Source organism: Rhodococcus sp. 105337, assembly GCF_012844225.1.
Taxonomy (GTDB): Bacteria; Actinomycetota; Actinomycetes; order Mycobacteriales; family Mycobacteriaceae; genus Rhodococcus.
In genome coordinates, this window is the sequence record NZ_JABAGQ010000001.1 from 1 (window position 1) to 57,671 (window position 57,671).

Consider the following 57,671-nt stretch of genomic DNA (forward strand, 5'->3'; position numbering starts at 1 on the left):
GATCGGCACATAGGCGCCGCCCGCCCGCACGATCGCATACATCCCCACCAGCAGATCCAACGACCGGCGCACCGCCAACCCCACCGTCGTCTCCGGACCCACACCCCGCGAGATCAGATACCGCGCAAGCTGATTGACCCGCGCATCGAACTGCGCATACGTCAACGACTCGCCCTCGAATACCACCGCGACCGCGTCCGGCGACGCAGCGACCTGCGCATCGAACCGATCCAGCAACGTCGACTCCGGCACCGGATGCGACGTATCGTTCCACCGCTCGAGCACCCTCACCCGCTCATCGGCGCCCAGCAGATCGATATCGCCCACCCGCCGCGCCGGATCAGCCACCACCGCCTCGAGGATCCGCACGAACCGCTCCGCAAAGCCCTCGACCGTCGAAGCATCGAAGAGCTCGGTCGCATAGGTGAACTCCGCACGGAGACCGTCCGGCGAACCGTCCTCCGCGAAGCCCTCCGACAACGTCAATTGCAGATCGAACTTGGCGACCGCGGTGTTGATCTCGAGCAGGTCGAGGGTCAGACCGCGAAGTTCGACGTGCGCTGCACCTAGATTCTCGAACGAGAGCATGACCTGGAACAGCGGGTGCCGAGCCGTGGACCGAGTGGGGTTGAGAACCTCGACCAGACGCTCGAAGGGGACATCCGCGTGCCCGAAGGCACCCAGTGCTGCTTCGCGTGCCCGTGCGAGATGGTCGGTGAACTGCGCGTCCGGATCGACGTCGGTGCGGAGCACCAGAGTGTTGACGAACATACCGATAAGGTCGTCGAGCGACTGCTCGCCACGTCCGGCCACCGGCGTACCGATCGTGATGTCGCGCTGACCGGACAATCGTGCCAGCAATATGCTCAAGGCCGCGTGCACGACCATGAACAGGGAAGCGTTGCGCGTGCGAGCGAACGCCACGAGGTCTCGATGCAAGCTCGGATCGATCGAGAAATCCACGGTCGCGCCGGCGAACGACTGCGTCGCCGGGCGGGGACGATCAGCCGGAAGATCCAACTGGTCGGGAACGTCGGCGAGCGCGCGACGCCAGTAGTCGAGCTGACCGGAGATCAGCGACTGCGCATCGTCCTCGGAACCGAGGACTTCCCGCTGCCACAGGGTGTAGTCGGCGTACTGAACGGGAAGCGGTGCCCACGAGGGCTCTTCCCACTCGGTGCGTGCGGCGTACGCGACCATGATGTCGCGTGCCATCGGTCCGGTGGACCATCCGTCTGCGGCAATGTGGTGGACCACGAGCGCGAGAATGTGCTCGTTGCGGTCGAGTTCGTAGAGTTCGGCGTGGATCGGCACCTCGGAGGTGACGTCGAACCCGGTGGACGCGAGTCGGCGCATCGCACCGGCCAACCCGTCCCGGTCGATCCGGAGCGGGGTCAGATTGGGCACGACTTCCGCGGCCGCCCGTACGACCTGGTGGGGTCCCTCCGGCGAATCGGGGAAGACGGTGCGCAGCGACTCGTGACGGTCGATCACATCCATGATCGACACCTGAAGTGCCGCTACGTCGAGGGCTCCGGTCAGCCGCAACGCCATCGGGAGGTTGTACGTCGCCGAGCGGGAATCGAAGCGGTTGAGGAACCACATGCGCTGTTGCGCCAAGGACAGCGGAACACGCTCGGGCCGCGGCATTTTCGCCAGTGCCGCTCGGGCACCGCGCCCGGCCTCCTGCTCGACGCGAACTGCCAGGGCGGCGACGGTGCTCGATTCGAACAGCGCACGCACGGGAACCTGTGCGTCGAGTGCCACACCCAGCCGGGACACCACCTGGGTGGCGAGGAGCGAGTTTCCGCCCAGTTCGAAGAAGTCGTCGTCGAGTCCGACACGTTGCACGCCGAGCACCTCGGCGAAGACGGCAGCGACGGTTCCCTCGATGGGCGTCGTCGGCGCGCGGAATTCGCGGTAGCTGATCCCTAGTTCGGGCTCCGGCAGGGCTCGGCGGTCGAGCTTTCCGACGGGCGTCAGCGGGATCTCGTCGAGCACGACGATCTGCGAGGGCACCATGTACGACGGCAACGACCGGGCCACGTGGTCGGACAACGCCGACGGGTCGATACCCGGAGCGCCGTGCACGTACGACACGAGTGCGGTCTGTCCCGAAGGCATGTCGTGGCCCACGGTGGTTGCGAAGTCGACGAGCGAATGCGTCTGCAACGCAGCGTCGATCTCGCCCAGTTCGATCCGGAATCCGCGGACCTTGACCTGAAAGTCGGATCGGCCGGCGAACACGAGGCGGCGCTGATCGTCCCAGCGCACCACGTCACCGGTCCGGTACATGCGGGTACCCGGCGCTCCGAAGGGGTTCGCGACGAACCGATCCGAGGTGAGCGCAGCACGTCGGTGATAGCCCCGCGCGAGAGCGTCGCCGGCGAGATACAGCTCTCCCGACACTCCTGCGGGGACCGGACGAAGACGGCCGTCGAGCACGAGTGCCTGGACGCCCGCGGTCGGGCCGCCGATGGTGATCGGCCCCGAGGCATCGAGCAGAGCGCGGGTCGACACGATCGTGGTCTCGGTCGGTCCGTACGCGTTGAAGAATCGGCGGCCGGGCGCCCACCGGGCCACGAGTTCCGTCGTGGAGACGTCTCCACCGACGTTGAGGCTCTGGAGCGAGTCGAGGCCCGCGGGATCCACGGAGCCCAGCACCGCAGGCGTGATGGTCGCGTGGGTGACACCGGTCTGCTGGATCAGCGCCCGCAGTTCGGCACCGCCGTAGATCGTCGGCGGAGTGATCACCAGTTCGGCACCGGTGTAGCCGGCCATAGCCCAGTCGAGAACCGAGGGGTCGAAACTCGGCGAACAGATCTGCAGAATCCGCGACTCGGAAGTCACCCCGTAGAGGTCGACACAGTCGCGGACGAGGCCGGCGAGACCACGGTGGGTGACCGCGACGCCCTTCGGGCGCCCGGTGGACCCGGAGGTGTAGATGACGTATGCGAGGTGATCGACCCGGAGCGGAGCGCACCGCTCCTCGTCGGTGACCGGAGCTCCCGAGTGGGCCAAGCACGCGGCCACGAACGCCGGGTCGTCGAAGCGAACCCATTCGACGGCGGGCGACAGACCGGCGGCGTGTTCCTCCGTCGTCAGGCCCAGCAGAGCCGACGAGTCCTCGAGCATGTGGGTGACTCGGTCGACCGGGTATTCCGGGTCGACCGGGACGTAGGCTGCTCCCGTCTTCGCAACGGACCACACACCGAGCACCATCTCCCACGAGCGAGGGAAGGCAAGCGCGACAATGCCGCCGGGCCCTACGCCACGCTCGATCAGGTAACGCGCGATCCAGCTCGACCACGCGTCGAGATCGCGATACGTCAGCACGATGTCACCGTCGCGAACGGCGGGCCGCTCGGGGTGGGCGGCGACACCCGCGGTGAGCAGGTCCACGAGCGTGGCCGGTTCACCCGCATCGGGACCCGTCGTGGTGAGTAGCAGCTCGGCTTCGCCGGGAGAAAGGATGGACAGGTCGCCCACACATGCCGACGTGTCCGCGACGATGCCGTCGAGGATCCGCACGAAACGTTCTGCGAAGACGGCGACCGTACCGGCGTCGAAGAGATCCGTCGCGTACTCGAAGGTGGCACCCAGGCCGGCGGGTTCATCGTCGCTGCCGGTCTTTTCGGTCAGCCACAGCTGGATGTCGAACTTCGAGATCGGCATCTCCAGTTCGGTGCCCACGGCGCGGACTCCGGCGAAGGACACCTCACGTGCTGAACCGGGCTCGAGCGACAGCGCCGCCTGGAACAGCGGATGACGCGCTGTCGATCGAGCCGGGTTGAGCACCTCGACGAGACGCTCGAACGGCACGTCCGCGTTCGAGAATGCGGTCAGGTCGACTTCACGGACCACGTCGAGGAATTCACCGAACGAGAGGCCGGGATCGACCCGCGTGCGCAGCACCAGCGTGTTCACGAACATGCCGATGAGATCGTCGAGTTCCTTTTCGCCGCGTCCCGCGACGGCGGTGCCGACGGCGATATCGTTCGATCCGCTCAGTCGTGACAGGAGGACCGCGTAGGCGGCGTGGACGACCATGAACAGCGAGGCGCTGTGTCCGCGAGCAAGTTCGACGAGTCCACGGTGTGTCTCGGCGCCGATCTCGAATCGGTGCTTGGCACCGTGGTAGCTTGCGACGGCAGGGCGCATCCGGTCCGCCGGCAGGTCCAGCTGATCCGGGAGGCCGTCGAGCTCCCGAACCCAGAAAGAGATTTGTTGCGCAGCAGCCGAACCCGGATCGGACTCACTTCCGAGAGCCTGTCGTTGCCACAGGGCGTAGTCGGCGTACTGGATCGGCAGGGGCGACCAGCGCGGTTCGTGTCCCTCGGCGCGCGCCGTGTAGGCGGTGACGACATCCTGCGCGAACGGTCCGAACGAGGATCCGTCGGCTGCGATGTGGTGCAGCACCATCGCGAGCACATAGGTGTCGGGAGCGAGCCGGAACAGCGCGACTCGGAACGGAACCTCGATCGCGACGTCGAAACCGCGTCCTGCTAGTTCGACGACCGCTGCCCGCAGACCGACCTCGTCCACATCGATCGGTTCGAGCGGGGAGACGGCCTGCTCGAGCGGCAGGATCACCTGATGGGGGTCGCCGTCCACTTCGGGATAGACGGTGCGCAAGCTCTCGTGCCGAGCCACCACGTCCGAGAACGCATCGGACACGACACGCGGATCCACCGCACCTGTCATCCGCACGGTGAAGGGCAGGTTGTACGCCGCAGTGGTGACGTCGAACCGATTGAGGAACCAGATCCGTTGTTGCGCAGTGGAAAGCGGCAGCACATCGGGTCGGACGGTTGCGGTGAGCGGAGCTCGGGCACCGGAACCGACCTGCTTCGCGATGCGTGTGGCGAGTCCCCCTACGGTGGATGCCTCGAACAGCGCGCGTACAGGAACCTGGGTATCGAGGGCCGCGCCGATGCGTGAGACGACCTGGGTCGCGACCAGCGAATTGCCGCCGAGCTCGAAAAAGTCGTCGTCGAGACCGACCCGCTCCGCGCCGAGTACGTCGCCGAAGGCTGCGGCCACCACGCGTTCGGCAGGGCTGCAGGGCTCGCGAAAGGTACGGGTGCTGCTGAAGACAGGTTCCGGCAGGGCTTTCCGATCGAGCTTTCCGCTGGTGTTGAGCGGGAGCGCGTCGAGCACCATGAGCGATGCGGGCACCATGTACGACGGAAGCGAGCGACCCGCGTGATCTGCAAGGTCGGTGACGTCGATCGTCTGCGCGGGCGCGGCCACCAGGTAACCGACGAGCTGGTCGCCCGTGGGGGTGGAGACCACTAGAACGACTGCCTGCGAGACGGCGGGATGAGCGAGCAGCACCGCTTCGATTTCACCGAGTTCGATGCGCTGTCCGCGGAACTTGATCTGGAAGTCGGTTCGGCCGATGTACTCGAGGATTCCGGTGCCGTCGGGCCCGGCTTCCCAGCGCACGAGGTCGCCCGTGCGGTACATCCGTTCGCCGGGTGCACCGAACGGGTCCGCGAGGAAGCGATCGGAGGTCAGGTCAGGACGATCGAGGTAGCCACGTGCGAGTTGAACGCCCGCCAAGTAGAGCTCGCCCGGTCGCCCGACCGGCACCGGGCGAAGCCGCCGGTCGAGAACGTACGCGCGGCTGTTCCATTGGGGGACACCGATCGGGACGCTGTGCACGTCGGCAGGGCCCGCGCGGTGGTAGGTGATGGACACCGCCGCCTCGGTGGGTCCGTACAGGTTGTGCAAGCCCGCCGGACACAGCCGGGCAAACTCGGCTGCCGTCTCGGACGGCAGTGCCTCGCCGATGACGAAGACGTGCCGCAGGGAGTCGCAGCTCCCGTCGGCGGCGTTGGCCACGAAGACGGTGAGCATCGACGGCACGAAATCGGTGATCGTCACACGGTGTTCGGCGATCTTGTTCGCCACGTAGACCGGGTCGCGGTGCCCGTCGGGCGTCGCGATCACGAGGGTCGCGCCGACACGCAGCGGCATGAAGAATCCCCACAGCGACACGTCGAACGTCGTTGCGGTCTTCTGCAGGTACACATCCTGGGACGTCACGCCGTATTGGTCGTTCATCCACTGGATCTGGTTGTCGATGGCGGCATGGCTCACAGCCACGCCCTTGGGCCGACCGGTCGAACCCGAGGTGAAGATGACGTACGCGGTGGTATCGGGCAGGATCGGACCATGCCGCTCCGCGTCGGAGATCGGACGTGCGTCACCGCGCGAGTAGTCGAAGGTGTCGATCTCGAGCGTGACGGTGCCGTCCGGCAGGTCCACGTCGTCGCGCGCCGTGGTCAGTACTGCGGCCGGTTTCGCCGTGTCGAGGATGTAGCCGGTCCGGTCGGCCGGATGGTCGGGATCGATCGGCACCCACGCACCGCCGGCCTCGACGATGGCGTACATGCCGACGACGAGGTCGAGCGAGCGCCGGATGCACAGCCCGACAAGCGATTCGGGTCCGACTCCGAGACCGATCAGTGTGCGCGCGAGAGTGTTGACACGGGAAGTGAATTCGCCGTAGGTCAGCGACTCGCCTTCGAAGATCAGCGCCGTGGCGTCAGGGGTTTCGGCAGCCTGTTCACGGAACTGGGCGAGCATATCGCGCTGCCGGACGGGATGGTCGGTGCGGTTCCACTCGATGACCGCATCGTCGAGTTCGGCGCGTCCCGCAAGAGGGATATCCCACACGCACCGTTCCGGATCCGATCCGACGAACCGGTCGAAGAACTCGATGAAACGAGCGTGGTCGGCGCGGGACTGCTCCGAGCGGTACAGATTGGGATTGGACTCGAAGTCGATGTGCGTGTGAGCGCCGCCGCTGCGGTAGACATTGACACCGAGATCCTCGATCAGGCCGGTCGACAGAATGTTGATTCCGCCGACCATGTCCCCGAGACGGACCTCGTTGTCGAACAGCATGATGTTGACCCACGGGCCGAAGAACGTCGCCTGTCCCGCCGATCCGGCGTCGCGGTCGCGGACGATGTCCTCGTGCCGGTAACGCTGATGGCGAAGTGCACCCGAGACGGCCGCGCCCGACGCGGCGATCAGATCGCGGACGGTCGTCTCGTCGGTGACGCTCAGGCGCAGCGGCACCACATTCGAGACCATGCTGCCCGAGCGTCGGAGCACCGCAGTGGTGCGCGCCGCGACGGGCAAGCTCAGCACGACGTCGGTTCGGCCGGTCATCTGTGCGAGATACGCGGCGAAGGCAGCGACGACGGCGGTGGCCAGACTCGCACCCTCGCGCTCGGCGAGTTCGTCGACTCGCCGTTCGGTCTCCTCGGACAGCGCGGCGGTGTCGATGCGGCTGACCGGCGCGGGCGCGGCGGTCCGGCCGGAGAGGCTGGTGGGTTCCTCGATCCCGTCGATCTGCCGGGCCCAGTATTCACGGTCGTCGAGGAATCGCTTCGAACCGCGGTACTCCATCTCGACGTCGTAGACCTTGTGCAGATCCGACGCGCGGTTCGGGGACGGCTCGACGCCCTCGACCGCTGCCGTGTACAACTCGGCGATGCGGGTCATGAACGTGGCGGCGGCGAAACCGTCGAGTGCCAGATGGTGCACGCGGTTGTACCAGAAGTAGCGGTGTTCGCCGATCCGGAGCACGGTTGCGGCGATGAGACGGTCGCGCAGTACATCGACGGGACGGCTGCGGTCGTCGCGCATCCAGTCGAGCGCAGCCTGGCGGGGGTCGTCGACACCGCTCAGATCGACGAAACCGAGCGGCGCTTCGAGCGAGGGATCGACGAGTTGGTAGGGCTGTGCCCCGACCTCGATGAACCGGAGGAACCCGGATCCCATTTCGAGCGCAGCGCGGGCACTGGATTCGCGGAGGAGATCGACGTCGAGGTCACCCTCGAGCTCGACGTATTGAGCGATGTTGGCGGGCACTGTCGGGTCGACGTGCTGGGCGAACCACATGCCCAACTGCGCAGGCGAGAGCGGGAACGCTCCGGGCGGTACCGCGCCCCCCGCGTTCTGCGCCTGCGATCCGCCTTTCCCGAGCGAGTCCAAATCCCCCAACCTTCCTCTCAGCACCGGGCAGTTGCCCGCGCTCCCGACACGAACATGCACGCAACCTCTAGGGGTATCTGCGCATCAGGGGGAGATCGTTACGGCGTGGCCGGGCGGTGAGACATTCCGCAGGACCGGACGCAGTAGCGGACCCCCGCCTGACGGGCCGAGGCGCCCGAAGCAGCTTACTTACCGGTCGGTACCGGAGCCCATGTCGTACACACCCGGAACAATCTACAGGGTTCCGACACAGGCCCCGGCTCACCGAGGGAACGAGCCGTCGAAGGTCACCAGGACACGGCGATGATCACGTTCACGATGGCGAGGATGCCGGCCGTGTGCGCCAGAACTGCGGTCGAACCCGGGTTCTTCTTCTCCTTCTTCAGGCCGATGATCGCGACGACGAGAATGACCAGGGCGATCAGCAGCTTGATGCCGATCTTCATGTGGTTCACCTCGACGACGTCCTGAGCTTCGCGGAGACCCACGAGCGCGATACCGGTCACCACCTGAAGGATCGCGCCGTGCAGCATGCCGACGACGACGCGCGGCTGCTTGAGCACCGTGAGCCAAGAGCCGATGATGCTGGCGAGACCGATGAAGTGCAGGATGAGAAAAATCTTGATGGCGATGTCCATACCGGCAATCCGACCATTCCGGACCTGCAGAGTCCAGTTAGGTCACGCTTATAAGTGGTGTGCATCACCGCTGGTCGTGGTACCAGTCGATCAGTTCCGGTGCGTCGATTGCGGCGCGATCCACGGCAGTTGACGGGTCGGCTCCCTGCAGAATTCGTTTGAGCGGCACCTCGAGTTTCTTCCCGGTGCGGGTGTGCGGGACCCCCGGCGCGGCGACGATCTCGTCGGGCACGTGCCGCGGGGACAGTTGCGCGCGAATCGCCGAACGGATCCGTTCCGCCACGCGGTCGTCGAGTTCCGTGCCGTCTGCAAGCACGACGAACAGCGGCATCCGGTACGAGCCGTCGGGCTGTTCGATTCCCAGGACCAGCGATTCGGTGACTTCGGGCAGACTCTCCACGACCTGATAGATGTCGGCGCTGCCCATCCGGACTCCCTGACGGTTCAGGGTGGAGTCGGAGCGTCCGTGCATGAGGAACGTGCCCCGGTCGGTGACGGTGATCCAGTCACCGTGACGCCAGACGCCCGGGTAGACCGAGAAGTACGACTCGCGGTACCGGCTGCCGTCCGGGTCATCCCAGAACCGGACGGGCATCGACGGCATGGGAGCGGTCACCACCAGTTCTCCGACACGGCCGCGCACGGGACGGCCGTGCTCGTCGTACGCGTCCACGGCGACGCCGAGGCACGGCGCAGAGATTTCGCCCGGCCACACGGGCACTGTCGGCGCGGCTCCGACGAACGCCGACACCACGTCGGTGCCACCGGAGATCGACATGACCTGCACATCGGAGCCGACGTTCTCCGACAGCCACAGCGACCCCGACGCGGACAGCGTCGAGCCCGTGACGCCCACGGCGCGCAGGGCGGACAGATCGTGGTCGACGCGGGGCACCACCCCCGCCTCGGCGCAGGCCGCGATGTAGGCGGGACTGGTCCCGAGAACCGTGACGTGTTCGTCGGCAGCGGTCCGCCAGAGGCGGTCGATCTCGGGATGCGACGGCGCACCGTCGTAACAGACGATGGTCGCGCCCACGAGAAGTCCGGAGACGAGGAAGTTCCACATCATCCAGCTCGGACTCGTGTACCAGAAGTAGCGGTCGTGCGGACCGAGGTCGAGGTGGAGTGACAGTGCTTTGAGATGCTCGAGCAGGACCCCGCCGTGACCGTGGACGATGCCCTTGGGTGGTCCTGTCGTACCCGAGGAGAACACCACCCACAACGGGTGGTCGAAGGGAACCGCGACGGTGTCGAGGGTTGCGTCCTGCCTCAGGGCCGCCTCTTCCCAGTTCAGCACCGACGGGGACGTCGCGGTGGGTGGGGAGATCTCTCGGGCCGGCGCGCTGGGGACGACGACTGTCAGGCCGAGACCGGGTAGTCGGTCGCGCAGCCATGTCATTTCGTTCGTCCGGTCGTGCCACGTGCCCGCGTAGGCGTATCCGGTCGCTGTGACGAGGACTTTCGGCTCGAGTCGACCCAGCCGGTCGAGCGCAGCCGGAGCGGCATAGTCCTGCCCGCACGCGGCCCAGACAGCCCCGATACTCGCGGTCGCGAGCAGTGCGACGACGGCCTCCGGGATGTTGGGAAGGTAGCCGACGACCCGGTCCCCCGGTCCGACTCCGTGCTCCCGGAGCGTGGCGGCGAACGCGGCTGTCCGGCTACGGAGTTCCGACCACGTCATCTCGCTGCGGTGCCCGGCCTCGTCGAGGTGGACGACGGCTGGCCCTTGCGGCGGCCGATCACGGAAGACGTGCTCGACGAGGTTCAGCCGCGCACCGGGAAACCACACGGCTCCGGGCATGGCCGTGTCGGCGAGAGCCGGTCCGGGGTCGGTGTGCGACACCACCTCGAACCGGTCCCACACCGCTTTCCAGAAGTCTCCCGGGGCGTCGACCGACCATCGCCACAGCGACCCGTAATCGGGCAGGCTCAGTCCGTGACGCCGTTCGGCGAACCGCGCGAACTCCGTGATGTTCGCTCGCGCAACGGCGGCGTCGTGGGGAATCCACTGCGGCTGCACGGCAACTCACTTTCGGGGCCGAGGCGGAGACACGTCTGGCCCCGCCCGGTGTGGCCGGGCGGGGCACCTCGAACGGGTTACCGACTCCGCTCGCGGGTAGCGCCGGTGTAGATCAGGGTGAGGACCACGGCCACGATGATGCTGATGATCCATCGGATCCAGTCGATGCCGCTGGTGTTCTCGTTGCCCTCGGAGGAGATCAGGCCCCACAGCCAGTAGCCGATCAGCGCGCCGATGATGCCGATGACGATCGTGATGATCATGCCCATGGCCTGCTTGCCCGGGATCACCAATCTGGCCAGGATCCCGATGACCGCACCGAAAATGATCGTGCCGATGATTTGTCCCATGGTGAGCCCCTCTGCTGCGGCGCCGCCCGGTGGCTGCGCATCGTCGACGACTCTTTACCCCTTCAGTGTCTGCCTTGAAACCGACGAAAGTGACCGGTTCGGGGCGGGTACGGCCGAATTACTCGCCCATGCGTGCCGAAGGGCCGTCAGTTGTGCTCGGTCACGGTGGCCTCGATGATCGCCCGAGCCTGTTCACGCATCTCGACCTTTCGCACTTTGCCGGTGACCGTCATCGGGAACTCGTCGACCACGTGCACATAGCGCGGGATCTTGTAGTGGGCGAGCTTCCCGTCGCAGAACGCCCTGAGGCTCGCCGCGTCGAGGGGCCGCTCCGAGCCTTCGCGCATCCGGACCCAGGCCATGAGTTCCTCCCCGTATTTCACGTCGGGTACCCCCACCACCTGAGCGTCGAGAATGTCCGGGTGGGTGTAGAGGAACTCTTCGATCTCGCGGGGGTAGATGTTCTCTCCCCCGCGGATCACCATGTCCTTGATACGGCCCGTGATGGATACGTAGCCGTCCTCGTCCATGACTCCGATGTCCCCGGTGTGCATCCACCGGGCCACGTCGATCGCCTCGGCCGTCTTCTCCGGCTGGTCCCAGTACCCCAGCATCACCGAGTATCCGCGGGTGCACAGTTCGCCCGGCACGCCGCGCGGGACCGTCAGACCTGTACCGGGATCGACGATCTTCACCTCGAGGTGAGGACCCACCCGACCGACCGTGGCCACCCGCCGCTCGATGCTGTCGTCGCTGCGGGTCTGCGTCGACACCGGCGAAGTTTCGGTCATGCCGTAGCAGATCGACACCTCGTTCATCCCCATCCGATCGATGACCTGTTTCATCACCTCGACCGGGCACGGCGAGCCCGCCATGATTCCGGTGCGCAGGCTCGCCAGGTCGTACCGTGCGAAATCGGGTTCCGCCAGCGCGGCGATGAACATCGTCGGCACGCCGTAGAGCGAGGTGCATCGCTCCTCCGCCACTGCGGTGAGTGTGGCCGCGGGATCGAAGGCCGGAGACGGCAGCACCATGGTCGCGCCGTGGCTGGTGCACGCGAGATTGCCCATCGTCATACCGAAACAGTGGTACAGCGGAACGGGGATACATACCCGATCCAATTCCGTGTAGTGGCAGAGTTCGCCGACGAAGAACCCGTTGTTGAGCACATTGTGGTGACTGAGCGTGGCGCCTTTGGGGAACCCGGTGGTCCCCGAGGTGTACTGGATGTTGATGGGATCGTCGGGAGAGAGCTGAGACTGCGCCTCGGTGAGCACCCGACGGTCGTCGGCGAGTGCGGCCCGTCCCACCTCGACGAGCTCGTCCCACCGCGGGGAGCCGAGCAGAACGACATCCTCGAGGTCGGGGCAGTTCGCCCGTACGGTCGCGATCATCTGCGCATAGTCGGATGTTTTGAATGCGGACGCGGACACCAGCATCCGGACGCCCGCCTGCTCGAGGACGTACTGCAATTCGTGCGAGCGGTACGCGGGATTGATATTGACGAGAATCGCGCCGATCTTCGCGGTTGCATACTGGACGAGAACCCATTCCCAGCAGTTCGGGGCCCAGATCCCCACCCGGTCACCCTTCGCGATGCCCGACCGGAGCATGCCGACAGCGACTGCGTCGACATCCGCTACGAATTCGGTGTAGTTCCAACGTTTCCCCGCGGCGCGGTCGACGAGCGCCTCACGGTCACCGAAACGCGCGGCGGTGCGGTCGAGGTTGTCGCCGACGGTGTCGCCGAGAAGTGGAACGTTCCAGGCGCCCTGGGAGTAGCTCGGCAGAGGATCGACGTTGGTGCCGGACATCATGGTCTCCTTCGTGGCAGTGGATACGAAGGAAACGGTAGTGACACCGGTCACTCACGACCACCCCCGAAAAGGGGGAAATGATGACTGCGGTCACACCCTCACAACGAGTGCCAGGTCAGCGACCCGCGGCGCCCCTGAGTTCCTCCCGCATCTCGTCCCACACCGCGGAGTAGGAATCGATGTTGCCCGCGGTGGCCCATGCCAGCGCGCCCCCCTTGACCTTCTCGAGAGCTTCCGCGAAAAGGTCCTGGTATCGCGACAGGCGGGGAACGAACGCGGACACGTCGTCGAACAGCGCCTGCGCACGCCGGTCGAAATCGAGCAGTGCGTCGATGAACCCGTCCGCCTCCGGCTCGGCGAGTAGCTCCGCGAGTTCATCGTCCAGCGGCAGGAATTGATCGTGCAGGTCCGCGATCGAATCCTCGTCGATCGATACGCGTTCCGCCTCGAGTTGGCCGGTCAGCTCGTGAACCCCCTCGTCGGTGAGCTCGATGCCCTCGCCGGCCGCTCGGGCCTTGCCCTGCCGGACGAGCGCATCCACTGCGGCCTGGCCGGCCGACACCGTCACTCCCAGGTGCGCAGCAACCACTTCCGCGGTGACCTGGTTCTTCAGGCGCACCGTCTGCAGCAGGGCCAGCTCATCCACGTTGCCCGCGAAGGCCATCGTCCACTCCTCACCGCCCGACGGGCGCCGAACATGGGGGGCCGATGCCCCGCGTACCGCGGAATCCGGACGGATCCCGGTCCGATTCTGGCGTACCGGGGACGCGCGTGGGCGCGTGGGCATCGGTGGGAATTCGGCACCGGGTGACAAGGGGCCGTCAGGCCAGCGAATCGATATGCGCGGCGAGCGCCGCCTCGGCGGACCTCGGGGTGTCACCGGCACCGACGAGCAGGTGCATTGCAAGACCGTCGACGACGGCATGCAGACGCTCGGCTTCCAACCCGAGATCACGGTCCGGCGCGACGAGCCCCTCCGCGGCCAGACCTGCCAGTACGAGCTCACACCCTTCCCGCAGTGCGCGCTGCGCGCCGACCGCGATCTGCCGCAGTTCGTCATGTCCGGGAGATTCCGCGATCAGCGCGAGATTGACCAGCATTTCGCAACGTCGGACCTCGTCGAGCGGAAGGAGTTCACCGAGCACGGCCCGCGCGCGTTCCTTGACATCGGCAATGCCGAGTTGGGCGGACACGCGCTCTGCGGCGCGGTCGTGAACCAAACGCATCGAATAGCCGAGCAGTTCCGACTTGCTGCCGAAGACGTGCCGCACGGAACCCGTAGACAGGCCCGCCTCGGCCGCGACCTCCCGTATCGAGACAGCGCCGACCCCTTCGCGCAGGATCAGCCGCCAGACGGCCTCTGCTATTTCCTGCTGTCTCGCATCGTGATCGATCAGTTTCGGCACTGGACCATGCTAACACGGTCGTGCTAGCATCACTTTTTGTAAGCACGACCGTGCTACTTACGCTCTGCGTCCCCCGGAAGGGATCACCGTGAGCACCACACCTCGATACGCCGCACTCGACGTACTACGAGGGGTCGCGATTCTCGGCACCCTCGGTACCAACATCTGGATCTTCACCAACGTGGAAGGATTGGTCGGCTATATCAACGGCACCGGACGAGCGACCGGAAGCTGGTCTTTCGTCCAAGACGTGCTCCAACAGGTGACGCAGGGAAAGTTCCTCGGGCTCCTCACGATCATGTTCGGCATCGGACTCGCCATCCAGCAGCGTTCGGCGACCGGACGGGGACTTCCGTGGCCGGGTAAATACCCTTGGCGGGCAGGACTTCTCATGATCGACGGGATACTGCACTACTTCCTGTTCACCGAGTTCGACGTGCTCACCGGATACGCCGTCACCGGACTCGTCGTCGCGTTCGTCCTGGCTACCGGCATCCGCTCCCAGCGGATCTGGATCGCCTGCGCACTCGCTCTGCACGCCGCGATGCTCGCCGTCGTGGTAGCCGCACTCGCTGCGCTGCCTGCGAATCCGGGCAACCGGACGCTGTCCCCCAATCCTTATGCGGACGGCTCATTCTGGGATCTGGTGGTCTTCCGTGCCGAGAACATCGCGCTGTTCCGGCTGGAAACAATCTTCATCCTGCCGCTGTCGATAGCTCTTTTCCTCATCGGCGCACGGCTGTACCTCCGCGGCATCCTCGACCCGGAACAGGCCCGGCTCCGACGCATTCTCATGATCGTCGGGTTCGGTGCCGCGCTCCCGATCGACTTCGCGCTGGGCCTGTCCGGGACGGACGCGGGTCTCGTCCTGGGCCGCTACGGCACAGCCCCGATCGTGGCTTTCGCACTCCTCGCAGCCGTCGCACACCGCTATGCCGACGGCCGTGCACCCGGCGCAGTCGGCACCGCTCTCAGCCCTGTGGGGCGAATGGCATTGAGCTGCTACATATTGCAGAACATCCTGTGTTCGACAGTGTGCTACGGCTGGGGATTCGGCATGGCCGCTCGCCTGGACGGGGACACGATCGTGCCGGCCACCGTAGCGCTGTTCGCCGCCGTCTGCGCGACACTCATGATCGTCGCGCGCCTGTGGCTGGCCCGATTCGAGCGGGGTCCCGTCGAATGGCTGTGGAACGTGAGCTACCAGGCACTCGCGGGTGGACCGACCTCTCCGGCGACAGCATCCGGGCCGGCACCGGTCTCGTCGTCACGGTCTGGCCACTGAGGCACGGCGCATCCGGCCTCGGCATCGGCCACCACGAGTGGCACCCGCGAGGCGCCCGGCCTGACGCCGCTCTCCCACTCCTTCCCGAGCACGACCGCGGATTTCGCAAGTGCGGCGTTCTCCTGCTCTGTGAATACACGTCCCCGAGCGAGGAATCGGACGCCCTCGGGCGTTTCGAGACTGAAACCCGCTCCCCTACCCGGAACCACGTCGAGCACCAGACAGGTGTGCTTCCAGACCTCGAACTGCGACCCCGAGATCCACACGGGAACGGAGTGGGCACCGGAAGGCGGATCGGGGAGCGTGCGCCCCACGTCGAGACGGAGGTCGAGCACACCGAGGAGCACATCCCGATCGCCCACCAGAAACTCGCCTTCGGGAAAGCACATCGGCGACGACCCGTCGCAACATCCTCCCGACTGGTGGATCATCAGCGATCCGTTGCGATCAGCCAAGCGGCGCAGAAGATCCACGGCCGCGACCGTGGCCGAAACCCTGGCAGGGACTGACACGGCATACCTCTCTTTCACACAAACCTGTCGGCGCCCGCACCTCCCGGTACGAAAGGTGCGGGCGCCGAGAGTGACTCAGAAGAATCCCTGGGCCTTCGGAGCGTAGGAGACAAGCAGGTTCTTCGTCTGCTGGTAGTGGTCGAGCATCATGTGGTGGTTCTCGCGGCCGATGCCCGACTGCTTGTAGCCGCCGAAAGCCGCGTGGGCGGGGTACTGGTGGTACGTGTTGGTCCATACCCTGCCGGCCTGGATCGCGCGGCCGGCGCGATATGCGACTCCGCCGTCGCGCGACCACACACCGGCGCCGAGACCGTACAGTGTGTCGTTGGCGGTCGCGATCGCGTCGTCGAAGTCCCGGAACGACGTCACCGACACGACGGGCCCGAAGATCTCCTCCTGGAAGATCCGCATCTTGTTGTGGCCCTCGAAGATCGTCGGCTGCACGTAGTAGCCGCCGGACAGGTCACCGCCGAGGTCCGCGCGTTCACCGCCGGTGACGATCTTGGCGCCCTCGCCCTTCCCGATCTCGATGTAGGACAAGATCTTCTCGAGCTGGTCGTTGGATGCCTGCGCGCCGATCATCGTGTCGGTGTCGAGCGGGTTTCCCTGCCGTACGGCCTTGGTACGAACCGCAGCGAGGGACAGGAAGTCGTCGAAGATGTCCTGCTGGATGAGTGCGCGGGACGGGCAGGTGCAGACTTCGCCCTGGTTGAGGGCGAACATGGTGAATCCCTCGAGTGCCTTGTCCTGGAAGTCGTCGGGAGCGGACATCACGTCGGAGAAGAAGATGTTGGGGCTCTTGCCGCCGAGTTCGAGGGTGACGGGGATGAGGTTCTGCGAGGCGTACTGCATGATGAGCCGCCCGGTCGTGGTCTCCCCGGTGAAGGCGATCTTGCGGATGCGCGGACTCGACGCGAGCGGTTTGCCGGCTTCGGTTCCGAAACCGTTGACGATGTTGACCACACCGTCGGGAAGCAGGTCCCCGATCAGCTCGACGAGATACAGAATCGACGCGGGCGTCTGCTCGGCGGGCTTGAGCACCACGGCATTTCCGGCTGCGAGCGCCGGGGCAAGCTTCCACACCGCCATCAGGATCGGGAAGTTCCACGGGATGATCTGGCCCACGACGCCGAGAGGCTCCTGGAAGTGGTAGGCCACGGTATCGGCGTCTATCTCGGAGATCGAGCCTTCCTGCGCGCGGATCGCGCCCGCGAAGTACCGGAAGTGGTCGATCGCCAGCGGGATGTCCGCGTTGAGAGTTTCCCGGATGGGCTTGCCGTTGTCCCACGTTTCGGCGACCGCGACGGCCTCGAGGTTCTCTTCGATCCGGTCGGCGATCCGGTTCAGGATCAGCGCCCGTTCCGCCGGTGACGTCTTGCCCCACGCCGAGGCGGCGGCGTGCGCGGCGTCGAGAGCGAGTTCGATGTCCTTGTCGGTCGAACGCGCGACCTCGGTGAACGGTTGTCCGGTCACAGGAGTGATGTCCTCGAAGTACTCGCCCGAAACGGGAGCCACCCATCGACCGCCGATCCAGTTGTCGTAACGGGACCGGAAGGACATCAGGGCATCGGGCGAACCGGGGCGGGCGTACTCGGGCATCGTGTTCTCCTGCGCGTCGGGGTGATCACCCGTCGAGGGTGTGACCCCGGACACTACAAACGCCGGGGTTGCAACTAGGTTGCGAAGTTCCGGTCGAGTATCCGGATCTTCGCCTCGACCTGTGCGAACACGGTGGAGTCCGGGTCCAGGCATCCGAGATACGCACTCCACGCCGGCAGGTCTTCGCGGCCGTGAATCGATGCCGTCCAGCGGGCGAGCAGCGGCGCCGCACCCCGGCGCAGGAGCGCACCCCGGATTCCGGCATCCAACTCGTCGCCCACGTCGATCACTCCCGGCGCGCCCGAGCCGGGAAGCACCCTGCCGGTGTAGAGGCGCACCGCGGTGTCGAGGTCCCCGCGATCCAGCGCCGCACGTACGTTCGCAACATCGGTGCGCAGCGCGCTCTGCACTCGATACGGCCGGGACGCGATCGTGTCCGGCCCGAGTACCCTACGCAGACGGGATATCTCGGCGCGCACCGTCACGGCATCGAGTTCGTTCTCGTCGAGCAGGACCGCAAGCCTCCGAGCGCCGACCCCTTCCGGATGCTCGCTGAGAATGAGCAGAATCTCGGCATGCCGTTGCGACAGCGCGAGCCGGTCGCGTCCGCGAACGAGCGTCGCACGTCCCGGGCCGAACGTTTCGAGCATGCAGGCGGCAGAAGACTGGGCACTCGCACCCTCGAGCATGGACAGGCGCAGTTCGGCTTCGGCAGCGGCAGCCGTCGCCCGCACCAGTTGTAAAACCTCCGGCACCGCGACGCGCGGTCCGCCGGTGATGTCGAGTGCTCCGAGGATGCGGCCGCTGATGGGGTCGTGGACGGGGGCCGCCGAGCAACTCCACTCGTGCACGGCACGGTTGTAGTGCTCGGCACCGAAGATCTGCACGCACCGATCGAGTGTGAGAGCCGTGCCGGGAGCGTTGGTCCCGACGTGCTCCTCACTCCAATCCGCGCCCTCGGCGAAGTTCATCGCCAGCGCCCGGTCGCGGGCGTCGTGGTCTCCCTCGATCCACAGCAGTCGTCCCCGCTCGTCGCTGATCGCGATCAGCAGTCCGCTGTCGGCCGCATCTTCCACGAGAAGCTTGCGCACGACCGGACGGATCATCGCCATCGGGTGTCCCGCGCGGTAGTCCTCGAGATCCTTGCCGGTCAGCAACAGGGGTTGCTCGATGACGTCGGGATCGATCGCCCTGCCGAGGCTACGGAGCCACGAGTCGCGCACTACGGGGCGTACCGCCGCGGGGGACGCAAGCGCAGCAGACCGCTCTCTGCTCGACGCCGATCCCACCACAGCCGTATGGACTTCCGACAGTCGACGGGCGTGCGCTTCCGCGTCGTCCCCAGGATGCAGCGCCATCCACGAAAGGGCTTTCGCTCCCGCACGGTCGATCATCTACCGATGTCCTCCTCGCGTTCCGCCGGGGGCCACTGTAGTGCAGATCACAGCGGGTCGGTGTCATCGCACTCGGGGGCACCCTGGCGGACGCCTGCCGGATTCAGAGGGCGTCCGCGACACGCCTCGCCAGCATCACGACCGTGGCATGCGGGCCCCGGCTGGGCACCTGCGGGAACACGGAGGTGTCGGCGACGAAGAGACGCTCGGCGCCGTGCACCCGGCACCGGTCGTCGACGACCGCCGAATCGTCCGAACCCATCCTGCACGAGCCCGACAAGTGCTGGGACGTACCGAGATGCGCCGCGAGCCACTCGTCGTCCACGTCCGCTGCGCCCGTCGGAACACTGTGCGGGTCCACGACCTCGTCCATCGCCGCGAGCAGGTGGACCGCCGATGCGACCCCGTGCCGGAGCGCTGCACGATCGCGAGGGTCGTCCAGGTATCCGTAGTCCAGGAGAGGCGCGGCGTACGGGTCGCGTGCGTCGAAGATCAGGCGCCCGCGACTGCGCGGCCGGGTGAGGACGACGCCCAGCACAGGTACGGCAGCGCCACTGCCCGGTACGGAGTCGGCGAACGGAGCCGTGTAGGGACGCAGTTCGAGTTCGTCTGTGTGCAGGACAGTTTCGAGTACAGCCGTACCGAGAGGCAGATCGCTGCGGTACCGGTACGGAACGGCAACTTCCGGATGGTCGGTAAATCCCGTACCGACCCCGGGAAGGTCGACGACGGGCGCGACGCCGAGCGTGGCGAGTTCGTCCGCGGGCCCGATGCCGGAGAGCAGGAGAAGGCGGGGACTCTCGACCGCACCGGCGCACAGCACGACACTTCCCGCCTCGATGAACGTGACGCCGTCACCGCCGTCCACCTCCACCCCTACCGCCTCGGCACCGGACATCACCACCCTCCGCGCCCGCGTACCGGAGCACACGGTCAGATTCGGGGAGGCGAGCGCGGGCATCAACGACGAGAGTGCCGGTCCCATGCGTACCCCGTTCGCGATGTTGAGGGGAACGCGTCCCACCCCGACCGGACCGGGCGCGTTGAGGTCCTCCACCGGAAGATGGCCCGCCGCCACAGCGGCATCGTGGAACGCGCGCGCCACGGGGTGCAGACGGGACCACGGGGTTCGCGACACCGGTACCGGTCCGGCGGCGCCGTGCCACTCGTCGCCGAAGTCCGAGTCGTGCTCGATGAGCCGGAAGTACGGCAGCACGTGGTCGAACGACCACGACGGGGGCCAGGCGTCGAAATCTCCCGGGCGCCCGCGGACGAAGTAGCCGCCGTTGACCGCGCCGGATCCTCCGAGCACCCGGCCCCGGGCAATCGTGCCGGGCCTCCCGGCCAGGAGCACCGGATATTGCGCAGTCCAACGACTTTCAGGCCCGACGGGAAGCCTCGAGGCGTCCAGCAGTTCCGGTGGCGCGGTACCGGTGCTCGCGTAGCCGGGACCGCTCTCGAGCAGCACGACGGTGCGGCCCGGGCGTCCGGCGAGGGTGGCGGCAAGTGTGCATCCGGCGCTCCCACCCCCGACCACCACGATGTCGGCGCGCGCCGGAATCACGTCAGGACCGGATATCGGGCATCAGCGCCGCGGGATCGCGGGCGTCGACGACCCCTTTCCAGAGCCCGGCGCCGTAGGCGAGGTCGTCGAGGCGCTTGAAGAAGACGTACCGCACCGGGTCGAGGCCACCGCCCTCGCGGTGCGAATACCAGTCCCACATGCCTTCTGCCACAGCGAAAGCCACCACCGCGCGCCGCACTTTCGACGACAGCACCGCCGCAACGAATGTGAGCGGCCAGTAGTGCCGGCAGACGGCGGACGCGACCTGCCACATACCGCCCGCGAAGCTCTGACCGGTCAGCACCGCTGCGATGCGCGTCGGCCGGTCGAGTTCGGCGAACATGCGGCGCAACCGCACGAGCGTGACGAATTGGGTCAGTACCGCGACGACGACGCCGAACCGGGTCATCGTGGCGACGGCCGAGCACGCGAGAAGGGTCCAGACGGACATCGCCATCGGGGGCACGGTGCCGGGATGTCTCGCTTCCAGCGGCGCCGCCCCGGTTCCGTAGAAGACCTTGCGGGAGAACCATTCCGGGAAACTCACACGATGATCGTGGGCAACCCGCGCAACCGGTTCGTACCGGAGTCGCCATCCCTCGCTCCGGAGGCGGCGGCACACGTCGACATCCTCCGCGACGTGCATCGACTCGTCGAAACCCCCGCACCCGGCAAGTGCCTCGCGGCGGACCACCATGGCGGCGCTGGGGACGTAGGACACCGGGCTACCTGCCACAACGGGGGCTTCCCGGCGGCCGAGGTCCAACGACGAGCGGGCGTGCTCGTAGCGTGCCAGCGCTCCGTTGTCGGGATCGAGAGCCACGATGCGGGGCGCGACGAGCGCCACGGCCGGATCGCTGAAATGGCCGAGCGACGCCTCGAGCCACCCGATGCGCGGAACGACATCGGAGTCGAGGAATGCCACGAATTCTGTTTGTGCTTCCCGCAATCCGATGTTTCGTGCTGCGGAGGGTCCGCGCGATGCCTCGAATCGGACCACGCGGACCCGCGGGTTGTCCGGCCAGTCGATCGGCATGTCGGAGCCGTCGTCGACCACGATGACCTCGAGGCCGGGAAGCGCTTGCAGCAACCGCCGCACTCCCGCCGCATTGTTCCGGACGGGAACGACCACCGTGACGTCCGCGGTGGAGGGCAGTCGCGTGGGACGCGGATTACCGACACCGGAGTCGAGCAGCCGCCGGGCGACCACCGCGGTTCGGGAGTCGACGACCTCGAGGTGATCGCCGTCGATCATCGCCGCGGCGGCGGGCGCCAGTTTGAGCATCCGGGTGGGCGAGCCTCCGATGAGTACGCGCCCGCCGGCGAACCGCCGGACCCGCGGATCGATGCGCACCCCGAATCCGTCGGGTAGCCGTCCACCGGGAGTCTGCGCCAGTTCGGGTGTTGTCGCCTGACTCACCGAAGTCCCCCCTCCGTGCCCGGTTCCCACCGAGCGACCTGCGATGCTGCACGTTCCGTCAGGTGTGCGAACAAGCGGGCCCCCTGCGCTGCAGTTGCGGTGGTGGGATCGCCGAGAACCCCGTTCGCCGACACCGAAACCATACCGGCTTCACGCAGTTGTGGCATCAAAGTGGAGATCGGATCTGTGTTCCCGGCAACCGCGCTCGCCATCTCCACCGCGTTCGGGAACAGGTGCAACATCAGACTCGTTTCAGTCACCCCCGCGTGGGCGTCGGCGCCCGGCACCGCGCACGGGAGCCAGGCCACGTCGCGCCCCTCGTAGCGCAGCAGCGACACGGCTTCGGCCAGGGCATATGCGTTTCCGCCGTGCCCGTTGACGAACAGCACCCGGGAAGCCCAGCGGCAGATAGAGCGCCCGTACTCCACGAACACGGTGCGCAGCGCCTCTGCTCCGATGGACACTGTTCCCGGAAAGTCCTCGTGCTCGCCGCTCGCGCCGTACGCGAGCGGCGGAGCCACGAGGACGTCGGGAAGTGCCTCGGCAACGGCCGTGGCGATCCGGGTATCGGTATCGAGGGGCAGATGCGGGCCGTGTTGTTCGAGCGATCCCACCGGTACCGCGACGGTCCACCGCTCCGGTTCGACGTGGGTCCAATAGGCGCCGGCAAGATCCCGTATCACCGGTCCGATGCTAGTGCGTCGGACAGCCCGCACCGCGAGCGCGTGGTGTCACACCAGCAAGCGAGGTATTTCCCGATTCCAGTTCTCGGAGTAGACGCGCCGCTTGCCGTGGATCTCGTCGGACTCGTACGCATCCAACTGTGCTGTGATCACGAACTCGTCCGGTGTCGATGTCAGCACCGTCCGGGTCCGCACCTCCGTCTGCCAGTCCCCTCGACCGAGATAGCGCACGGTCTGGGTCTCGCCGCGCGCCGACTCCACGTCGTTCCCCTGGAAGCTGAACCACTCGGTCGTTGCGCTCCGCATCGTGGTGCCGGTGTCTTCGACGAAGAGTTCTCCCTGGTCGTCCTTGATCTCGAGTGTGGTCACGCCGGTTTCGAGATCGCGCGAAGTCCGCCAGTGGTGTTCGCCCGGCTCGACCCGTGTGACGGCGGAGGATTCCGCACCTTCGGGCTCACCGAATGCGGGTAGCGCCGAGTCCTCGGCGTCGCGTCGCGGACGCACGGGCAGGCTCAGACGACTTTCGCCGGTGGTCACCGTGAGGGTCGCGAGTTCGGGCGCCGGCCACACCAGCGGAAAGTACGAGGTGGACAACGACAAGCGGATGCGATGGCCTGCCGGGAACTCCTGCGCCATCCCGTTGAGCTTGACGCGCACGCGATACTTTCGCCCCGGTTCGAGCGGCTGCGGGTCCGCGCTGCCGTCACGATGCGTGAGGTTCAGCAGACCGTAGGTCACTCGCGTCGCCTGGCCGTCCGGAGCGACATCGCTGAGCCTGGCCGCGACCATCGCCACCGGCTTGTCGGCACTGATCTCGAGATCGAGCTTCGGCAGGCCGACCACGTCGAGCGGTTCGTCGAGGGCTTCGGTTTCGAAAACGAGTGCGCCGCCGTCCTCTTCCCGCTGATCGGAGGGCAGGTCGGGAGTGGCCGCGTACGAGGCCCACTTGCCACCCGCCATCCCCAGGCTCAGCGGTGAACACACCGCCAGGTCCCGGCGCTCCACGGCGTCCGGATCGGCGTCCTGGTCCAGTCCGAAGCGCGTGAGCGAGTACTCGCGGCTCTCGATGCCCGGCGCGGGCCACGACGGCTCGGAGATCCATGTACCCGGCCGCTCGGGGTAGCGCGGGTGCGGCGGGACGCTGCCCTGCTTCCACATGCGGAGCATGGGTTCGTCCATGATGCCGTTGTCGATCCCCTTGAGCCAGTAGTCCCACCACCGGACGACCTCCTGCAGGAACCCGATCTCCGGACCGGGCACTCCCTGGTGCGGGTACTTGTGACCCCACGGTCCGATGAGTCCCTTACGAGGGACGTCGAGGTTCTCCATCAGCCGGAAGATCGCGTTGGTGTAACCGTCGGCCCAGCCGCCCACCGCGAACACGGGACATTGCACGTCCGCGTAGTTCTCGTTGACGGAGGCACGCTTCCAGTAGTCGTCCCGATGTTGATGCTCGAGCCACTTCTCGACCCACAGTCCGCTGCCCTGCAATCGTTCGTGCCACATCTCGCGCCACCGGTCGCCGACGATCGCCGGGTCCGGCGCCATGCTGTTGAAGGCGAACATCACGGTGGCTTCGGACAGGTTGTCCGACAGCAGGCATCCACCCATGTAGTGCATGTTGTCGACGTACAGATCGTCGGTGGCGGACGCGCTGATGATCGCTTTGAGTGCCGGTGGCCGCTTCGCGGCAACATGGAGGCTGTTGAAGCCTCCCCACGAGATACCCATCATGCCGACGTTGCCGTCGCACCAGGGTTGCTGCGCAGCCCACTCGATCACGGCGCACGCATCGTCCTGCTCGGTAGGGAGGTACTCGTCCTCGAGTACCCCGTCGGAGTTGCCGCTGCCGCGCAGGTCCACCCGGATACAGGCGTATCCGTGGCCGGCGATGTACGGGTGGTTGAGCTCGTCTCGCGCTCGGGTGGTATCCCGGTGCCGATACGGAATATATTCCAGCACAGCGGGAACCGGGTTGCTCTCGGCTCCGTCCGGAAGCCAGATGCGAGCCGACAGCCGACAGCCGTCGGGCATCGTGATGAAGGTGTTCTCGATGACGCGAACACTGTGGGGAAAGGATGTCACTGTCTGCACGAGTACCTTCCTGTCGATCGGTTGAACAAGTCGCAGGCAGGAAGGCCCTAGTCGGAGATTTCGTCGATCCCGAACGGCAGCAACTCGGTCGCACGATCGAAGTACTTCTCGAGCCCGCCCACGTCGTCGGCACCGATGTACAGGGTCGCGAGGACCGTCCGGTAGCCGTCCTGGTTGGGCAGTTCGGAGAGCCGGTCGCCTACCCGAACCTTGATGTCCACCACCGTATCCGGGATCTCCTCGCAGACTCGGGCGAGATCGTCGGCGCTGGGGACGCTGCGCACGATACCGTCGGAGTAGTAACCGACGTGGCACTGAGCCGCGTGGCGGAACTTGCCCTTGCGCGGTTCGATGCGCGGTTCCACGCCGAGCGCGATATCGATCGCCACCTCGTGGTTCGACGTTCCGTCGACCTTGACGAAAAGGTCACTGTGCGACTGCGAGATGCGGGTGTTGACCTCGATGAGCGACAGCTTTCCCGTCTTCTCGTCCCACATGAACTCCGTGTTGAAGCAACCGTTGTCGAAACCGACGTGACGCAGGTACCGCTCCGTCAGATCGATCATGCTTTGCTGCACATCCTCGGGGACCGACTGTGCCGGGTAGTCGAGCCTGTCGAAGCTGTGCCCTGCCGCATCCTTACGCATGTCGAAGAAGCCGTGAATGCGGTACTCGCCGTTGAACATCGTGCCTTCGGGCGCGACCTGGATACCCGTGATGATGTCTTCGGCGAGGCACATGTTGCCGCCGACTCCTTCGAGTTCGGGCGGCAGTTCCACCAGGGACAGCACTTCGTCGAACGCGTCCCCGACCCGGCCGATCTCGGCACGGATCTGCTCGAGTGCAGCGGCGAACTCCTCGGCGCTGTTGATCTCGAATCCGAGTTGCGACGAGTGGGACTTGATCGGCTTGACCCAGAACGGGAAGGAAAGGTCGATCGAATCGAGCGCGTTGTCGTCGAAAGGATCGAAAACCGCGAAGCCCGGGACACATTCGGGAATGCTCTTCCGCTGCTCGATTCGGCTCCACGCCTTGTGCTCGCACTGGAGAATACTGCGGAGTGTCGGCGCGGGCAGGCCCCGTTCGGCGGCGAGAATCGGAGCGAGCACGCTCGTCGGGAAATCCCAGTGCGCGACGATCCCGTCCACGCTGCCGTCGAACTCGTCGAGTTCGCGGCGTGCCCGGTCGAGCAGGTCTCGGAACACATAGGTCTCGGGCTCGACCAGTGACTCGTAATCCAGAAGGCCGTGGAACCGGAGTTCGTCGGCGTTCGAAAGAGTGTCGAGCTTGTCACGCTGCTGATCGGTCAGGGCCGGGATGAATATGTTCTTGTGCATCACCAGTGGGTGCCCATGCAACGATTCGATAAACATCTCCCGCAAATGCCCAGCAATACCGCCGAGTGTGTTTATCCGGTTGTCCGCCGGGCGAGTCCCGTCGGAGGATCGTGGGCCCGAGGGACAGGCGGGAGGATCGGCGCCGGTCGCGCCACGGCCGGCACGTACTCTCGTCTGGTGCAGATCGAACCTCGTCCCTTGGACGACCCGGACGTGCAGGCCCTCATCGACGAGGTTCAACTCGAGTACGTGCGTCGCTACGGCGGGCCCGACCACACCGAACTTCATCCGGAACAGTTCGCACCCCCACGCGGGCTGTTCCTGCTCGCACATTCCGGAACTGCGCCGCTGGGCATCGGGGGCTGGCGCGCGTACGACGCGGGGCATCCCGGTCTGCGCGACGGCGACGCGGAGATCAAGAGGATGTACGTGCGTGCGGATTCGCGGCGACGCGGAATCGCGCGGCGCCTGCTCGACGCGCTGGAGCGAACCGCAGCGGACGCGGGACGTCGCCGGATGGTGCTCGAAACCGGCACTGCGCAACCGGAAGCCATCGCGATGTACACCGCAGCCGGGTACGCCCCGATGCACGAGCGGTTCGGCGTCTGGGCCGACTCGGAGTCTTCGCTGTACTTCGCCAAGGGATTGCCTCGCATCCGGCTCGCGGCGGAGGCAGAACTACCGTTGCTCCAGGACATCGAACGGGCGGCGGGCGAACAGTTCGCCGAACTGGGCATGACCTTCGTCGCGGACGACGCCCCGCCGACGGTCGCGGAATTGCACCGTTATCTCGCCGCGGGCCGGAACTGGGTGGCGTTCGACGAAGGCGGTGCGCCGGTGGCGTACCTGATCGCCGAACCGGTCGACGACGCGCTCCACATCGAGCAGGTCTCGGTGCATCCCGGTCACGCTCGGCGCGGCGTCGGTCGCGACCTGCTCGCCCACGCCGCCGGGTGGGCTCGCGATCACGGGTACAACGCCGTGACGCTCACGACCTACCGCGACGTTCCCTGGAACGCGCCCTATTACGAACGCCTCGGCTTCCGCATTCTCGGCGACGGAGAACTCACCCCGGGGCTGCGCCGGATTCGCGCACACGAAACGGAGCTGGGACTCGACTACCGTCCACGCGTTGCGATGCGACGCGAACTCGGTTCGTAGGCACCGCACACTCGGACGCGGTGTCACACCGCGATCGCTGCGGCATCCCCCTCGAGGATCGCGTTGTGCGCACGGCGCGGGGTCACCGCGTCGCCGACGCGGAACACAGGAATGCTGCTGTCGCACAGTTGTTTCCAGAGTTCGTCCACGGGTTCCTGATGGGCGACGACCACCACGGCGTCGGCCACGAAGGGCCGGGCCGTGCCGGTCCGGTGATCGACGAGCGACACGACCGTCGCGTCGTCGGCGTCCACGACTCCCGTGACCATCACGTCGGTGATCTGCATGATCCCCGCAGCATGGGCGCGACGCGTCCATCCGTCCATATCGAGGGTGAGGCCGAGATCCTGTCCGACGATCATGCCGCCGGTGCACACCGTCACGGTGCAGCCACGTCCGGCGAGAAGTTCGGCCACCGACGTCGCCTGATGAAAACCCAGATCGTCGACCACGAGCACCCTCCCCTCCGGATCGCCGCGACCCTCGAGCACGTCGCGGACGTCCACGACCTTCGCGGAGTCTCCGGCCCAGACCGGCCGCTGAGGCCGGGCACCTGTCGCCACGATCACGGCGTCGGGCCGGTAGGCGCGGACGAAGTCGGCATCGACCTCGAATCCGGTCCTGATCTCGACACCGGCCCGAGCGCATTCCGCCTCGAGGCTCGTCACCATCCCTGCCAGTTCGCCGCGGTGCGGTGCGGTCGCCGCGGCGCGAATCTGCCCACCCGTCCACGGCTCTCGCTCACACAGCGTCACGGAGTGCCCGCGACGAGCGGACGTAGCGGCAGCCTGTAGTCCGGCCGGTCCACCACCGACCACGAGCACCCGGCGGCCCGGCATCCGCGGCGCAGGCAGGGGCGTGGATTCGCGGCCCGCGCGCGGGTTCACCGTGCACCCGATCCACCGGCCCAGACCGACCCGCCCGATGCATTCCTGGTTGCAACCGATACACGGCCGCACCTCCGCGTCGCGTCCACCGAGAGTCTTCCCCGCGAAGTCGGGGTCGGCGATCTGTGCCCGCACCGCACCGACGAGGTCGCAGACCCCCTCTGCCAGCGCGGAGCGGACCTGGCCGGGTGTCGTGAACCGTCCGACGCCCACAACGGGTAGCGACACAACCGCGCGGAACGCAGCGGGCACGAACAAGGAGTATCCGTGCGGCGTGGACATCGGCGCTTCGACGAGATGGAGCGTTTCGGTGGCCACACCGACCGACGTGCTGAGGTAGTCGACGGCATCCGTCGCATCCAGCATGCGCGCGACCTGCACCGCATCGTCGATGCCGATCCCGCCGGCGGTGCCGTCGTGGCCGCTCAGACGCACCCCCACGATGTACTCGTGCCCCAGCACGGACCTGACCGCGGCCACGACCTCGAGGAGCAACCGGGCACGACCGGTCGGATCGCCACCGTAGCGGTCGGTGCGGCGGTTGGTCCCCGGTGCGAGGAAGGCGCGCAGGATCGACGCCTGCGAGCACTGGATCTCGACACCGTCGAATCCGCCGTCGGCACACCGCCGCGCGACCGCCGCGTAGCCGGCGATCAGTTCGGCGATCTCGTCGCCACCGATCGCCACGGGCACTTCCCGGAACAACGCGTCGGGTTCCGGTCCCGGTGCCCACAGCGGCCGGCCCGTGTACATGGAGCTTCCTTGTGCACCGTTGTGGTTGAGCTGAGCCAGGATTCGTGTGCCGTGCGCGTGCACTGCGTCGGTGAGGCGGCGGTACCCGGGTAGCACCGCGGGATCCCAGCCCCGTATCAGCTTCTCGTACGGCCGATCCGAGCGATGCACCGTGTGTTCCTCGGTGACGATCATCGCTGCCCCGCCGCGTGCCCGCGCCGTGTAATACGCGATGTGCTGGTCGGTGATCTCCCCGTCCACCGCGAAGTTCGTCAGGTGGGCCGGGAAAATGATCCGGTTGCGCAACGTGGCCGGACCGATCCTGAGGCTGTCCGCGGGATCGGGACCGGCCGTGTTGCGCGGCACCGGCTAGACCTTGGAGTTGCCCTGGTCGAGGGCCATCTGGCTGCCCGTGATCGTCTTCGCACGATCGCTCGCGAGGAACAGCACCGCGTCGGACGTGTCGTCGGGATCGGCGATCGGCTTCTCGGTGAGGATGGGTGCGAAGTTGGGCAGCCAGGCCGGGAAGCGCTCGAACATCTTCAGCGATCCCTGATCGGTGCCCATCGGGGTCTTCACGCCGTAGGGGTGGATCGAATTGACGCGGATGTTGAACTCGCCCAGTTCTTTCGCAGCAGCCTGGGTGATGCCGACGAGACCGAACTTGGCAGCGCCGTAATGTGCCTGTCCGGGCATCGCCTTCAGTCCGGCGACGGAACTGACGACGATGATCGAACCGCCGTTCCCGGCTTCGATCATGGCGGGCGCCGCCGCCTTCAACGTCTTGAACACGCCCGTGAGGTTGATGTCGACGAGTTCTTCGAACTGCTCGTCGGGCATTTCCCAGAATCGGTTCCAACTGCAGATGCCGGCGTTCGCGACAACGACATCGAGCCGTCCGAACTGCGCGACACCCTCGTCCACCGCAGCCCGCAGGGCGGCACTGTCGCGGACGTCGGCGATGCGAGCGACGATCTTGCCCCCGGCCTCCTCGACGAGTCGGACGGTCTCGCGGAAGTCGTCTTCGGTCGCCTGCTCGTAGGTGATGTACTCCGATACCGGCTTCGCGACGTCGATACCGATGATCGACGCTCCCTCCCGGGCGAACCTCAGGGCGTGGTTACGTCCTTGGCCTCGCGCGATACCGGTGATGAAGACAACCTTGCCGTCGAACTCGCCCATGGAGATCCTTCCAGATCGGTCTATGCAACAGGTTACAGTTCCGAGGCGAGACGGTGCCCCTCCCGGATCGCGTCCCGCACCGTCCGAGGAGCGATGCAGTCACCGATCTCATCCAGCCCCGGACGGCGCGATCTGTCATCCGGCAGTCCCACTGAGCAGTCCACGAGTGCGGCCGCACGCACGGTGACCTCGGATTCCGTTACTCGATGGACGAGACGCACCCCCGACGAGTCGACCGCGCGCACCCCGACGCCGAGGTGCCGCCGCACGCCCGCACGCTGCAACCGGACGTTCGCCGCGACCAGATCGCCGGTGGGCGCCAGCCTCGATCCCGGTATGGGGTCCGGCGTGGCGTAGTGGACCGCGCGCCCCGGCGCAACGAGGTGCTCCGCGACCGCGACACCGAGCCGGCCGCCTGCCGGATCCCAGACGACGACATCATCGGGGACCGTGTCCGGGTGGTCGAGGGCATACGCGGCCGTGACGTAGCGGCCACCCCGGTGGACCGGGAATCCGGGTGGGCGGGGGCGGCTGCCGGTGGCCAGCACCACCGTGGTGCCGGCCCCCATCGCGGCGTCGAGGTCGTCCGAGGTGACGGTGACGCCGGTGCGGACGACGACACCGAGGTCCCGGCAGCGGTCCTCGAGCCAGTGCGCAAGCAGTCCGAAGTCGGGAGCACCCGTGCCGCGTGCCGCGGTGTGCAGCATCCCTCCGACGCGATCGGTGCGCTCCGCGACGGTCACACGGTGGCCACGTCCCGCGAGACCGCGTGCCGCTTCCAGCCCGGCAGGCCCCCCGCCGACGACGAGCACGTCACGCGCAGCGGTCGCCGCAGGGGCTGCCGGACGATCTTCCTGACCCGCCTCCGGGTTGGCGATACATCCGACTTCCGGATTGCGGAAGTCGCGCACGGGGCACGCCTGGTTGCAGCGCACACACGGCCGCGGATCGCGGTGGTCGCGGATCGAGTCGACGAGGTCGGGGTCGGCGATCTGCGCACGGGTCATCTCCACCGCATCGCACACCCCCCGATCGAGAGCGTGCCGCGCGGACGAAGGGTGGACGACGCTGCCCTGCAACACCACCGGCACGGTGCCCGTGACGGCCGCGCGGACCTGGTTGCACAGGTCTCGGTTGAAGTCCGCCGGCGTGTGCGCGTCGGGCCGGTACGTTTCCGGCGTGAACAAGCCCCCACGGACGACGGTGAGCAAGTCGAGCGAGGGTGCGAATTCCCGCGCGTAGCCGACGGCGACGTCCGGCGTGAGGCCGGCCCACGGGGCGTTCTCGTCGCAACTCAGGCGCAGCGCCACGACCCGGCCGGGTCCGAGTTCGGCGCGCACGGCGGCGATCACCTCCCGGAGGAGACGTGTCCGGTCGGAGCCGAATCGGTCGGTGCGGTGGTTCGTCAGGGCGGACAGGAACTGCCGGAGCAGGGCGGTCGGTCCGGCATCGAGTTCGACGCCGTCGGCGTCGGCATCGACCGCGACGGCCGCCGCAGCACGGAATCCGGCGATCACGGATTCGATGTCGCCGGGAGTCATCTCTGCCGGGAGTTCACGGGTCGCGGGGTCGGGTACGCGCGACGGGGCCCACAGCGGCGCTCGGGTCCAGGCGCTGGAGCCCTGGAGTCCGCAGTGCCCGAGTCCGGCCAGGACGAGTGCGCCGTGCGGTCGGCACGCCGAGACGATATCCGCCCAGCCTTCCCCTGATTCGGCTGCGAGAGGGGCCCGTTCGTAGGGACGGTCGCCGGCGAGAACCGACGCCACTTCGGTGATCACGATGCCCGCACCGCCGCGGGCCCGACGCTCGTAGTACGCGCGGTGGCGACCCGAGAAACGCCGGCCCGCAGCGAGATTGGTCTCGTGCGGACCGAAGATCACCCTCGACGGCGCAGTGCGGCCGGCGAGGGTGATCGGATCGGTGAGGGCAAAGCTCATACCGGTAGGAGCTACTCGACTCCCAGATCGCGACGGAATCCGGGCGGGACGACGACGTCACCGGGTGTGAGGTCGTGGATCGAATCACGGCCGAGGCCCAAGAGGGCGGAACCTATTCCGCCGCCGAGGATGTCGAGGACGTTCTCGACACCCGCCTGGCCGTTGGCCGCGAGACCCCACAGGTAGGCGCGGCCGATCATGACGGCGTCGGCACCGAGCGCAACGGCCTTGACGACGTCGCTGCCGCGCCGGATGCCACCGTCGAGCAGCACCTCGATGTCGTTGCCGACCGCCTCCGCGATAGCCGGGAGCGCGCGGATGGGGGCCGGGGTGCCGTCGAGGTTGTTGCCGCCGTGGTTCGACACCGAGATCGCCGTGACGCCGGCGTCGACGGCGCGCTTGGCGTCGTCGACGCGCATGACGCCCTTGAGCATGAACGGGGCGTCGCCCCACTGTTCACGCAGCCACGCCACGTCTTCCCAGGTGGGCAGCGGGGTGCTCATCCACTCGCCGTACGCGCCGAAGAACGTCGGCGTGTCACCGCCGGGCGGGGTGAGATTCGGGGTGGTGAGGTCCGGGACGCCGCCGGTGCGGGCCCAGTCCAGAAGCCACTTGGGCCGGATGATGCCCTCGGGTGCGAACTTCACCATCGCGTCCAGGCTCATCCGCTCGGGGATAGCGGGACTCCCCCAGTCGCGGCCGTTGGAGAAGGACCAGTCCAGGGTCATGATGAGACCCTTGGCACCGGCCGCGCGGGCGCGTTCCATGCGCTGGACGAGCACGTCGCGGCTGCCGACCCAGTACATCTGGAAGAAGGTCTTGTCGTTGGCCGCGGCCACATCCTCGATGGATTTGCTCGCGAACGAGCTGAGACCCATCGCGATTCCCCGTGCGGCGGCCGCGCGGGCGACGGCTACCTCGCCGTCCGGGTGGACGGCCTGGACACCGGTCGGCGAGATGAGGACGGGCATGGCCACGTCCTGTCCCATGACCCTGGTGCCCATGTCGCGCTTCTCCGACAGTCCTGCGACGTGCGGGGCGAAACCGAGCTCGCGGAACGCCGCGAGATTGTCGTCGACGGTGATGCCGGCTTCGGACCCCGCCACGAGCGCGCCGTACACCGACTTCGGCAGCCGCTTGCGTGCACGCTCCTGCGCCACGGCGACCGTTTCGAACCAGTCGCTCTGCTTCCAGGGATTCTTCAGCCACGAGAACTTGGCCATCGTGAACTTCTCTCCTCGAGATCTACAGGCCTGCGAGAGGGTTCTCGTCGCAGAATTTGGCAGGCGGCTTGGCGAGCAGCGTGAGTGGCACCGGTGCTGCCGGGGTGCGACGCTCGGCCCGCTTGCCGGTACGCGAGTGGTCCACGCTCGACTGCGGCACCGTCCGTTCGGCCTCGAGGGCCGACTGTCCGTATCCCTGAACACATTCCGGGTCGGGTCCGTCCATCGGAAGGCCGGTGAAGAACTTCGCCGCCATGCAGCCGCCGCGGCACGAGTCGTAGAAGTTGCACGAGGCGCACGCGCCGGCGGACTGCGGTTCGCGCAGTTCCCGGAACAGGTCGGAGTTCTTCCACACCTCGGCGAAACCGCCGTCGGTGAGGATGTTCCCGGCGTGGAAGTTCTCGTGGATCGCGAACGGGCACGCGTAGACGTCACCGATCGGATCGATCAGGCACACGACACGGCCCGCACCACAGAGGTTCAGGCCGGGCAGAGCCCCGCCGCCGCTGTCGCCGCCGAAGGCGGACAGGTGGAAGAACGAGTCGCCGGTCAGGACGCCTTCGCCGTGTGCGACGAGCCAGTCGTAGAGTTGCCGCTGCTGGTCGTGGGTGGGGTGCAGGTCGTCCCAGACGTCCACGGCGCGGCCCGACGGACGCAGCCGGGTGATGCGCAGTGTCGCGTCGTAACGGTCGGCGAGCGCCTTGAAGTCGTCGAGCTGACCGACGTTGTGGCGCGTGACCACGACGGAGATCTTCGCGTCGCGGAAGCCCGCCTCGGACAGGTTCTCGAGAGCGCGCACAGCCATCGCGAAGGAACCGGGGCCGCGTACGGCATCGTTGACCTCGGCGGTCGCGCCGTCGAGGGAGATCTGCACGTCCACGTAGTCGGACGCTGCCAGCCGCGCCGCGACCTTCTTGTCGATGCGCACGCCGTTGGTGGAGAACTTCACGCCGACCTGGTGCTCGGTGGCGTAGTCGACGAGTTCCCAGAAGTCCGAGCGCACGGTGGGCTCACCGCCACCGATGTTGACGTAGAACACCTGCATGCGTTGCAGTTCGTCGATGATGGCCTTGCACTGTTCCGTGGACAGCTCACGCGGGTCGCGCTTGCCCGACGAGGACAGGCAGTGCACACACGAGAGGTTGCAGGCGTAGGTCAGTTCCCACGTCAGGCAGATCGGAGCGTCGAGGCCCTTCTCGAACTGGTCGACGAGTCGACCGACCGCGGGCGGGAGGGAGGGAGCCGGTGCAGCCGGCGTGCTGGTGACGGGGGGTTCGAGCAGAGACGTCATAGCGGGTCCTTGCTGGGTCGGGGCGTCAGGCGGGCACGATCATGTGCGAGTCGGCCAGCGTGCCGAGGGCACGCACATAGGGCCGCTCGGCGCTCTCGTCGATTCCATGGGCGCGCAAGGCCTCCCGCACCGACGCGTGGTGGTCGAGGGACCGGACGACGTCGACGATGACGGTGTTCTTCAGGAACGACAGTTTGCGGGTGCCGAAGTGGTAGAGCAACGCCCCGAAAGGCTCGGGGCGAAGCGCTACCTGCGGGTGGAGCCGCCACGTGGCGCCCGGGTCGAACTGTGTGGTCGCCACGGCGGTGGCTCCGGGGGCGGACATGATCAGTAGACGCCGCACATGCCGTCGATCGAGACCTCTTCCACGAGGGACTCCTCGATCAGCTCGGACTCGATCACCGCGTTGTCGCGATCGGACATGATTCCTCCTCGAATTTTCACTCCACATGTGGAGTCCACGTCACAACAGGGCTAGCGTTGTGACTCGGTTCACCACTGTAATGGCATCGAGTGCAGAATGTCATCCATGGATCGAGGGAAATATGCCTGACCGCCGAGAGCCGTCCACCCGGACCGGCCGGCGCCCCTCCACCACGAGAGAATCGCTGGCGGCGGTCGGCATCGAACTCTTCCGCACCCGCGGCTTCGACGAGACCAGCGTCGACGACATCGCCGAGGCGGCGGGCATCGCGCGGCGCACCTTCTTCCGGTACTTCCCCTCGAAGAATGCGGTCGCGTGGGGTGACTTCGACGGCCAGCTCGAACAGATGCGCCGACGACTCGCAGAGGTCCCGCCGGACGATTCGCTCGCGGACGCGCTCACCGCCGCACTACTCGACTTCAACACCTTTCCGGCATCCGAGAACGAGCGGCATCGCGCCCGCATGGAACTGATCCTGCGCACTCCCGCCCTCCAGGGGTACTCGTCGGTGATGTACCAGGGGTGGCGCGCGGCAATCGCCGAGTTCGTCGCGCGCCACACCGGTGCCCGCGCCGACGACCACATCCCGAGGACCGTCGCCTACCTCGTGCTGGGCGTCGCGGTCGCGTCCTACGAGCAGTGGCTCACCGACGCCGACTCGGACCTGCGTGACCTGCTCGGAACAGGAATGCTCACACTCTCCGAAGGACTCGGCCCGAGCACTCCCCCACTCGAAAGAGGTTGACAGACAATGGCTGTGCTGGATTCTCTCGCGCCATGTCCACCGGGCCGGTGGACACACGACCACGTGACCGTCGAGCGGGTGCCCTCCGGCCCGATCAGGTTGCGCCGCACCATCGACGGACTGCACGTGACGCACGCGCTCACTCCCGACCTGCTCAGTGAACGCCTCGTCGCCGACGTGACCGCATCTGTCCAGGACGCCGAGTTCGGGCAGAACGAGTTCGAGTTGACGATGGTCGGCCTCGTCCGCTCGACGGTCCCCGGAGCTCTCGAGTCGTGGGTCACCTATTACCGCAACTCGTTGAACGAACTGCTCGACGGCACAGCAGCGTTCGCCCCGATCCACGACAAGGCCGCCACGTTGGCACGAGGCCGCGTGCTCGATCTCGGGTCGTGTTTCGGGTTCCTGCCGTTGCGGCTCGCAGGAGCGGGCTTCGACGTGGTCGCCACCGACATCCTCCCCGGCACGATGCGACTGCTCGACGCGGTCGCACCCCGTTTGGGCCTGGCTGTGGACACCCTCGTCTGCAACGCGGCCGGAGTGCCCGTTCCCGACGACAGCGCGGACACCGTCACGGCGATCCACCTGCTCGAGCACGTCGACCACGAGACGGGAGCCGCCGTTCTCGCCGAAGCGCTGCGCATCGCGCGTGCACGCGTGGTGGTCGCGGTGCCGTTCGAGGACGAGGCAACCGCGTGTCACGGGCACATCCGGACATTCGATCTCGCGTCGCTCGACGCGCTCGGACGCACGACAGGTTTTCGGTACGAGGTATTCGAACACCACGGCGGGTGGCTGATCGTCGATCTCGTGTGACTGTCGATCTCGTGTGACTTACGAGCGCTCCGCGACGAGAAACGTCGTCATCGCCTGTGCGATCGTCTCGGGCCGGTCGAGCATCGACAGCACATAGGCGTCGTCGACCTCGACGAGTGTCCCGTTCGGCAGCAGATTTGCGAGCCGTCGCCCGTGGCCGCGCGGCATGACCTTGCCGGCCGACGACCACAGCACCAGCGCCGGACCGGCGAAATGCTGCAGCGCTTCGGTATCGGCGACGAGTTCGGTTGCGGTGAAGCGGGTCGCGACGTACTTGCGCAGATCACGGCGTATGTCCTTGCTGCGGAGTCCGGGTTCGGTCCAGGTACGGACGAGGTCGTCGGGCAGGGGCGTGCGGGCCATCCAGCCGAGCAACGGCGGCGTGTTGCGCAGCCACGAAACCCTGAGTTGCCGCAGCGCGAGTGCCAGGCCACCCGGGATACGCGTGGCAAGGACCGCCATCTTGCCCGGCAGGCCCGGCGGGAAGTTGTCGAAGGCCTCGCACGGCAGCAGGATCAGACGGCCGAGGCGGTCGTCCAGTCCGTACGCGGTGAGGAACAGAGCCCCGCCCCAATCACTGTGCACCAGCGTGACGTCGTTCAGGTCGAGCGCGTCGAGAAAGTCCGCCACGATCCGGTTCAGACCGCGCAAGCTCAGATCCGCGTCGGGACGCATCGGTTCGGGGTGCGCACCGAGCGGTAGATCCGGTCGCACATAACGGAACCCGGCGGGTAACCGGTCGATCACCTCGTCCCACACCGTGTGGTTCATGAGCAGGCCGTGCAAGAAGACCACGGCCGGTCCGTCACCGTGTTCGACGTAGTGAATCGGCCCTGCAGCGAGATCGACGGTGGGCATGGACGCACCTTTCGGTGGGTGAACACTCCGGAGCGTTGGCTCCAGCGTGGCGGCGAGGACCGAAGGGTGTCAACCGTGGCGCGGGTCCGGGTGGCGCCCGACGGCCGGTTTCGCGCCGGTCTGCCGTACTCGGCGTACCGCCTCGACGTATTCCGTCACTGCCGGCCACGTCCGCGCTGCACCAGCCAGGTCGCGAGCGCTACGAAGATCACCGCCCACACCGACAGGTTCAGGATCGGAACCCACAGCGGCTCGGACGGCAGCGGGTTTCCGCTGCGGTCGATCAGCACACCTTCGGTCACGGGGTAGCGCGCCAGCGACACATAGCCGTAGAGCGGAGTGAACTTGGCGATGGTGAGCAGCGTGCCCGACAGCGGAATGAAGATGTTGCCGAGGAACGCGAGGATTACCAGGCTGCCGCCGGCAGCGCCGACGGCGGCTTCCGATCGGAAGGCCAGACCGAAGACCAAACCGTAGACGGAAAACACTGCGGCACCGACGAGCACGGCCACCGCGCTGAGGATCCACGCACTCGAGTCGCCGGACGCACCGGTGAAGACTCCGAGGACGAAGATCAGCCCGATCGGAATGGCCGCGACCACGAGGGCCACCGTTGCTTTCATCGCCACATACGAGGCGTCGGTGAGCGGGGTCAGCCCCAACTGTCTGCCCCAGCCCTGCATCCGCTCGACCGCTGCCGTGCCGCCCACGCCGGTGGTAGCGGTCACCGCGCCGTACGCAGCCATCGAAATCATGATGTACATCGCCACGTTGCCGTTGCCGGCCGACTCGGTCGCGAACGACTGGGACGCACCGAAGATCAGGTAGAAGAACGCGGGCAGCACCGCGATGAAGAAGACATTGACGTAGTCGCGGAAGGTCCTCCGCAATTCCAGCCCGACGAAAGTGGTGTTCATGCCGTTGCTTTCTGTGTCAGCGCGAGGAAGGCGGTTTCGAGCGAGCCACTGACGATGTCGAGGTCGCGGGCGTCGAAGCGTACGAGGAGAATACGGGCCACCGAATCGGAATCCGTTGTCCGGACCTCGATTCTCGGTCCGACCCAGGAGATATCGGCGACACCCGGGGTCGACGCGAGGACCGCCTGCGCGTCGTCTCGGGACTCCGGTGGTAGTTCTGCGGAGACCAGCCTTCCGGTGGCCCGAGCCCGTATCTCGGCAGTGGGCCCGTCGGCCACGACCCGCCCTCCGGCCATCATGACGATCCGACCGGCGAAGGCGTCCGCTTCTTCGAGATAGTGGGTTGCGAACACGATCGTGCGGCCCCGGTCGGCCTCGGCATGCATGGTGGCCCAGAACTCGCGGCGGGCGGCCACATCCATTCCCGCGGTCGGTTCGTCGAGAACGAGCAGGTCGGGGTCCGGGAGCAGCGCGAGTGCGAAACGAAGCCGCTGTTGTTCTCCGCCCGAGCACTTCGACACCATCCGGCGGGAGAGTGCCGAGAGCCCGGCGCTGTCGAGAACGTCGTCGATGTCGCGGTGGGTGTCGAAAGTCGAAGCGATGATGCGCACGGTTTCACGCACCGTGAGATCGCGTAGCAGTCCGCCGGTCTGCAGGACGGCGGAGACTCGGCCATCGCGGACGGCCTGCCGCGGAGGTGCACCGAACACGGCAACCGATCCCGAGGTCGGAGTCGTCAGCCCGAGAACCATGTCGAGCGTCGTCGTCTTCCCTGCGCCGTTGGGTCCGAGCAGAGCCATGACCTCACCGCGCCGGACGGTGAGGTCGAGGCCCGACACCGCATGCGCCTCCTCCCCTCCCCGCGCACGGAAGGTCTTGACGACGTCGCGCAGTTCGAGTGCCGGGGCACCTGTGTGTTCCATGGTCGAAGTGTGCACGCAACCGGGCCCGAGCGACATACCCGCTCTCACGAGTCCGAGACGACGGATGTCATGTTCTCGGGGCTCGCTCCTGGTGGACGAGCGCAGTCACGGTGCCGGATCGCCCATCACCGCCCCCTCGCGCCGAGGATCGGCTCCTCCGATCCAACCCGTCTCTTCGCGCTGCAGCGCGCTCAACCCGCTCGACTGCGGCGCGACGGAGACCTCGTGCCCCTTGTCCCGAAGCTGTTGCACGAGCGGGTCCTTCGCGCCGTCGTCGGACGCGTCGACGGCGGGATGTTCACCCCCGACGCCGGTGGCCGGGGTGTTTGCCGCGCCGAACGACACGGCCGAGATCGCTTGCTGCGGGTCGAGCCCCCAGTCCAGCATCCCGACCAGCGTTTTGACGACGAACTGGATGATCACCGATCCACCGGGCGACCCCACAACCATCTGCAGGTCGCCTCGTCGGCCGTCGGATGTCCTGTCGAACACCAGCGTCGGCGCCATCGAACTGCGCGGACGCTTTCCCGGCTCGACCCGATTGGCGGTCGGCAACCCGTCCTTGCCCGTGGGTTCCGCCGAGAAGTCGGTGAGCTGGTTGTTGAGGAGAAAGCCGTCGACCATGTGGAACGACCCGAACGCCGATTCGATGGTCGTCGTCATGGCGGCCACGTTGCCGTAACTGTCGGCGACCGAGATGTGGCTGGTGCCGTGCTCGGGACTCTGCGGCGGCACCCCGAGCGGTACCGGTCCGAAATCGCCCGGCTGCGCGGTGCCCATGCTCTTGCCCGGGTCGATCAGTGCCGCCCGCTGAGAGAGGTACTCGGGGTCGACCAAGGTGTCGAGCGATCCCCCGGGCAGCGGAACGAAGTCCGAATCCGCGACGTACTTGTCGCGGTCGGCGTACGCGAGACGCTCGGCCTCGGAAATCAGGTGCACCGCTTCGGCATTCGGCACTCCCCCGTTCGCGTCGACCTCGGACGGTCCCAGTGCGGCGAGGTCGAAGTTCTCCAGGATGCCCAGAGTGGCCGCGACGGCGGTGCCGCCGGACGACGGGTTCGGCATCCCGCAAATCTCGTGGTCACGGTAGGGCGTGCACAGCGGCGTGCGCTCCTTCGCCTCGTACGAGGCGAGGTCGTCGAGCGTGAGCATTCCCGGTGTTCGCCCACCGGATGTACTTCCGGTCGCCTCGACGATCGACTGTGCGATGCCACCGGTATAGAACGCGTCGGCGCCGTCGGTGGCAATTGCGCCGAGGGTCTTCGCCATCGCCGGATTGGTCAGCGTCGAGCCTACGGCCTTGGGGCTGCCGTCCGGCTCGAGGAAGTACGCGCGAGCCTCGTCGTCGACCGCGAGTTGCTGGGCGGAATCGGCAATGGATTGCGCCATCCGGTCGCTGACGGTCACGCCTCTGTCGGCCAGATCGATGGCGGGAGCGAACAGACTCCGCCACTCCCGGTCTCCGTACTCGGCATGCACCGACTCGAGCATGCGCAGGACACCGGGTACGCCGATCGACCGTCCGCTCGCGCGAGCGTCGGGTTTGGGCTCGGTGCGGTCGGTGTCGCTGATCCAGCGAAGATAGTTCTCGTCGGCCGCACTCGGGGCGGTTTCCCTCCCGTCGAACGCCTGCACCGCACCGGATTCGGCGTCGTAGTACATCAGGAACGCTCCGCCGCCGATACCGGACGACTGCGGTTCGACGAGTCCGAGCACCATCTGTGCCGCGACGAGCGCATCGGCCGCCGTCCCGCCGTCGCGGAGGACCTCGCACGCCACCTCGGTGGAGACCGGGTTGGCGGTGGAGACCGCGAACGATTCGGTACTCACAGCGGTCATGTCGCTGCGGTAGCCGGTGGCGATTTCCGGGTTGGTGGAAATGTCGCCACCCCCGGTCTCCGGCGGCGCTCCACCGGTCAACGGCGTGCCGTTGGGCGTCGCTCCACACACCGCCCCGGGCGCGGCGGTGTTCTCCGAATCACCGTCCGTGCTCGACGCACATCCGCCCACGAGTACGAGTGCCGCCGTCGCAGCCACAGCGGCACGTATTCCCGACCGATTTCTCCCCACCGAGATCATCTTGACGACGGTAGCCGGGGGTCGCGGGATTCACCGGGCAAACGCGACATCCATTTGTCGGCACCGGGAGTCTGCCCGGAAGGGTCTTGACAGGGCTGTTCCCTGCGGAGGATGGTGTATTCAACCGAAAGGTTGAATAAGGATGGTGGCAGGTGAACGGTGCCGACGCGGACGACGAACTACTCGACCGGGCCTTCATGGCCCTTTCCGATCCGATCCGCCGACGCATCGTCGCCCGGCTCAGCCGGGGTCCCGCCACTGTCAACGAACTCGCGGAACCCTTCGCGATCACCACCCAGGCGATCTCGAAGCACATTCAGGTACTCGAGCAAGCCGGGCTCGTCACGCGCACCCGCGATGCCCAGCGCCGCCCCGTTCACCTGAATCCCGCACAGTTGGAGGCGCTGACTTCCTGGATCGACCGGTATCGGTTGACCAAGGAACAGCAGTTCCGCAGCCTCGACTCTGTGCTGGCCGGGGACACGGCCGACACCACAGACCCCCCACCGGGGTGATCCCGCTCCCTGCGAGAGGCATCGTCATGAGCAACCCACTGCACATCAACGTTCCGGACGGCGTTCCGTTCATCGACTACGAGCGCGAGTTCGACTATCCCGTCTCCGAAATCTTCCGGGCGCATCAGGATCCGGCTCTCGTCGCCCAGTGGCTGGGGCCGCGCGGGGTGTCCATGGACATCGACCACTACGACTTCCGTAGCGGTGGCTCGTATCGGTACACCCACAGCGACGACAGCGGTTCGTACACCTTCTCGGGCGTGTTCCACACCGTGCGGGAGAACGAATTCGCCATCCAGACCTTCGAATTCGATCAATTCCGCGACATCGTGAGCATCGAGTTCATGACCTTCGAGGATCTCGGCAACGGCCGCAGCAAGCTCAGCGGCCACAGCGTGTATCCGAGCCTCGAAGCACGCGACGGGATGGCGTCCTCCGGATGGGAGGAGGGCACGCGCGACTGTTACGACCGGATCGAAGAGCTTCTCGCGAAGGCCAGCGCCTGATCATCCGCCCGATGCGGCCGCACTCGCCGCCGGGTGCGGCCGCATCGGGCCGGATCGAGAGCCGTGCACGACGCGCAGGACCAACGCGGCAGCGGAAGGCCTCGGGACACCCGGTCGAGGCAGAAGTGCCCACTGTGCGGGACAGGCGGGGGTGCCCTCGGGCGCACCCGGTACCGTTTCTGGGGCTACAACAGGCTGCTACCCTTAACTAGAACGGGTTCTAGATTTCGGGGTGTTCCAGAACATCCCGGAACGGGAACACCCGGGGTGGCGCCACTGCTCCCGCACGGTATGCACGAGAGGACGACACACGCCATGACGACTGTCGAGGTGCCCCACGGCTCGCGATCGGTGGTACTCACCGTCTCCGCCGTCGTCGAGGAAACCGCCGACGCGAAGTCGATCGTCTTCGCCGTCCCCGACGAACTCCGCGACAAGTTCGCGTACAAGCCGGGCCAGTTCCTCACCCTGCGGATTCCCAGCGAGCGCACCGGCTCGGTGGCGCGCTGCTACTCCCTCGCGAGTTCACCGCACACCGACGATGCCCCCAAGGTCACCGTCAAGCGCACGTCCGACGGCTACGGGTCGAACTGGCTCTGCGACACCGTCGCGGTGGGCGACACCCTCGAGGTTCTGCCGCCCGCCGGGGTGTTCACCCCCAAGTCCTTCGACCACGACTTCGTGCTGTTCGGGGCAGGCAGCGGTATCACCCCCGTCATCGCGATCCTCAAGTCCGCGCTGACGCAGGGATCGGGCAAGGTCGCGCTGATCTACGCCAACCGTGACGAAGCATCGGTCATCTTCGCCGAGGAACTGCGGATGCTCGCCGAGAAGTACCCGACCCGATTGACCGTCGTCCACTGGCTCGAATCCGTGCAGGGTCTTCCCAGCGCCGACCAGCTCGCAACACTCGCAGCGCCGTACTCCGATCGTGAGGCGTTCATGTGCGGGCCGGGACCGTTCATGGACACCGTGCATCAGGCGCTCTCGAGCATCGGGATGGCGCGGACTCAGGTCCACGCCGAAGTGTTCAACTCGTTGTCCGGCGATCCCTTCGCCGACCACGCGCCCGTCGAGGTCAGCGACGAAGAAGCCGCGGACGCGGCGACCGTCGAGGTCGAACTCGACGGTGAGGTCCACAACCTGACCTGGCCCCGCAAGCAGACGCTCGTCGACATCATGCTCGCCAAGGGCATCGACGTTCCCTACTCCTGCCAGGAGGGCGAGTGCGGATCGTGCGCGTGCACCGTCCTCGAAGGCAAGGTCGAGATGGAGAACTGCGACGTGCTCGACCCGGAGGACATCGAGGCGGGCTACATCCTGGGATGCCAGGCACGTCCGGTCACCGACCACCTCAAGATCGAGTTCTGAGCCGCACGTCGAGGCGTGGCCGGCATCGCCGGGTGCCGCTCACGTCTCGTCAGCGCAACCCGCGGAGCCGGGCGCGTTCCTCCGCGTCGAGATGCTCGGTGGCGTAACTCAGTGCCGTCCGGCCCATCGCGGCCGCGTGACGCTCGAGAAAGTCGAGCAGGGCGTCCCGATCCACGCGTTTGCCGACCTCACGCAGCATCCAGCCTGCCGCCTTCTGGATCAGATCCCGGCGGTCGTCGAGGACACGCTCGGCCATCATGAGCGTCGGGCCGGCCTCTCCCCTCTTGACGAAGGCGAACGTGGCGAGCAGCCCGGCACGTCGCCGCCACAGGTCGGGGTCGTCGACCAGCGTCGTGAGCAACCCGGCATCGGCCGGATTCGCGTGGATCCATTCACCCACGATGTGATCGGACGAGGCGTCGACGAGATCCCAGTTGTTCACCCGTCCGCAGCGGAGAGCGTCGAGGTATACCTCGACCACCCGGCGACGTGAGACCGGGTCGCGCGTATACCTGTCCACGAGGATCAGCAGGCCGGCGAGACGGTGTTCGTGGACAGCGCTGTCCAGAAGAAGACGCGACTCCTCGATCGGCAGGTCGCGGAACTTCCGGACCACGGCACGGGTCTGCGGCACCCGCAGTCCCAGAAAGACGTCGCCCTCGCCGTACTCGCCGGGCCCGGTCTTGAAGAAGCGTCCCATCCCGGCGGCTCCGTCAGGATCGCCGAGGGCGTCGAGCGCCGCGCGAACGTCCTTTGCGGACAGGTCGTCGGTCACGGCCCGAGCCTACGGTCTCGCCGGCGCCGCACGTGTCCGGACGGCCCACGTAGTGCGGAACCTGATGCTTCTACCTCGCAGTCGCGGCAGCGAGCAGTTCCCGTCCAGCGGCGAACGCCTCCGCTCCGGGCGGGAGCGCTCCGCGCTTACCGCTGAGGTACACCTCGACGCGCCCGGAGGCTCCGGAACGGTCGCCGAACTCGCGGGTGCCCGGCTCGTCCGCATCGAGGTCGGCGATACGACGCAGCGTCTGCCTGGCGACCGCTTCGGCGCTGTCGAACAAGCGCACACCCTCCGGAAACCGGGCGAGGATCGAGTCCGCCACCAGGGGGTAGTGGGTGCAGCCGAGGACGATGCCCTCGACGTCGTCCGGAGTGCGCGCCGCGGCATCGGCGATCGCCCGGTCGGCGCCTTCCCGGTCACCCCGGTCGATGGCGTCGGCGAGTCCGTGACATGCGACGCCCACGACCTCGCTGCCGTTCCCGAACTTCTCGATGAGGTCGGCCTGGTAACGACTCGCGGTCGTCGCGGCCGTCGCCCAGATCGCCACCGACGTGCACACGGCCGCGGCAGGCTTGATCGCGGGCACGGTTCCGATCACGGGAACATCGTCACCGAGCGCGGCGCGCACGTCGTCCAGCGCGGTCACCGACGCCGTGTTGCACGGCAGCACCACCGCGTCGGCGCCGCGGTCGACGGCGCGCCGGGCGGTGGTCACCACCCGGTCGGACACCCAGTCGGCCGGTTTCGGCCCCCAGGGAGCGCACTCCGGGTCCATCGACAGCAGCAAGTCGAGATCCGGACGCATCCGGCGCAGCCACGCAGCAGTCGGCAGCAGACCGAATCCCGAGTCGATGAGCGCAACGATCACCCTACGAATCTAGCCCTTCCCGGTCGCGGCGGTGTTCAGGCATACGGCTTCGAGTGCTCACACGGCCGCGAGCAACTCCTCGATGGGCGCGCCGGCGGCGATCTTCATCCGGGTCTTCATCACCTGCGCGGGCAGCCCGCCACCGACGACACCGACGAGGCGGCCCTCACGCTCGTAGTACGCGAGGAACTTCCGTCCGTCGTCGCGCACCACGTGCACGGTGTCGTCGGCGCGAACCGCACCCAGGCCCTGGATCTTGATGTCGTACTGGTCGCTCCAGAAGTAGGGCACCTGGCGGGCGCCCCCGGACTCCCCCGTGACGATCTTCTTCGCGAGCACGGTGGCCTGCTCGCCCGCACTGGTCCAGTGCTCGACACGTTTGCGGGCACCACCGGGAACCTGCCACGACGCGACGTCGCCGACGGCCCAGACGTGCGGCGCGGACGCCTTGCCCGTGTCGTCGCACACGACCCCGTTGTCCAGTTCGATCCCCGAGCCCTCGAGCCACTCGGTGACAGGCACCGATCCGATACCCAGCACGACGAGATCCACGTCGATCTCGGTGCCGTCCCCGAGCACGGCAGAGGTGACGTGGCCGTCGCCGCGCAGTTCGGCGAGCCCGACTCCTGCACGCAGGTCGACTCCGGCGTCGGTATGCAGTCGTGCCACGAGGGAACCGACCTCGGTGCCGAGCACCGACGCGAGCGGCGTCGGCTGCGGCTCGAGCAGGACGACGTCGACGCCCAGTGCCCGCAGGCTGGCGGTGACCTCGCATCCGATGAATCCGGCGCCGACGACCAATGCCCGCACGCCGGGGACGATCGCGGCCCGCAAGGCGCGGCTGTCGTCCACCGACCGCAGGACGTGGACGCCGTCGAGATCGGGCAGGCCCGGGATGCGCCGTGCTCGCAGACCCGTGGCGACGACCAGCTCGTCGTAGGCGAGTTCGGTGCCGTCGGCGAGTGTCACGGTGCGGGCGTCGGTGTCGACCGAGCGTGCGGCGGCGCCGAGCCGCAGGTCGATGCGCTGCTCGTCGAAGAACTCGGCCGGGCGCAGCGTGGTGTCCTCCCGCTCGCCGCGGATGACATCCTTCGACAGCGGGGGCCGGTCGTAGGGCAGGTGGCCCTCGTCGTCGAGCAGAACGATCTCGCCCTCGTACCCCGCGCGTCGCAACTCCTCCGCGGTTCGCACACCCGCGAGTCCGGCTCCTGCTATTACGATCCGTTCGACTGCCACCTGGTACATCCTCCTCATCGCGGCGTGACCTCTGCCACCCGTGTGCGTGCACTCTTCATACCAAACGCACGTACAGGGCTGAACAGCGCGCCGATCCCGGCAACACCGAAATACCCCGCAGCACAACACGGTGGCGGTCCTGCCCGGCATATCACCCTCACCGGGCGGATAATGATGGACAACGCACGGCCCGCACGTTCCCCACGACCCACACGGCACGAGGAGCACTCATGACCAGCGACAGCGGCGCAGGAATCAGCCGCATCCAGTTCGGTACCGGTTCGTTCTCCGGTCCCCTCGACAGCCAGGGTCGGACGATCATCGCCGACGCGGTGGTCGCCAAGATCGCAGGCATCGCGACACGCGAGGTCAGCGGCGTGTTCGACGTCGGGGCAGGGACCGCCCGGGTGGTGGGCGCCTTGCGCGACCGCATCCCGGGAGCACGAATCAACCACGGGCAGGGCGTCGCGGTCGAGGTCGGCGAGAAACAGGCGGCGATCGACATCGGCATCGTCGCGGAATACGGCGTGGCGCTCCACGAGCTGGCGATCGCGATCCGGCACAACGTGATCACGGCCGTCGAACGGATGACCGGTCTCGAGGTCACGGAAGTCAACATCACCGTCTTCGACGTGGTGCTGTACGACGAGGCGGCAGCAGCCGACGAGCTCAAGCCTCGAGTGCAGTGACCTCGTCTCCCGGCGCGGACCCCCGTACGCATCCCGACCCCGAGGTCGCAGACCTCGTCGCCGAGATCGTCAGGGGTGTCGCAGGCGTCGCCGGGCTCAACAGCGGCCCGTTCGGATCGGTCGCGACCTACCTGCCGGGACGCCGGATCCCCGGGATCCGGCTAGCACCCGAGGGGTGCGCCGTGCACATCACCGCGGAATACCCCGCCGATCTGCCGGCCCTCGCCGACACCGTGCGAGCGCTCGTCGAAGCGGTCGTCGGCCCTCCGGTGCATGTGACGATCGAAGACGTCCACCTCGAACAGAAACAGGTGTCCCCGTGAACCACACTCCCACCGGCAACACCGCGGTCGGCCTGATCGCCGGTCTCCTCCTCGCTCTTGCCGGGATATTCGGGGGCGTCAGCGGACTGCTGTTCGCGGTCCTTCTCGGCGCGCTCGGTGCCGCAATCGGTGCACACCGGGACGGTCTGCTCGACCTCGGTGCGATTCTGCGGAGCCGCGGCCGTGGCTGATGGCGTCCCCACGGAGACCGGGCCACTGCCGGGCTCCACGCTCGACGACATCGACACGGTCGGGAACCGCGGCACCCTCGTCATCAAGGACCGCGCAGTCGAACGCATCGCCGCGTCGGCCGCACTCCAGGTTCCCGGCGTGGTCCGGCACACCGGCAACCTGAGTCTGCTCACGGGCCGGGAACTTCCTCGTGCCGATGTGACCACCGGCGGACGGGCGGTCGCGGTGAATCTCTTCATCGCCGCCGAATGGCCTTACGACGCAGCGGCACTGACGCGGAGGGTGCACGACGCCGTCGCGCGTCACCTGCACGACTACACGGGCCTGCACGTCACCGAACTGAACGTCCTCGTCGCCGCGACGCCCCAGGCACACGACGACGAACCGGCCGAGCAATCCGTGCCTGTCGAGTACCTCGAATCGGACATCGTCGCTCACACCGAATCCCGCGCACGGATACCGGTCGTGCAACCGCTGCCCCCGCTCGCGACCCCGGCGGCGGCGCCGGCCGCGGCGCTCATCGCGATCGGTGCGCTCGGACTCTCGTTCGTCGCCGCCCGCGAGCTTCTCATCGTGCGCGGCACCTACGCCGGAGCGCCGTGGCTCCGCAACGCGTTCGAGTGGTTCGGCAGGCTGCACTGGGAACCGTGGATCGGTCCGGTGGCCGCGGTGCTCGTGCTGCTCGGTGCCGCGCTGCTGTTCGCGGCGATCAAGCCACGGCGACGCACCCACCTGCCGCTCCGAGTCTCCGGTCCCGTCGACACGGTGTGGATGCGGCGTACCGACGTCGCCCGCATGTGCAGTGCCCGGGCGTCGGCGCTCCCCGGTGTACGCACCGCGCGGACTGTGGTCGATCGCCGGCGCGCGGTGGTACGGATAGTCGCCGACCCCGAAGTACCGGTCGCCGAACTCACCGCGACCGTGCGTGCCGAGGTCGAACCGAATCTCTCGCTGCTCGCCGATCCCCTTCCACTGATCGTGAAGATCACCCCCGCAGAGACGCGGGCGAACGCCGTGGGAGGAACGCGCCGATGAAACTCCGTACGGTGCTGGCCAACCGTTTCTTCGCGCTTGTGACGGGCTTCGCCCTGCTCGGAATCGGCGCCTTCGCGCTCGCCTGGCTGTGGGAAGTGCCCCTCGCGCGGGACCGGCTCTCGCAACTCGACCGGCCACGCGTCATCGACGTTCCCGATCAGGACTGGTGGACGCCCGCACTGTGGACCGTGTTCGCCGTGGGAGCCGCGATCGGCATCGTCCTGCTCGTGGTGAATCTGTCGCGCCGTCGCACCTCGACGGTGCAACTGTTCGACGAGGTGACGGACGCGACGCTCGGTGTGGAACTGGGCCCGGTCGCGGAGGGCGTGGCACGCGAACTCGCCGGGCTTCCGGGCGTGCGGTCGGCGCGCGGCCGCGCGGTGGTGGAACGTCACCTGCCCACGCTGTCGGTGGTCGTGCATGCCGAGCCGGGAATCGACGTCGCCGAGTTCACCGCGCACGCCGAGGACACCGCGGAACGCGCCGCGTGCGCACTCGGCGGTGCCAGGGTGGCGACGCAGGTGCTGCTGCATCTCGATCCGCCGCATTCCGAACACGACTGACGGCACCCGCCGGCCGCATCGCCCACCGGTCCTGAAACGCCGAACGGCGTCCACCCCGAAGGGTGGACGCCGTTGGCGTCAGTGAGAACTAGCTCACTTGATGATCTTCGTGACGCGACCGGCGCCGACGGTACGACCACCCTCGCGGATAGCGAAGCGAAGGCCCTCGTCCATGGCGATCGGCTGGATCAGCTTGACGGACATCTCGGTGTTGTCACCGGGCATAACCATCTCGGTGCCCTCGGGAAGGGTAACAACGCCCGTCACGTCCGTGGTACGGAAGTAGAACTGCGGACGGTAGTTGTTGAAGAACGGCGTGTGGCGGCCGCCCTCTTCCTTGTTGAGGATGTAAGCCTGGCCCTCGAACTCCGTGTGGGGAGTCGTGGTGCCGGGCTTGACGACGACCTGGCCACGCTCGACGTCCTCGCGCTTGATGCCGCGGACGAGGAGGCCGACGTTGTCGCCCGCCTGGCCCTGATCGAGCAGCTTGCGGAACATCTCGATACCGGTGACCGTGGTCTTGGTCGAGGTCTCCTTGATGCCGACGATCTCGACCTCTTCGTTGACGTTGACAACGCCACGCTCGATACGGCCGGTGACGACCGTGCCGCGGCCGGTGATCGTGAAGACGTCCTCGACGGGCATGAGGAACGGCTTGTCGGTCTCGCGGACCGGGTCCGGGATGGAGTCGTCGACGGCCTGCATGAGGTCGACGATCGACTGAACCCACTTCTCGTCACCCTCGAGTGCCTTGAGAGCAGAGATCGGGACGACGGGAGCGTTCTCGTCGAACTCCTGCGAAGCGAGGAGCTCGCGGACCTCCATCTCGACGAGCTCGAGGATTTCCTCGTCGTCGACCATGTCGGCCTTGTTCAGCGCGACGAGGATGTACGGCACGCCGACCTGGCGAGCGAGCAGCACGTGCTCACGCGTCTGGGGCATCGGGCCGTCGGTTGCAGCCACGACCAGGATTGCGCCGTCCATCTGGGCGGCACCCGTGATCATGTTCTTGATGTAGTCCGCGTGACCCGGGGCGTCGACGTGCGCGTAGTGACGCTTCTCGGTCTGGTACTCCACGTGGGAGATGTTGATCGTGATGCCACGAGCCTTCTCCTCGGGAGCCTTGTCGATCTGGTCGAACGCGAAGCTCTCGTTCAGGTCCGGGAATTTGTCTGCCAGCACCTTGGTGATGGCGGCCGTCGTGGTGGTCTTGCCATGGTCGACGTGACCGATGGTGCCGATGTTCACGTGCGGCTTGGTCCGCTCGAACTTCGCCTTAGCCACTGGAATGTCCTCCTGGACTGTTGTTGCTTGCAGTATGCAGCAGTGCGGTTTGTATTACTTGGTCGTGCAGGTGACCGAGGGGATAACCCGAAGGCTACTCGCCGGTCGCCTTGGCGATGATTTCCTTCGAGACGTTCGACGGAACCTCTGCGTAGGAATCGAACACCATGGAGAAGTTCGCGCGGCCCTGGGTCTTCGACCGAAGGTCACCGATGTAACCGAACATCTCCGAGAGCGGAACCAGCGCCTTCACGACACGGGCACCACTGCGTTCCTCCATGGCCTGAATCTGGCCACGGCGGGAGTTGAGGTCGCCGATCACTTCACCCATGTAATCCTCGGGGGTGGTGACCTCGACAGCCATGAGCGGTTCGAGGATGACCGGAGCAGCCTTGCGAGCCGCTTCCTTCAGGGCCTGCGAGCCGGCGATCTTGAACGCCATTTCGGACGAGTCGACGTCGTGGTACGCACCGTCGAGGAGCGTGACCTTGACGTTCACCAGCGGGTAGCCGGCGAGCACGCCGTACTGCATCGCGTCCTGTGCACCCGCGTCGACCGACGGGATGTACTCGCGGGGCACACGACCGCCGGAGACCTTGTTCTCGAACTCGTAGGTCGCGCCGTCTTCGCCGCGGAACGGCGCGAGGGCGATGATGACCTTCGCGAACTGGCCCGAGCCACCGGTCTGCTTCTTGTGCGTGAACTCGAGCTTCTCGACCGGCTTGGTGATCGTCTCGCGGTACGCGACCTGCGGCTTGCCGACGTTCGCCTCGACCTTGAACTCGCGACGCATGCGGTCGACGAGGATGTCGAGGTGGAGCTCGCCCATACCGCCGATGACGGTCTGGCCGGTCTCCTCGTCGAGCTCGACCGAGAAGGTCGGGTCCTCTTCGGCGAGCTTCTGGATCGCGGTGCCCAGCTTCTCCTGGTCGGACTTGGTCTTCGGCTCGATCGAGACCTGGATGACCGGGTCCGGGAACGTCATCGACTCGAGGACGATCGGGTTCGCCTGGTCGCACAGGGTGTCACCGGTCGTGGTGTCCTTCAGGCCGATCATCGCGTAGATGTGGCCGGCCACGGCCTCGTCGACCGGGTTCTCCTTGTTGGCGTGCATCTGGAAGAGCTTGCCGATGCGCTCCTTCTTGCCCTTGGTGGCGTTGAGCACCTGGGCACCCGGATCGATACGACCCGAGTAGACGCGCACGAAGGTGAGCTTGCCGAAGAACGGGTGCGCCGCGATCTTGAACGCGAGAGCCGAGAACGGCTCGTCCTTGCTCGGCTTACGAGTGAGGATGGTCTCCTCGTCGTTCAGCTTGTGACCCTCGACCTCGCCGATGTCCAGCGGAGTCGGCAGGTAGTCGATGACAGCGTCGAGCATGGGCTGGATGCCCTTGTTCTTGAACGCGGTGCCACAGATGACCGGGTACAGCTCGGAGGCCACGGTGAGCTTGCGGATGGCGCCCTTGATCTCGTCGACCGTGAGCTCTTCACCGCCGAAGTACTTCTCCATGAGCTCTTCGTCGGACTCGGCAACCGTCTCGAGAAGCTTCTCGCGGTATTCCGCAGCCAGCTCGACGAGATCGGCGGGGATCTCCTCGATCGTCGGCGGAGTGCCGATCTCGGTGACGCCACGCCAGGTCAGCGCACGCATCTCGACCAGGTCGACGACGCCGTCGAAGGCATCCTCGGCACCGATCGGGAGCTGCAGGACCAGCGGCTTCGCGCCGAGACGGTCGATGATGGTCTGCACGGTGAAGAAGAAGTCCGCGCCCATCTTGTCCATCTTGTTGACGAAGCAGATGCGCGGAACGTCGTACTTGGCAGCCTGGCGCCAGACCTGCTCGGACTGGGGCTCGACGCCTTCCTTGCCGTCGAAGACGGCAACGGCGCCGTCGAGGACGCGCAGGGACCGCTCGACCTCGACCGTGAAGTCGACGTGGCCGGGCGTATCGATGATGTTGATCTGGTTGTTGTTCCAGAAACAGGTGACGGCGGCGGAGGTGATGGTGATACCACGCTCCTTCTCCTGCTCCATCCAGTCGGTGGTCGAAGCACCGTCGTGGGTTTCACCGATCTTGTAGTTCACACCGGTGTAGAAGAGGATGCGCTCTGTCGTGGTGGTCTTGCCGGCATCGATGTGCGCCATGATGCCGATGTTGCGGACCTTGTTCAGGTCGGTCAGCACTTCCTGTGCCACAGGTAACCCCGCTCGTAGCTAGTGTCGGTCCTTTTGTGCGGACCCATGTTCTTGTGTTGTCAGCCGGCCTTTACGGGACCGACACAGTTGTGCGAGCAGCCGATCGGGAGGTCCGGATCACGGTGCCTCCCGATCGGCCTCGACTCACCAGCGGTAGTGCGCGAACGCCTTGTTGGCTTCAGCCATCTTGTGCGTGTCTTCGCGACGCTTCACAGCGGCACCGAGGCCGTTGCTCGCATCGAGGAGCTCGTTGGCGAGGCGCTCCACCATGGTCTTTTCACGACGCTGACGTGCGAACGTGACCAGCCACCGAAGTGCGAGGGTGGTGGAACGGCCGGGGCGAACCTCGACCGGCACCTGGTAGGTGGCACCACCGACGCGGCGGCTACGAACCTCGAGGGCGGGCTTGACGTTGTCGAGCGCGCGCTTGAGGGTGACGACCGGATCGGTACCGGTCTTCTCACGTGCCTGCTCGAGCGCCTGGTAGACGATGCGCTCTGCAGTGGACTTCTTGCCGTCCATCAGGATCTTGTTGACCAGCTGGGTGACCAGCGGGGACCCGTAAACCGGGTCGGCGATCAGTGGACGCTTGGGAGCGGGACCCTTACGTGGCATCAGGCCTTCTCCTTCTTCGCTCCGTAGCGGCTACGGGCCTGCTTGCGGTTCTTGACACCCTGGGTGTCGAGCGAGCCGCGGATGATCTTGTAGCGGACACCGGGAAGGTCCTTCACACGACCGCCACGCACGAGCACCATCGAGTGCTCCTGGAGGTTGTGGCCTTCACCCGGGATGTACGCGGTGACCTCGACAGAGCTGGTGAGGCGCACGCGGGCGACCTTACGAAGAGCCGAGTTCGGCTTCTTCGGGGTGGTGGTGTACACGCGAGTGCACACGCCGCGACGCTGCGGGCTGCCCTTGAGGGCCGCGCTCTTGACCTTGACGGTCTTGTCGCGGCGGCCCTTACGGACCAGCTGATTGATGGTTGGCATTAACCGGCTTTCTTCGTTGTCTGGAGCTGCTCACACGAGCAACACTGGCTGTTCTGAAATTAGGGATCCATCGGTTGGGACAAGAGAGCTAGCTGCCCCTCACTCGCCCCTCGTGTGCACACGAGGTCGGGTGTGTCGCGTACCCCCACACAGGCAGCCGGGAACTCGTAACTGCAGACTTCTACAGACGACGCGCACGGCACTACCTCGCATAGGCACACAGACCGGTCCGGGCTTGCCGGACACGACCCACAACGATACCCGGCTGGCGAGCATCAGGTCAAAGTGAGGTAGGCAACCGAGGACCCGCTCGACCCTGGTCGGCCCCAGCCACGGTCAGCTGCTGAGGTTCAAGGTGAGCCGTGCCAAGGTAGCAGCGGCCTCGCAGGGGTCCGGCCCACCGCCCTGGTACTGCACCCACCAGCCGAAGATACCGGTCGTCGAGGCACCCGAACTCACCCCGCACGACGACGGGTCGTCGGGCCGGCGCATCTGCAGGGCCCGTCGTCCCTCCACCGTGGTGTTCTCCACCGTGTACCCGAGGTGTTCGGCAGCGGAGCGCTCGTGGTCGAGCGAGCCCGTCTCGAACCAGTTGAAGGTGACCTTCACGACGCCGCCGGGCCCGTCGCCCTCCCACCGGCAGATCGCTCCGAAGAACCCCCGGTACACCGCTTCGGCTCCGACCGCCTCGGCGATCTGCGGGTCCGCGACCGCGTCGCACTCGGTGAGCAGCCGGGTGAATTCCTCGGTGTTTCCGCCGCCACCCGCACCTTCCTGCACCGCGCGGCCCTCGATCGTCCGGGAGCATCCGGTGAGCACCGTGGCGCATACCGCCAGCGCTGCCATGCCGGCGCCGAGACGACGACCGGCCGGCCGGAGCGGGACCCGGCGCATCACTGCTGCGCCCTGTCGACGCTGGTCTCCGCGAGGCTGCGAGCGACGGCACATGCGTCGGCCGCGGGCGGGAAGTTCCCGTAGGAGACGGACCAATGGATGAAGTCGCCGCCGAACTGCACCCCGATCTCGCACAGGGTCGTCTGCCCGTCCAGCGACTGGGACGAACCCAGGAAGCCGGGATTGCCCCCGACCTCGACATCCGTTGCAGGACGGCCGATCAGATCGGACCCGGCCCGTTCCCTGCCGATCGGGCTTCCCCGGTACCAGCTGAAACTCACGCTCGGCCCACCCACGAAGAGTTCCCACTCACAGCCGACGGAGTTGCGTGTGACGGACGAGAACGGACCGAGCGCGAACGCATTCGCCACCTCGTCGTCGGTCAGCGACCCGCACTCCCCGAAAAGCGGGCCCGGCTCGGTCACAGCCGATGTCGTCGAGGTCTGCCCCTGGTCTGCGGCATCGTCGCCGGAGCCGCATCCGGCCGCGACGAGCATCGCCAGGAATGCCAGGGCCGCCGTCGCCGCTCTGCTACCGGTCCGCTCGAAGGACATGGCCGAGACACTACCGAGCCGCAGGGCCTGCTGCGCGCCGACGCCGGGCGTCTTCCAGCACGGTGTCGAGCTGGGCCGCCCAGTGCCTGACGATCTCGCGGCGTCGCACCGAGTCGTCGGTGAGGACGTCGGCCAGGCCGAGGCCACGGGCGAGGTCCAGAGTCGCCTGCACCATGCGGTGCACCACCGGATCGGAGTCGTCCGCGCCGAGTTGTTCGACAGCCACCTTGTGCGCGACCCGGCCGAAACGCTCCTCGAGCGGGAGAAGGCGTTCGCGCAGCGCGGGATCCGCCGCCGCGGCGGTCCAGACCTGCAACGCCGCGTTGAACAGATTGCCGGTGTACTGCTCGACGAGACGCGACACGACCGCCTCGGTGCGAGCGCTGCCGGGCGGCACGTCGGGCGTCTCGTTCCGGGCGCGTTCCATCCGGCTGTCGAACATGAAATCGAGAGCAGCCGTGATGAGATCCTCACGGGTGGGGAAATGGTGCTGGGTCGCCCCGCGCGACACTCCGGCGCGTTCCGCGACGACGCCGACGGTGGTCGCCGCCCAGCCGAACTCGGCCAGGCAATCTATCGTGGATTCGAGCAGGCGCAGACGCGTCGCTCGACTGCGGTCCTGCTTGGGTTCGCGCGTCACCCGTCCTCCTCGATCCTCGCCCCGCAGGGATGCCCGCCGGAGAGCATTCGGCGCCCGGAACGCCGCCTCGATGTCCCACGACCCGACGGAATGAGATCACGTCGAGACCGTACGAACGTAGCCTGCCCGAACAGCGGGACGACGCACCGGACGAAAGGGGAACCCACGTGGCGACGATTGTCAGGCGCGAAGACTATTTCACCGCCGCCCTCGACATTCTTGCGACGCACGCCCACGCGGGACTCAAGCAGGCACGCCTGTGCGCACACCTCGAGGTCACCACCGGGTCGTTCTACAACTACTTCGCGAGCTGGGCCGACTTCGAGAAAGAGTTCCTTCAGAACTGGCTCGACAGGCAGACCCTGCAACTGGCCGAGACCGCACGGCTCGAAGGTTCTCCCCGGCGCCGGCTCGAGATGCTCATCGACTTCGCGTGCAAGCTTCCGCATCCCGCCGAATCGGCGATCCGGGGCTGGGCGTACAGCGATCACGCCGTGCGCGACATCCAGGCCCTCGTGGACCGGCAGCGATTCGACGTGGTGGCCGAGTCCACCGCCGCGATCCTCGGCCCGGGGGACGACGCGCACAGATTCGCGCATCTCGCGATGTTCGCCCTGATCGGTTATCAGCAAACTCTTCCCGCTCAGGACGTCTCCGTCCTGCGATGGTCGCTGAACCGGGTGTTGTCGCAGGTACTCGAGGATGTCGTCGACACCCGGTGACGGATCACCGCCGCAGAAGATCCTCGAACTGTTCACGCCACACCACGAGATTCGGGTCCGCGTCCGGATCGCGGGGATCGATCGCATAACCGAGGGCGATCCCCCGCATGCTGCTGTAGACGAGATCGCGCACCACGCGGTAGCGCGGGAGCCCGATGAAGTCGCTGCCGAAGAACCGATCGGTCTGCGCCTTGATCATCCCGCCGAGAGTCCGTTCGAGCGGTATCAATTCGCGGCGGAGTTCTTCGTGGGAGCGGGCCGCGAGCCACAGTTCCATCGAGGCCCAGAAATACGGCTGCCGGAAGTGCAGCCACATCAGGTCCACCGCCAGCGCGACCCGCGCGACCGGGTCGTCGGGCCACTCCTGGTCGTGCCCGAGATCCTGGACGCGCTGCGCCGCAAGGTGATGCACCGACGCGACCAGAAGCGAATCGCGACTGGGGAAATGGTGCAGGAGCCGACCGCGCGAGACACCCGCCGCGGCCTGGATACGGACGGTGGTGGCGTTCGAGTATCCGTGCTCGACCAGCACGGACACAGCGGCATCCAGGATGGTGACACGGGTGGCACGGCCGCGTTGCTGCTCCGCGCGTCGACGGGGCTCGCTCGGCGCACTCATCATGCCGACCAGCGTAGGGGCCGGCATCCCTCACCGTCCCGGGGACCACGACGGGGGCCGTTTCTGCAGAAAGGCGGTGACGCCCTCCACCGCTTCGGCCGATCCGAACAACCGCGCGGACTGCGCGGCCAGTCCCTCGGCGTATCGATCGAAATCGTCGAGCATCCGCATGGTGAGCAAGTGCTTCGACTCCGCGAGGCCCTGCGGGGAGCACCCCCGCAGATCCGCGATCACGTCTGCTGCCCGCGTCGCCGGATCCTCGGACACGAGCGTGACGAGTCCGTGTGCCGCCGCGTCCTCCGGCCCGAAGCGTTCTCCGGTGAGGAAGTAACGGCCCGCGGCGCGCGGCGTCATTTTCGGCAGAACGGTGAGCGAGACGATCGACGCCG

General features: G+C 67.0%; 51 protein-coding genes (1 of these 51 running past the window's edge). 13 read left to right on the forward strand and 38 right to left on the reverse strand.

Annotation, left to right across the window (positions count from 1 at the left end):
* From HF886_RS00005 to HF886_RS00035, 7 genes are all read right to left on the reverse strand, one after another.
* Positions 1 to 8,013 (reverse strand): non-ribosomal peptide synthetase (locus HF886_RS00005; protein WP_169651218.1); only part of this gene is annotated, 8,013 nt, incomplete at its 3' end.
* A 287-nt stretch (positions 8,014 to 8,300) separates the two neighbouring features.
* Positions 8,301 to 8,651 (reverse strand): hypothetical protein, encoded by a 351-nt coding sequence (locus tag HF886_RS00010; RefSeq protein ID WP_169651219.1) that lies wholly within the window; start codon positions 8,649 to 8,651, stop codon positions 8,301 to 8,303.
* A 64-nt stretch (positions 8,652 to 8,715) separates the two neighbouring features.
* The gene (locus tag HF886_RS00015) at positions 8,716 to 10,671 is read right to left on the reverse strand and encodes an acetoacetate--CoA ligase (protein ID WP_169651220.1); all 1,956 of its coding nucleotides are present in this window, start codon (positions 10,669 to 10,671) and stop codon (positions 8,716 to 8,718) included.
* A 77-nt stretch (positions 10,672 to 10,748) separates the two neighbouring features.
* The gene (locus HF886_RS00020) at positions 10,749 to 11,021 is read right to left on the reverse strand and encodes a GlsB/YeaQ/YmgE family stress response membrane protein (protein ID WP_169651221.1); all 273 of its coding nucleotides are present in this window, start codon (positions 11,019 to 11,021) and stop codon (positions 10,749 to 10,751) included.
* 146 nt (positions 11,022 to 11,167) lie between these two features.
* The gene (locus HF886_RS00025; protein ID WP_169651222.1) at positions 11,168 to 12,835 is read right to left on the reverse strand and encodes an AMP-binding protein; all 1,668 of its coding nucleotides are present in this window, start codon (positions 12,833 to 12,835) and stop codon (positions 11,168 to 11,170) included.
* A gap of 118 nt (positions 12,836 to 12,953) precedes the next feature.
* A complete protein-coding gene (locus HF886_RS00030) occupies positions 12,954 to 13,502 on the reverse strand; it encodes a hypothetical protein (RefSeq protein WP_169651223.1) in 549 nt (182 codons plus the stop codon).
* A gap of 157 nt (positions 13,503 to 13,659) precedes the next feature.
* A complete protein-coding gene (locus HF886_RS00035) occupies positions 13,660 to 14,244 on the reverse strand; it encodes a TetR family transcriptional regulator C-terminal domain-containing protein (protein ID WP_169651224.1) in 585 nt (194 codons plus the stop codon).
* Between the two features lie 82 nt (positions 14,245 to 14,326).
* Here HF886_RS00035 and HF886_RS00040 point away from each other — a divergent pair, with 82 nt between their 5' ends.
* Positions 14,327 to 15,529, forward strand: coding sequence for a DUF418 domain-containing protein (locus HF886_RS00040; protein WP_169651563.1), 1,203 nt, complete (start codon positions 14,327 to 14,329; stop codon positions 15,527 to 15,529).
* Here HF886_RS00040 and HF886_RS00045 read toward each other — a convergent pair.
* The 8 genes from HF886_RS00045 to HF886_RS00080 all read right to left on the reverse strand — a co-directional run bounded on the left by HF886_RS00045 (position 15,445) and on the right by HF886_RS00080 (position 26,132).
* A complete protein-coding gene (locus tag HF886_RS00045) occupies positions 15,445 to 16,041 on the reverse strand; it encodes a DUF779 domain-containing protein (RefSeq protein ID WP_169651225.1) in 597 nt (198 codons plus the stop codon). The genes HF886_RS00040 and HF886_RS00045 overlap by 85 nt on opposite strands.
* A 75-nt stretch (positions 16,042 to 16,116) precedes the next feature.
* On the reverse strand, positions 16,117 to 17,640 hold the full coding sequence (gene adh / locus HF886_RS00050) for an aldehyde dehydrogenase (RefSeq protein WP_169651226.1): 1,524 nt from the start codon (positions 17,638 to 17,640) through the stop codon (positions 16,117 to 16,119).
* Between the two features lie 74 nt (positions 17,641 to 17,714).
* Positions 17,715 to 19,034 (reverse strand): helix-turn-helix domain-containing protein, encoded by a 1,320-nt coding sequence (locus tag HF886_RS00055; RefSeq protein WP_169651227.1) that lies wholly within the window; start codon positions 19,032 to 19,034, stop codon positions 17,715 to 17,717.
* 103 nt (positions 19,035 to 19,137) lie between these two features.
* Positions 19,138 to 20,598: a mycofactocin system GMC family oxidoreductase MftG gene (gene mftG / locus HF886_RS00060; RefSeq protein ID WP_169651228.1), complete on the reverse strand. Its 1,461-nt coding sequence runs from the start codon at positions 20,596 to 20,598 to the stop codon at positions 19,138 to 19,140.
* 1 nt (position 20,599) lies between these two features.
* Complete coding sequence (gene mftF, locus HF886_RS00065) at positions 20,600 to 22,018, reverse strand: mycofactocin biosynthesis glycosyltransferase MftF (RefSeq protein WP_296550402.1); 1,419 nt, start codon at positions 22,016 to 22,018, stop codon at positions 20,600 to 20,602.
* Positions 22,015 to 22,701, reverse strand: a complete 687-nt coding sequence (mftE, locus tag HF886_RS00070) for a mycofactocin biosynthesis peptidyl-dipeptidase MftE (protein WP_346765263.1) — start codon at positions 22,699 to 22,701, stop codon at positions 22,015 to 22,017. Before mftE ends, mftF begins: the two co-directional genes overlap by 4 nt.
* 48 nt (positions 22,702 to 22,749) lie before the next feature.
* The gene (locus tag HF886_RS00075) at positions 22,750 to 24,795 is read right to left on the reverse strand and encodes a CocE/NonD family hydrolase (RefSeq protein ID WP_169651229.1); all 2,046 of its coding nucleotides are present in this window, start codon (positions 24,793 to 24,795) and stop codon (positions 22,750 to 22,752) included.
* A gap of 47 nt (positions 24,796 to 24,842) precedes the next feature.
* Positions 24,843 to 26,132, reverse strand: coding sequence for an ATP-grasp domain-containing protein (locus HF886_RS00080; RefSeq protein ID WP_169651230.1), 1,290 nt, complete (start codon positions 26,130 to 26,132; stop codon positions 24,843 to 24,845).
* 177 nt (positions 26,133 to 26,309) lie between these two features.
* Here HF886_RS00080 and HF886_RS00085 point away from each other — a divergent pair, with 177 nt between their 5' ends.
* A complete protein-coding gene (locus HF886_RS00085) occupies positions 26,310 to 27,293 on the forward strand; it encodes a GNAT family N-acetyltransferase (RefSeq protein WP_169651231.1) in 984 nt (327 codons plus the stop codon).
* A 23-nt stretch (positions 27,294 to 27,316) separates the two neighbouring features.
* Here HF886_RS00085 and HF886_RS00090 read toward each other — a convergent pair whose 3' ends face one another.
* From HF886_RS00090 to mftA, 7 genes are read right to left on the reverse strand one after another with little or no spacing between them, the layout of a single operon-like run.
* Positions 27,317 to 29,278 (reverse strand): mycofactocin system FadH/OYE family oxidoreductase 2, encoded by a 1,962-nt coding sequence (locus HF886_RS00090; protein ID WP_169651232.1) that lies wholly within the window; start codon positions 29,276 to 29,278, stop codon positions 27,317 to 27,319.
* Between the two features lie 3 nt (positions 29,279 to 29,281).
* Positions 29,282 to 30,094: a mycofactocin-coupled SDR family oxidoreductase gene (locus HF886_RS00095; protein WP_169651233.1), complete on the reverse strand. Its 813-nt coding sequence runs from the start codon at positions 30,092 to 30,094 to the stop codon at positions 29,282 to 29,284.
* A gap of 32 nt (positions 30,095 to 30,126) precedes the next feature.
* A complete protein-coding gene (locus HF886_RS00100) occupies positions 30,127 to 32,031 on the reverse strand; it encodes a mycofactocin system FadH/OYE family oxidoreductase 1 (protein WP_169651234.1) in 1,905 nt (634 codons plus the stop codon).
* A gap of 11 nt (positions 32,032 to 32,042) precedes the next feature.
* Positions 32,043 to 33,254: a pre-mycofactocin synthase MftD gene (mftD, locus tag HF886_RS00105; protein WP_169651235.1), complete on the reverse strand. Its 1,212-nt coding sequence runs from the start codon at positions 33,252 to 33,254 to the stop codon at positions 32,043 to 32,045.
* 22 nt (positions 33,255 to 33,276) lie between these two features.
* Positions 33,277 to 34,545: a mycofactocin radical SAM maturase gene (gene mftC, locus HF886_RS00110; RefSeq protein ID WP_169651236.1), complete on the reverse strand. Its 1,269-nt coding sequence runs from the start codon at positions 34,543 to 34,545 to the stop codon at positions 33,277 to 33,279.
* A 25-nt stretch (positions 34,546 to 34,570) separates the two neighbouring features.
* A complete protein-coding gene (mftB, locus tag HF886_RS00115; RefSeq protein WP_169619544.1) occupies positions 34,571 to 34,870 on the reverse strand; it encodes a mycofactocin biosynthesis chaperone MftB in 300 nt (99 codons plus the stop codon).
* Between the two features lie 2 nt (positions 34,871 to 34,872).
* Positions 34,873 to 34,968, reverse strand: coding sequence for a mycofactocin precursor MftA (gene mftA / locus HF886_RS00120; RefSeq protein ID WP_068159438.1), 96 nt, complete (start codon positions 34,966 to 34,968; stop codon positions 34,873 to 34,875).
* Between the two features lie 122 nt (positions 34,969 to 35,090).
* On the opposite strand from mftA, the gene mftR reads away from it, so the two are divergent.
* On the forward strand, positions 35,091 to 35,714 hold the full coding sequence (mftR, locus tag HF886_RS00125; RefSeq protein ID WP_169619543.1) for a mycofactocin system transcriptional regulator: 624 nt from the start codon (positions 35,091 to 35,093) through the stop codon (positions 35,712 to 35,714).
* A gap of 6 nt (positions 35,715 to 35,720) precedes the next feature.
* The gene (gene mftM, locus HF886_RS00130) at positions 35,721 to 36,530 is read left to right on the forward strand and encodes a mycofactocin oligosaccharide methyltransferase MftM (RefSeq protein WP_169619542.1); all 810 of its coding nucleotides are present in this window, start codon (positions 35,721 to 35,723) and stop codon (positions 36,528 to 36,530) included.
* Between the two features lie 18 nt (positions 36,531 to 36,548).
* Here the strand turns inward: mftM and HF886_RS00135 are convergent, their stop codons facing one another.
* From HF886_RS00135 to ggt, 4 genes are all read right to left on the reverse strand, one after another.
* Positions 36,549 to 37,388, reverse strand: coding sequence for an alpha/beta hydrolase (locus HF886_RS00135; protein WP_169651237.1), 840 nt, complete (start codon positions 37,386 to 37,388; stop codon positions 36,549 to 36,551).
* A 155-nt stretch (positions 37,389 to 37,543) separates the two neighbouring features.
* Positions 37,544 to 38,305 (reverse strand): ABC transporter permease, encoded by a 762-nt coding sequence (locus HF886_RS00140; protein ID WP_169651238.1) that lies wholly within the window; start codon positions 38,303 to 38,305, stop codon positions 37,544 to 37,546.
* Entirely contained in the window at positions 38,302 to 39,228 is a 927-nt protein-coding gene (locus HF886_RS00145) for an ABC transporter ATP-binding protein (protein WP_169651239.1), read from the reverse strand. The genes HF886_RS00140 and HF886_RS00145 overlap by 4 nt, the downstream gene beginning before the upstream one ends.
* 105 nt (positions 39,229 to 39,333) lie before the next feature.
* Positions 39,334 to 41,307, reverse strand: coding sequence for a gamma-glutamyltransferase (gene ggt, locus HF886_RS00150; protein ID WP_169651240.1), 1,974 nt, complete (start codon positions 41,305 to 41,307; stop codon positions 39,334 to 39,336).
* 197 nt (positions 41,308 to 41,504) lie between these two features.
* On the opposite strand from ggt, the gene HF886_RS00155 reads away from it, so the two are divergent.
* The 3 genes from HF886_RS00155 to HF886_RS00165 all read left to right on the forward strand — a co-directional run bounded on the left by HF886_RS00155 (position 41,505) and on the right by HF886_RS00165 (position 43,699).
* Entirely contained in the window at positions 41,505 to 41,822 is a 318-nt protein-coding gene (locus HF886_RS00155) for a metalloregulator ArsR/SmtB family transcription factor (protein WP_169619629.1), read from the forward strand.
* A 26-nt stretch (positions 41,823 to 41,848) separates the two neighbouring features.
* A complete protein-coding gene (locus tag HF886_RS00160; RefSeq protein WP_169619538.1) occupies positions 41,849 to 42,328 on the forward strand; it encodes an SRPBCC family protein in 480 nt (159 codons plus the stop codon).
* 315 nt (positions 42,329 to 42,643) lie between these two features.
* Complete coding sequence (locus HF886_RS00165) at positions 42,644 to 43,699, forward strand: ferredoxin--NADP reductase (RefSeq protein ID WP_169619537.1); 1,056 nt, start codon at positions 42,644 to 42,646, stop codon at positions 43,697 to 43,699.
* 49 nt (positions 43,700 to 43,748) lie between these two features.
* Here the strand turns inward: HF886_RS00165 and HF886_RS00170 are convergent, their stop codons facing one another.
* The 3 genes from HF886_RS00170 to HF886_RS00180 all read right to left on the reverse strand — a co-directional run bounded on the left by HF886_RS00170 (position 43,749) and on the right by HF886_RS00180 (position 46,581).
* Positions 43,749 to 44,474, reverse strand: coding sequence for a DNA alkylation repair protein (locus HF886_RS00170; protein WP_169651241.1), 726 nt, complete (start codon positions 44,472 to 44,474; stop codon positions 43,749 to 43,751).
* 70 nt (positions 44,475 to 44,544) lie between these two features.
* Positions 44,545 to 45,345 (reverse strand): aspartate/glutamate racemase family protein, encoded by an 801-nt coding sequence (locus HF886_RS00175; RefSeq protein WP_169651242.1) that lies wholly within the window; start codon positions 45,343 to 45,345, stop codon positions 44,545 to 44,547.
* A 57-nt stretch (positions 45,346 to 45,402) separates the two neighbouring features.
* Positions 45,403 to 46,581 (reverse strand): FAD-dependent oxidoreductase, encoded by a 1,179-nt coding sequence (locus tag HF886_RS00180; RefSeq protein WP_346765038.1) that lies wholly within the window; start codon positions 46,579 to 46,581, stop codon positions 45,403 to 45,405.
* 230 nt (positions 46,582 to 46,811) lie between these two features.
* On the opposite strand from HF886_RS00180, the gene HF886_RS00185 reads away from it, so the two are divergent.
* Genes HF886_RS00185 through HF886_RS00205 form a run of 5 tightly spaced genes read left to right on the forward strand, consistent with a single transcriptional unit; the run spans position 46,812 to position 49,383 of the window.
* On the forward strand, positions 46,812 to 47,270 hold the full coding sequence (locus tag HF886_RS00185) for an Asp23/Gls24 family envelope stress response protein (protein ID WP_169619529.1): 459 nt from the start codon (positions 46,812 to 46,814) through the stop codon (positions 47,268 to 47,270).
* A complete protein-coding gene (locus tag HF886_RS00190; protein ID WP_346765264.1) occupies positions 47,267 to 47,593 on the forward strand; it encodes a hypothetical protein in 327 nt (108 codons plus the stop codon). Before HF886_RS00185 ends, HF886_RS00190 begins: the two co-directional genes overlap by 4 nt.
* A complete protein-coding gene (locus tag HF886_RS00195) occupies positions 47,590 to 47,784 on the forward strand; it encodes a DUF2273 domain-containing protein (protein ID WP_169619528.1) in 195 nt (64 codons plus the stop codon). Before HF886_RS00190 ends, HF886_RS00195 begins: the two co-directional genes overlap by 4 nt.
* Positions 47,777 to 48,820, forward strand: coding sequence for an Asp23/Gls24 family envelope stress response protein (locus HF886_RS00200; protein ID WP_169651243.1), 1,044 nt, complete (start codon positions 47,777 to 47,779; stop codon positions 48,818 to 48,820). Before HF886_RS00195 ends, HF886_RS00200 begins: the two co-directional genes overlap by 8 nt.
* The gene (locus HF886_RS00205; RefSeq protein ID WP_169619526.1) at positions 48,817 to 49,383 is read left to right on the forward strand and encodes a hypothetical protein; all 567 of its coding nucleotides are present in this window, start codon (positions 48,817 to 48,819) and stop codon (positions 49,381 to 49,383) included. Before HF886_RS00200 ends, HF886_RS00205 begins: the two co-directional genes overlap by 4 nt.
* Positions 49,384 to 49,476: 93 nt before the next feature.
* Here HF886_RS00205 and tuf read toward each other — a convergent pair whose 3' ends face one another.
* From tuf to HF886_RS00240, 7 genes are all read right to left on the reverse strand, one after another.
* On the reverse strand, positions 49,477 to 50,667 hold the full coding sequence (gene tuf, locus HF886_RS00210; RefSeq protein WP_169651244.1) for an elongation factor Tu: 1,191 nt from the start codon (positions 50,665 to 50,667) through the stop codon (positions 49,477 to 49,479).
* 94 nt (positions 50,668 to 50,761) lie between these two features.
* A complete protein-coding gene (gene fusA / locus HF886_RS00215; protein ID WP_169619524.1) occupies positions 50,762 to 52,864 on the reverse strand; it encodes an elongation factor G in 2,103 nt (700 codons plus the stop codon).
* Between the two features lie 144 nt (positions 52,865 to 53,008).
* Positions 53,009 to 53,479: a 30S ribosomal protein S7 gene (rpsG, locus tag HF886_RS00220; RefSeq protein WP_072704522.1), complete on the reverse strand. Its 471-nt coding sequence runs from the start codon at positions 53,477 to 53,479 to the stop codon at positions 53,009 to 53,011.
* Positions 53,479 to 53,853 (reverse strand): 30S ribosomal protein S12, encoded by a 375-nt coding sequence (rpsL, locus tag HF886_RS00225; RefSeq protein WP_072704519.1) that lies wholly within the window; start codon positions 53,851 to 53,853, stop codon positions 53,479 to 53,481. Before rpsL ends, rpsG begins: the two co-directional genes overlap by 1 nt.
* A 336-nt stretch (positions 53,854 to 54,189) precedes the next feature.
* A complete protein-coding gene (locus HF886_RS00230) occupies positions 54,190 to 54,699 on the reverse strand; it encodes a DUF3558 domain-containing protein (protein ID WP_169619626.1) in 510 nt (169 codons plus the stop codon).
* 47 nt (positions 54,700 to 54,746) lie between these two features.
* Entirely contained in the window at positions 54,747 to 55,301 is a 555-nt protein-coding gene (locus tag HF886_RS00235; RefSeq protein WP_240951861.1) for a DUF3558 domain-containing protein, read from the reverse strand.
* Between the two features lie 10 nt (positions 55,302 to 55,311).
* Complete coding sequence (locus HF886_RS00240; protein WP_169619523.1) at positions 55,312 to 55,941, reverse strand: TetR/AcrR family transcriptional regulator; 630 nt, start codon at positions 55,939 to 55,941, stop codon at positions 55,312 to 55,314.
* A gap of 167 nt (positions 55,942 to 56,108) precedes the next feature.
* Between HF886_RS00240 and HF886_RS00245 the strand changes: the two genes are divergently transcribed.
* On the forward strand, positions 56,109 to 56,663 hold the full coding sequence (locus HF886_RS00245; RefSeq protein WP_169619522.1) for a TetR/AcrR family transcriptional regulator: 555 nt from the start codon (positions 56,109 to 56,111) through the stop codon (positions 56,661 to 56,663).
* 4 nt (positions 56,664 to 56,667) lie between these two features.
* Here HF886_RS00245 and HF886_RS00250 read toward each other — a convergent pair whose 3' ends face one another.
* Complete coding sequence (locus HF886_RS00250; RefSeq protein ID WP_169619624.1) at positions 56,668 to 57,282, reverse strand: TetR/AcrR family transcriptional regulator; 615 nt, start codon at positions 57,280 to 57,282, stop codon at positions 56,668 to 56,670.
* Positions 57,283 to 57,312: 30 nt separating this feature from the next.
* Positions 57,313 to 57,671: the final stretch of an enoyl-CoA hydratase family protein gene (locus tag HF886_RS00255; RefSeq protein WP_169651245.1), read on the reverse strand. It continues 442 nt past the right edge of the window; 359 of the gene's 801 nt are visible here — the last part of the coding sequence; the start codon falls outside the window, past its right edge — the gene reads right to left on this strand; it ends in the stop codon at positions 57,313 to 57,315.

What these genes read in the sequence shown, in the direction of transcription:
- HF886_RS00165 (WP_169619537.1), top strand. Translation starts at nt 42,644, where the DNA reads ATGACGACTGTCGAGGTGCCCCACGGCTCGCGATCGGTGGTACTCACC.
- HF886_RS00140 (WP_169651238.1), bottom strand. Translation starts at nt 38,305, where the DNA reads ATGAACACCACTTTCGTCGGGCTGGAATTGCGGAGGACCTTCCGCGAC.
- HF886_RS00160 (WP_169619538.1), top strand. Translation starts at nt 41,849, where the DNA reads ATGAGCAACCCACTGCACATCAACGTTCCGGACGGCGTTCCGTTCATC.
- HF886_RS00235 (WP_240951861.1), bottom strand. Translation starts at nt 55,301, where the DNA reads ATGTCCTTCGAGCGGACCGGTAGCAGAGCGGCGACGGCGGCCCTGGCA.
- HF886_RS00080 (WP_169651230.1), bottom strand. Translation starts at nt 26,132, where the DNA reads ATGCACAAGAACATATTCATCCCGGCCCTGACCGATCAGCAGCGTGAC.
- adh (WP_169651226.1), bottom strand. Translation starts at nt 17,640, where the DNA reads ATGCCCGAGTACGCCCGCCCCGGTTCGCCCGATGCCCTGATGTCCTTC.
- mftA (WP_068159438.1), bottom strand. Translation starts at nt 34,968, where the DNA reads ATGTCCGATCGCGACAACGCGGTGATCGAGTCCGAGCTGATCGAGGAG.
- HF886_RS00135 (WP_169651237.1), bottom strand. Translation starts at nt 37,388, where the DNA reads ATGCCCACCGTCGATCTCGCTGCAGGGCCGATTCACTACGTCGAACAC.
- mftC (WP_169651236.1), bottom strand. Translation starts at nt 34,545, where the DNA reads ATGACGTCTCTGCTCGAACCCCCCGTCACCAGCACGCCGGCTGCACCG.
- HF886_RS00185 (WP_169619529.1), top strand. Translation starts at nt 46,812, where the DNA reads ATGACCAGCGACAGCGGCGCAGGAATCAGCCGCATCCAGTTCGGTACC.
- mftD (WP_169651235.1), bottom strand. Translation starts at nt 33,254, where the DNA reads ATGGCCAAGTTCTCGTGGCTGAAGAATCCCTGGAAGCAGAGCGACTGG.
- ggt (WP_169651240.1), bottom strand. Translation starts at nt 41,307, where the DNA reads ATGATCTCGGTGGGGAGAAATCGGTCGGGAATACGTGCCGCTGTGGCT.
- rpsG (WP_072704522.1), bottom strand. Translation starts at nt 53,479, where the DNA reads ATGCCACGTAAGGGTCCCGCTCCCAAGCGTCCACTGATCGCCGACCCG.
- mftM (WP_169619542.1), top strand. Translation starts at nt 35,721, where the DNA reads ATGGCTGTGCTGGATTCTCTCGCGCCATGTCCACCGGGCCGGTGGACA.
- HF886_RS00155 (WP_169619629.1), top strand. Translation starts at nt 41,505, where the DNA reads ATGGCCCTTTCCGATCCGATCCGCCGACGCATCGTCGCCCGGCTCAGC.
- HF886_RS00020 (WP_169651221.1), bottom strand. Translation starts at nt 11,021, where the DNA reads ATGGGACAAATCATCGGCACGATCATTTTCGGTGCGGTCATCGGGATC.
- HF886_RS00145 (WP_169651239.1), bottom strand. Translation starts at nt 39,228, where the DNA reads ATGGAACACACAGGTGCCCCGGCACTCGAACTGCGCGACGTCGTCAAG.
- HF886_RS00230 (WP_169619626.1), bottom strand. Translation starts at nt 54,699, where the DNA reads ATGGCAGCGCTGGCGGTATGCGCCACGGTGCTCACCGGATGCTCCCGG.
- HF886_RS00100 (WP_169651234.1), bottom strand. Translation starts at nt 32,031, where the DNA reads ATGAGCTTTGCCCTCACCGATCCGATCACCCTCGCCGGCCGCACTGCG.
- HF886_RS00250 (WP_169619624.1), bottom strand. Translation starts at nt 57,282, where the DNA reads ATGAGTGCGCCGAGCGAGCCCCGTCGACGCGCGGAGCAGCAACGCGGC.
- rpsL (WP_072704519.1), bottom strand. Translation starts at nt 53,853, where the DNA reads ATGCCAACCATCAATCAGCTGGTCCGTAAGGGCCGCCGCGACAAGACC.
- HF886_RS00010 (WP_169651219.1), bottom strand. Translation starts at nt 8,651, where the DNA reads ATGGACATCGCCATCAAGATTTTTCTCATCCTGCACTTCATCGGTCTC.
- HF886_RS00030 (WP_169651223.1), bottom strand. Translation starts at nt 13,502, where the DNA reads ATGGCCTTCGCGGGCAACGTGGATGAGCTGGCCCTGCTGCAGACGGTG.
- HF886_RS00205 (WP_169619526.1), top strand. Translation starts at nt 48,817, where the DNA reads ATGAAACTCCGTACGGTGCTGGCCAACCGTTTCTTCGCGCTTGTGACG.
- HF886_RS00095 (WP_169651233.1), bottom strand. Translation starts at nt 30,094, where the DNA reads ATGGGCGAGTTCGACGGCAAGGTTGTCTTCATCACCGGTATCGCGCGA.
- mftR (WP_169619543.1), top strand. Translation starts at nt 35,091, where the DNA reads ATGCCTGACCGCCGAGAGCCGTCCACCCGGACCGGCCGGCGCCCCTCC.
- HF886_RS00025 (WP_169651222.1), bottom strand. Translation starts at nt 12,835, where the DNA reads ATGTCCGGCACCAACGTCGATCCTCTGCCGAGCTACTCCCAGGGCGCC.
- mftB (WP_169619544.1), bottom strand. Translation starts at nt 34,870, where the DNA reads ATGTCCGCCCCCGGAGCCACCGCCGTGGCGACCACACAGTTCGACCCG.
- HF886_RS00055 (WP_169651227.1), bottom strand. Translation starts at nt 19,034, where the DNA reads ATGATCGACCGTGCGGGAGCGAAAGCCCTTTCGTGGATGGCGCTGCAT.